Annotated in this window: 61 protein-coding genes (2 of these 61 only partly in view); 37 read left to right on the top strand and 24 right to left on the bottom strand. The window is 31.9% G+C overall.

Annotated features, from left to right (window positions below):
• A protein-coding gene (gene pfkA / locus AAON49_RS11365; RefSeq protein WP_349554690.1) for a 6-phosphofructokinase crosses the window boundary here: on the bottom strand, nt 1-37 show its start. The gene continues 947 nt to the left of window position 1, outside the view; the window shows 37 of its 984 coding nt (coding positions 1-37); the start codon lies at nt 35-37; the stop codon falls past the left edge of the window.
• Nucleotides 38-222: 185 nt separating this feature from the next.
• On the opposite strand from pfkA, the gene AAON49_RS11360 reads away from it, so the two are divergent.
• Complete coding sequence (locus AAON49_RS11360; RefSeq protein WP_349554689.1) at nt 223-1431, top strand: hypothetical protein; 1209 nt, start codon at nt 223-225, stop codon at nt 1429-1431.
• Here the strand turns inward: AAON49_RS11360 and AAON49_RS11355 are convergent.
• On the bottom strand, nt 1428-5834 hold the full coding sequence (locus AAON49_RS11355) for a translocation/assembly module TamB domain-containing protein (RefSeq protein ID WP_349554687.1): 4407 nt from the start codon (nt 5832-5834) through the stop codon (nt 1428-1430). The genes AAON49_RS11360 and AAON49_RS11355 overlap by 4 nt on opposite strands.
• 193 nt (nt 5835-6027) lie before the next feature.
• On the opposite strand from AAON49_RS11355, the gene tsaD reads away from it, so the two are divergent.
• Complete coding sequence (tsaD, locus tag AAON49_RS11350; protein ID WP_349554686.1) at nt 6028-7059, top strand: tRNA (adenosine(37)-N6)-threonylcarbamoyltransferase complex transferase subunit TsaD; 1032 nt, start codon at nt 6028-6030, stop codon at nt 7057-7059.
• A 36-nt stretch (nt 7060-7095) separates the two neighbouring features.
• Here the strand turns inward: tsaD and AAON49_RS11345 are convergent, their stop codons facing one another.
• The 3 genes from AAON49_RS11345 to AAON49_RS11335 all read right to left on the bottom strand — a co-directional run bounded on the left by AAON49_RS11345 (nt 7096) and on the right by AAON49_RS11335 (nt 9119).
• On the bottom strand, nt 7096-7731 hold the full coding sequence (locus AAON49_RS11345; protein WP_349554685.1) for a thioredoxin family protein: 636 nt from the start codon (nt 7729-7731) through the stop codon (nt 7096-7098).
• Between the two features lie 5 nt (nt 7732-7736).
• Complete coding sequence (locus AAON49_RS11340; RefSeq protein ID WP_349554684.1) at nt 7737-8273, bottom strand: TlpA disulfide reductase family protein; 537 nt, start codon at nt 8271-8273, stop codon at nt 7737-7739.
• A 63-nt stretch (nt 8274-8336) separates the two neighbouring features.
• Complete coding sequence (locus AAON49_RS11335) at nt 8337-9119, bottom strand: S1/P1 nuclease (RefSeq protein WP_349554683.1); 783 nt, start codon at nt 9117-9119, stop codon at nt 8337-8339.
• Nucleotides 9120-9243: 124 nt separating this feature from the next.
• Between AAON49_RS11335 and AAON49_RS11330 the strand changes: the two genes are divergently transcribed.
• The 10 genes from AAON49_RS11330 (at nt 9244) to AAON49_RS11285 (ending at nt 18169) form a co-directional block, all read left to right on the top strand.
• Nucleotides 9244-10104 (top strand): SPFH domain-containing protein, encoded by an 861-nt coding sequence (locus tag AAON49_RS11330; protein WP_349554682.1) that lies wholly within the window; start codon nt 9244-9246, stop codon nt 10102-10104.
• A 35-nt stretch (nt 10105-10139) separates the two neighbouring features.
• A complete protein-coding gene (locus AAON49_RS11325; protein ID WP_349554681.1) occupies nt 10140-10322 on the top strand; it encodes a glycine zipper domain-containing protein in 183 nt (60 codons plus the stop codon).
• Nucleotides 10323-10327: 5 nt separating this feature from the next.
• Entirely contained in the window at nt 10328-10486 is a 159-nt protein-coding gene (locus tag AAON49_RS11320) for a DUF4177 domain-containing protein (RefSeq protein WP_349554680.1), read from the top strand.
• The gene (locus tag AAON49_RS11315) at nt 10487-10996 is read left to right on the top strand and encodes a hypothetical protein (RefSeq protein WP_349554679.1); all 510 of its coding nucleotides are present in this window, start codon (nt 10487-10489) and stop codon (nt 10994-10996) included. It abuts the gene before it with no gap.
• A 7-nt stretch (nt 10997-11003) separates the two neighbouring features.
• Entirely contained in the window at nt 11004-11927 is a 924-nt protein-coding gene (locus AAON49_RS11310; protein WP_349554677.1) for an alpha/beta hydrolase, read from the top strand.
• A gap of 3 nt (nt 11928-11930) precedes the next feature.
• Entirely contained in the window at nt 11931-12095 is a 165-nt protein-coding gene (locus tag AAON49_RS11305) for a type II toxin-antitoxin system antitoxin (protein ID WP_349554676.1), read from the top strand.
• Nucleotides 12096-12141: 46 nt separating this feature from the next.
• The gene (locus AAON49_RS11300) at nt 12142-12720 is read left to right on the top strand and encodes a hypothetical protein (RefSeq protein WP_349554675.1); all 579 of its coding nucleotides are present in this window, start codon (nt 12142-12144) and stop codon (nt 12718-12720) included.
• A gap of 99 nt (nt 12721-12819) precedes the next feature.
• On the top strand, nt 12820-16041 hold the full coding sequence (locus AAON49_RS11295) for a WD40/YVTN/BNR-like repeat-containing protein (protein ID WP_349554673.1): 3222 nt from the start codon (nt 12820-12822) through the stop codon (nt 16039-16041).
• Nucleotides 16042-16113: 72 nt separating this feature from the next.
• Nucleotides 16114-17421, top strand: coding sequence for a DUF819 family protein (locus AAON49_RS11290; RefSeq protein ID WP_349554671.1), 1308 nt, complete (start codon nt 16114-16116; stop codon nt 17419-17421).
• Between the two features lie 40 nt (nt 17422-17461).
• Entirely contained in the window at nt 17462-18169 is a 708-nt protein-coding gene (locus AAON49_RS11285) for a DUF4369 domain-containing protein (protein WP_349554669.1), read from the top strand.
• Here AAON49_RS11285 and AAON49_RS11280 read toward each other — a convergent pair.
• Nucleotides 18166-18588 (bottom strand): hypothetical protein, encoded by a 423-nt coding sequence (locus AAON49_RS11280; protein ID WP_349554668.1) that lies wholly within the window; start codon nt 18586-18588, stop codon nt 18166-18168. The genes AAON49_RS11285 and AAON49_RS11280 overlap by 4 nt on opposite strands.
• A 326-nt stretch (nt 18589-18914) precedes the next feature.
• Here AAON49_RS11280 and AAON49_RS11275 point away from each other — a divergent pair, with 326 nt between their 5' ends.
• Nucleotides 18915-20051 (top strand): mycothiol transferase, encoded by a 1137-nt coding sequence (locus AAON49_RS11275; RefSeq protein WP_349554667.1) that lies wholly within the window; start codon nt 18915-18917, stop codon nt 20049-20051.
• On the opposite strand, the gene AAON49_RS11270 is transcribed toward AAON49_RS11275, so the two are convergent.
• On the bottom strand, nt 20048-20503 hold the full coding sequence (locus AAON49_RS11270; RefSeq protein ID WP_349554666.1) for a DUF4442 domain-containing protein: 456 nt from the start codon (nt 20501-20503) through the stop codon (nt 20048-20050). The genes AAON49_RS11275 and AAON49_RS11270 overlap by 4 nt on opposite strands.
• A gap of 155 nt (nt 20504-20658) precedes the next feature.
• Between AAON49_RS11270 and AAON49_RS11265 the strand changes: the two genes are divergently transcribed.
• The 9 genes from AAON49_RS11265 (at nt 20659) to AAON49_RS11225 (ending at nt 28936) form a co-directional block, all read left to right on the top strand.
• The gene (locus AAON49_RS11265; RefSeq protein ID WP_349554665.1) at nt 20659-21102 is read left to right on the top strand and encodes a DUF4870 domain-containing protein; all 444 of its coding nucleotides are present in this window, start codon (nt 20659-20661) and stop codon (nt 21100-21102) included.
• A 73-nt stretch (nt 21103-21175) separates the two neighbouring features.
• Entirely contained in the window at nt 21176-21520 is a 345-nt protein-coding gene (locus AAON49_RS11260) for a PadR family transcriptional regulator (protein WP_349554664.1), read from the top strand.
• The gene (locus AAON49_RS11255) at nt 21513-23168 is read left to right on the top strand and encodes a PspC domain-containing protein (RefSeq protein WP_349554663.1); all 1656 of its coding nucleotides are present in this window, start codon (nt 21513-21515) and stop codon (nt 23166-23168) included. Before AAON49_RS11260 ends, AAON49_RS11255 begins: the two co-directional genes overlap by 8 nt.
• 97 nt (nt 23169-23265) lie before the next feature.
• On the top strand, nt 23266-23991 hold the full coding sequence (locus AAON49_RS11250; protein ID WP_349554662.1) for a head GIN domain-containing protein: 726 nt from the start codon (nt 23266-23268) through the stop codon (nt 23989-23991).
• A 31-nt stretch (nt 23992-24022) separates the two neighbouring features.
• On the top strand, nt 24023-24526 hold the full coding sequence (locus AAON49_RS11245) for a nuclear transport factor 2 family protein (protein WP_349554661.1): 504 nt from the start codon (nt 24023-24025) through the stop codon (nt 24524-24526).
• 175 nt (nt 24527-24701) lie between these two features.
• A complete protein-coding gene (locus AAON49_RS11240) occupies nt 24702-25367 on the top strand; it encodes a M15 family metallopeptidase (RefSeq protein ID WP_349554660.1) in 666 nt (221 codons plus the stop codon).
• A 136-nt stretch (nt 25368-25503) separates the two neighbouring features.
• On the top strand, nt 25504-26166 hold the full coding sequence (locus AAON49_RS11235; RefSeq protein WP_349554659.1) for a hypothetical protein: 663 nt from the start codon (nt 25504-25506) through the stop codon (nt 26164-26166).
• Between the two features lie 130 nt (nt 26167-26296).
• Complete coding sequence (gene pdhA / locus AAON49_RS11230; protein ID WP_349554658.1) at nt 26297-27286, top strand: pyruvate dehydrogenase (acetyl-transferring) E1 component subunit alpha; 990 nt, start codon at nt 26297-26299, stop codon at nt 27284-27286.
• Between the two features lie 3 nt (nt 27287-27289).
• Nucleotides 27290-28936: a pyruvate dehydrogenase complex dihydrolipoamide acetyltransferase gene (locus AAON49_RS11225; protein WP_349554656.1), complete on the top strand. Its 1647-nt coding sequence runs from the start codon at nt 27290-27292 to the stop codon at nt 28934-28936.
• Nucleotides 28937-29012: 76 nt separating this feature from the next.
• Here the strand turns inward: AAON49_RS11225 and AAON49_RS11220 are convergent, their stop codons facing one another.
• The 15 genes from AAON49_RS11220 to hemA form a co-directional block, all read right to left on the bottom strand.
• Nucleotides 29013-29750 carry a hypothetical protein gene (locus AAON49_RS11220; protein WP_349554655.1) on the bottom strand — a complete coding sequence of 246 codons (738 nt, stop codon included), beginning with the start codon at nt 29748-29750 and terminating at the stop codon, nt 29013-29015.
• 25 nt (nt 29751-29775) lie between these two features.
• Complete coding sequence (locus tag AAON49_RS11215; RefSeq protein ID WP_349554654.1) at nt 29776-30498, bottom strand: hypothetical protein; 723 nt, start codon at nt 30496-30498, stop codon at nt 29776-29778.
• 165 nt (nt 30499-30663) lie between these two features.
• Nucleotides 30664-34263 carry a TraB/GumN family protein gene (locus AAON49_RS11210; protein ID WP_349554652.1) on the bottom strand — a complete coding sequence of 1200 codons (3600 nt, stop codon included), beginning with the start codon at nt 34261-34263 and terminating at the stop codon, nt 30664-30666.
• A gap of 120 nt (nt 34264-34383) precedes the next feature.
• On the bottom strand, nt 34384-35700 hold the full coding sequence (locus tag AAON49_RS11205; protein ID WP_349554650.1) for a dihydrolipoamide acetyltransferase family protein: 1317 nt from the start codon (nt 35698-35700) through the stop codon (nt 34384-34386).
• A gap of 181 nt (nt 35701-35881) precedes the next feature.
• Nucleotides 35882-36787, bottom strand: coding sequence for an oxygen-dependent coproporphyrinogen oxidase (gene hemF / locus AAON49_RS11200; protein WP_349554649.1), 906 nt, complete (start codon nt 36785-36787; stop codon nt 35882-35884).
• Nucleotides 36784-37527 carry an EI24 domain-containing protein gene (locus AAON49_RS11195; RefSeq protein ID WP_349554648.1) on the bottom strand — a complete coding sequence of 248 codons (744 nt, stop codon included), beginning with the start codon at nt 37525-37527 and terminating at the stop codon, nt 36784-36786. Before AAON49_RS11195 ends, hemF begins: the two co-directional genes overlap by 4 nt.
• Nucleotides 37528-37878: a 5-carboxymethyl-2-hydroxymuconate Delta-isomerase gene (locus AAON49_RS11190; protein WP_349554647.1), complete on the bottom strand. Its 351-nt coding sequence runs from the start codon at nt 37876-37878 to the stop codon at nt 37528-37530. It abuts the gene before it with no gap.
• Nucleotides 37879-37944: 66 nt separating this feature from the next.
• Nucleotides 37945-38526, bottom strand: a complete 582-nt coding sequence (locus AAON49_RS11185) for a GNAT family N-acetyltransferase (protein ID WP_349554645.1) — start codon at nt 38524-38526, stop codon at nt 37945-37947.
• Nucleotides 38527-39012: a DUF6973 domain-containing protein gene (locus AAON49_RS11180; RefSeq protein ID WP_349554644.1), complete on the bottom strand. Its 486-nt coding sequence runs from the start codon at nt 39010-39012 to the stop codon at nt 38527-38529.
• Nucleotides 39013-40038, bottom strand: coding sequence for a uroporphyrinogen decarboxylase (gene hemE / locus AAON49_RS11175; protein ID WP_349554642.1), 1026 nt, complete (start codon nt 40036-40038; stop codon nt 39013-39015).
• A 3-nt stretch (nt 40039-40041) separates the two neighbouring features.
• The gene (gene hemL, locus AAON49_RS11170) at nt 40042-41331 is read right to left on the bottom strand and encodes a glutamate-1-semialdehyde 2,1-aminomutase (RefSeq protein ID WP_349554640.1); all 1290 of its coding nucleotides are present in this window, start codon (nt 41329-41331) and stop codon (nt 40042-40044) included.
• 1 nt (nt 41332) lies between these two features.
• Complete coding sequence (locus tag AAON49_RS11165) at nt 41333-41632, bottom strand: hypothetical protein (RefSeq protein ID WP_349554639.1); 300 nt, start codon at nt 41630-41632, stop codon at nt 41333-41335.
• Between the two features lie 40 nt (nt 41633-41672).
• Nucleotides 41673-42641, bottom strand: a complete 969-nt coding sequence (gene hemB, locus AAON49_RS11160) for a porphobilinogen synthase (RefSeq protein ID WP_349554637.1) — start codon at nt 42639-42641, stop codon at nt 41673-41675.
• Entirely contained in the window at nt 42631-44214 is a 1584-nt protein-coding gene (hemC, locus tag AAON49_RS11155; RefSeq protein ID WP_349554635.1) for a hydroxymethylbilane synthase, read from the bottom strand. The genes hemB and hemC overlap by 11 nt, the downstream gene beginning before the upstream one ends.
• Nucleotides 44215-44223: 9 nt before the next feature.
• On the bottom strand, nt 44224-45465 hold the full coding sequence (hemA, locus tag AAON49_RS11150) for a glutamyl-tRNA reductase (protein WP_349554634.1): 1242 nt from the start codon (nt 45463-45465) through the stop codon (nt 44224-44226).
• Between the two features lie 202 nt (nt 45466-45667).
• On the opposite strand from hemA, the gene AAON49_RS11145 reads away from it, so the two are divergent.
• Genes AAON49_RS11145 through AAON49_RS11125 form a run of 5 tightly spaced genes read left to right on the top strand, consistent with a single transcriptional unit; the run spans nt 45668 to nt 49971 of the window.
• On the top strand, nt 45668-46552 hold the full coding sequence (locus AAON49_RS11145; protein WP_349554633.1) for a helix-turn-helix transcriptional regulator: 885 nt from the start codon (nt 45668-45670) through the stop codon (nt 46550-46552).
• 20 nt (nt 46553-46572) lie between these two features.
• Entirely contained in the window at nt 46573-47079 is a 507-nt protein-coding gene (locus AAON49_RS11140) for a TrmH family RNA methyltransferase (RefSeq protein ID WP_349554632.1), read from the top strand.
• Nucleotides 47080-47097: 18 nt separating this feature from the next.
• Nucleotides 47098-48114 carry a ferrochelatase gene (gene hemH / locus AAON49_RS11135; RefSeq protein ID WP_349554631.1) on the top strand — a complete coding sequence of 339 codons (1017 nt, stop codon included), beginning with the start codon at nt 47098-47100 and terminating at the stop codon, nt 48112-48114.
• Nucleotides 48115-48140: 26 nt separating this feature from the next.
• The gene (locus tag AAON49_RS11130; RefSeq protein ID WP_349554630.1) at nt 48141-48725 is read left to right on the top strand and encodes a CopD family protein; all 585 of its coding nucleotides are present in this window, start codon (nt 48141-48143) and stop codon (nt 48723-48725) included.
• Nucleotides 48715-49971 carry an MBL fold metallo-hydrolase gene (locus tag AAON49_RS11125; RefSeq protein WP_349554629.1) on the top strand — a complete coding sequence of 419 codons (1257 nt, stop codon included), beginning with the start codon at nt 48715-48717 and terminating at the stop codon, nt 49969-49971. Before AAON49_RS11130 ends, AAON49_RS11125 begins: the two co-directional genes overlap by 11 nt.
• Nucleotides 49972-49978: 7 nt before the next feature.
• Here the strand turns inward: AAON49_RS11125 and recR are convergent, their stop codons facing one another.
• On the bottom strand, nt 49979-50596 hold the full coding sequence (gene recR, locus AAON49_RS11120) for a recombination mediator RecR (protein ID WP_349554627.1): 618 nt from the start codon (nt 50594-50596) through the stop codon (nt 49979-49981).
• 92 nt (nt 50597-50688) lie between these two features.
• Here recR and AAON49_RS11115 point away from each other — a divergent pair, with 92 nt between their 5' ends.
• The 9 genes from AAON49_RS11115 (at nt 50689) to AAON49_RS11075 (ending at nt 56494) form a co-directional block, all read left to right on the top strand.
• Nucleotides 50689-52119, top strand: a complete 1431-nt coding sequence (locus AAON49_RS11115) for a sodium:solute symporter (RefSeq protein WP_349554626.1) — start codon at nt 50689-50691, stop codon at nt 52117-52119.
• Nucleotides 52120-52122: 3 nt separating this feature from the next.
• On the top strand, nt 52123-52593 hold the full coding sequence (locus AAON49_RS11110; RefSeq protein ID WP_349554625.1) for a hypothetical protein: 471 nt from the start codon (nt 52123-52125) through the stop codon (nt 52591-52593).
• A 1-nt stretch (nt 52594) separates the two neighbouring features.
• Nucleotides 52595-53014 (top strand): hypothetical protein, encoded by a 420-nt coding sequence (locus AAON49_RS11105; RefSeq protein ID WP_349554624.1) that lies wholly within the window; start codon nt 52595-52597, stop codon nt 53012-53014.
• Between the two features lie 127 nt (nt 53015-53141).
• Nucleotides 53142-53684 (top strand): RNA polymerase sigma factor, encoded by a 543-nt coding sequence (locus tag AAON49_RS11100; protein ID WP_349554622.1) that lies wholly within the window; start codon nt 53142-53144, stop codon nt 53682-53684.
• Nucleotides 53685-53694: 10 nt separating this feature from the next.
• Nucleotides 53695-54114 (top strand): PTS sugar transporter subunit IIC, encoded by a 420-nt coding sequence (locus tag AAON49_RS11095; protein ID WP_349554620.1) that lies wholly within the window; start codon nt 53695-53697, stop codon nt 54112-54114.
• Between the two features lie 5 nt (nt 54115-54119).
• Complete coding sequence (locus tag AAON49_RS11090; RefSeq protein ID WP_349554619.1) at nt 54120-54365, top strand: hypothetical protein; 246 nt, start codon at nt 54120-54122, stop codon at nt 54363-54365.
• A gap of 43 nt (nt 54366-54408) precedes the next feature.
• On the top strand, nt 54409-55056 hold the full coding sequence (pdxH, locus tag AAON49_RS11085; RefSeq protein WP_349554618.1) for a pyridoxamine 5'-phosphate oxidase: 648 nt from the start codon (nt 54409-54411) through the stop codon (nt 55054-55056).
• 34 nt (nt 55057-55090) lie between these two features.
• Nucleotides 55091-55579, top strand: coding sequence for a SixA phosphatase family protein (locus AAON49_RS11080; RefSeq protein WP_349554617.1), 489 nt, complete (start codon nt 55091-55093; stop codon nt 55577-55579).
• A 6-nt stretch (nt 55580-55585) separates the two neighbouring features.
• On the top strand, nt 55586-56494 hold the full coding sequence (locus AAON49_RS11075) for a Ppx/GppA phosphatase family protein (protein WP_349554616.1): 909 nt from the start codon (nt 55586-55588) through the stop codon (nt 56492-56494).
• On the opposite strand, the gene lpxK is transcribed toward AAON49_RS11075, so the two are convergent.
• The gene (gene lpxK / locus AAON49_RS11070; RefSeq protein WP_349554614.1) at nt 56454-57479 is read right to left on the bottom strand and encodes a tetraacyldisaccharide 4'-kinase; all 1026 of its coding nucleotides are present in this window, start codon (nt 57477-57479) and stop codon (nt 56454-56456) included. The genes AAON49_RS11075 and lpxK overlap by 41 nt on opposite strands.
• A 51-nt stretch (nt 57480-57530) precedes the next feature.
• On the opposite strand from lpxK, the gene AAON49_RS11065 reads away from it, so the two are divergent.
• Nucleotides 57531-57671 carry the 5' portion of a Nif3-like dinuclear metal center hexameric protein gene (locus AAON49_RS11065; RefSeq protein WP_349554613.1) on the top strand. The gene runs 954 nt beyond the window's last position, so 141 of the gene's 1095 nt are visible here — the first part of the coding sequence; the start codon lies at nt 57531-57533; the stop codon falls past the right edge of the window.

Raw genomic sequence — 57671 nt, 5'->3', positions numbered from 1 at the left:
CTGAAGTCATTACTGCTATTTTCTTAACTTTTTCCATAAATTACAGTCGTAAAATTACTTAATAAAACTTACTTAAAATAAAAAAAAAACGAAATCGATTTCGATAAAAACCCTATTTTTAGTAGGGTTTTTATTATCATAAACTCTTACTAAAGATCACATAAAATTCTATCTTTAGCAAAAAGAATTGTTAAAGTATTAGAATCAAAAAATTAATCGATTATGATTGATCAAATATTTGTTTGGATAGGTGCAATTGCTTCAATAATAGGTTTGGTTACCTCGTATCTATTTTTTGTAGATCGAAAACTAAGTAAAAACAAAAGCCTATACTTATTAATAAGAAGTTATACAAAAGAAAATAGAGCAAAGCTTTGTGAAAAAATATTAAATGATTATTCATATAAACATTACAGTTCTTCACATCATTTAATCGCTAAGAAAAATTGGTTTCCTGAAACGCCTATTAAAGTTGAAGAGCGACTTATTACATTTGGTGAAAGCAGTAACGATACTCTTTTGAAAATTCAAAAATTTTCTCAGTTCCCTACAAACGAATCTGGTATCAAATGTAAAAGAATGTCTGAAGCAGTTGAAAAACTTGAAAATCCAAAAAAGTTTGAAAATCGCCAACACTATCGTCTATTAAATTATGAGAATACTTCTCATCCCATTTTCATGTATTCGAATCAAAAAGCTTCTTATTTTGACAAAATAGATTACGGAAGCTTGTTAGAGTTTGAATATGCTAGAAAACACTACTTAAAACAACATCAAAAATTTTCCTTTGCTAGACTTAGGTTTAGAAATAAACTTAAAAATGCTGAGAATATAATGGATAAAGTAAAGGTTTTAACAGGAATAAGTACTTTAACTTTATTACAAGACGGTGATGAACTAAGGTTTATTATGCATCAACGAAATAATGTTGGCTATGCACAGGGGGTTTTTCATGTGGCTCCTGCAGGTGAATTTCAACCAGAAACAGATACTCCAGAGAGGTTTTCTTTAGATTTTTCTTTTTGGAAAAATATCATGCGTGAATATGCTGAAGAAATTGGAACAATTGAAGAACTTGATGGTAATTCTGGTTTTAAAACTGATTATTCAAAACCTCCATTCAGTTTAATGCAAAAGGCTATTGATGAAAATAAAGCTCAATTATTTTATTTAGGTTTTGGATTAGATCCTTTGTCTTTACAAGGAGAAGTTTTAACGGTTTGTGTATTTCAGCATGACACTTTTAAGCATATTTTTCCCAACATCGTTGATAAAAATTCTGAAGGAACTTTATATACTGAAAAAGAAAAGTGGGGTGTTCCTTTTACAAAAGATGTTGTAGATAGTTATATCAACAATAATACTTTACAAGCTGGAAAAGCTATTTTGGAGCTTGTATGGAAATACAGAGATCAAATTAGGATTTCCTAATTCTCTTTAAAATTGATTAATTTTTTATGACGTGTTAAGATGGAGTCTTTTTTCTTCTTAGTTTTCTTTTTTCCATCTTTCTTTTTCAATCCAATTTTCTGAAGGAGTTCTGATAATGTATTAAAGTTTACTTGGTATGACAATCCTATTCCTTGCGTATATCCTTCCTCTTGAGCTGAATATTGAATTTCATTTTGCCTATTAAAAATTACACCTCTAAAATTACCCGACTCATTTAAAAGCACTTCTACTTTTACCTCTCCAACTACACTTGATTGTGTTTGAGTTCCTACTGGAACCCCAACTTTTCCATTGATAATTACATTCTTACTAAGGTTCGTAGAAACTGTAAGACCTACTTGATTTCTTTGATTTATAGCACTTTCTGGATTCTGCGTAGAACTTCCACTATAATCAATTCCTACTTTAAGGGTATTGCTACTAATAATATCCGACAATAAAGATCCAACAATATTTGATGTTGTACCCGTTAATAAATCTACTCCATCTATTCTTGCATTTTCTGGACTAGTAAAACTTCCTAAAGCCAATAAAGAAGCAAATTGTCTCATTTTTGAATTAATATCATTGTCATTCAAAACAAAATCTAACTCTGAATTAATTGTAGATTCTGTATTTGGAATCTGAATATCAAACTCTTGAGTTGAATTAAACAAGCTACCAGATATCTTAGTTATAAGTTCTACATCAACATCACGATTGGAGTTGAAGTTTTCTAATAATACAGCTGGATTTGCTCTTGTTGTATACACTGCGGTTACATTTAAGTTTGCTTCGTAAGGGTTACCGTCCCAAGAGATTGTACCTCCACTTAAAATCTTAAAGGGTTTATCTATAATTCCACCGTATTTTAAATTATAAAATCCATTATCAATTGTAAAATCGCCAAACATATTAAACTTACCACGAGTATTTATTTCTATTTGTAAATCTCCCGTACCACTACCTCTTAATTCACTTCCATTTTCCTCATCTATAACTACTTGAGCAATCGCATCTTTTGTTACTTCTAAATTGATATCGAGATCTACACCTTCTATTGCTTCAATAGCTAATTCCTTTTGTAAATCTTCAGCCTTCTTTTCTGATTTGAAATGGATTAATCTATAGGTATCTACAGACGCTATATCTTTTAATGGAATTACAAAAAGTGTATTAGGCATAGTCTTCGCATTCACATTAATTATAATATTAGATGTTAAACCATAAATACCTGCATTTCCACTTATAAAGCCAGTACCATAATACAATGCTTCTTCTGAATCTTGAGTATCTAAAACCAGTAAATTTTCTGAATCTATTTCTAAATTTAAAGACCATAAATTGAAATTCTGATGCGTAATGGCTCCATTTAAAGTTCCAATTGTTTGATGCTTTGTATCTCTAAGTCCAATATTATTAAACTCAAAGGATTGATTATTTAGGCCTATCGTTGCGTCTCCATCAAAATCATAATCTACATTTAGGTATGGGAATTTTAACCCAGCATCTTTTAAAACCAAACTACCATCCATGTTCGGATTCCTCAAGAATCCTTTCAAAGTAAAATCTCCAGAAGCAGAACCTCTTACACTGGACAATACATCTTCTCCTAATGGACTAAAAGCATTTAATTCAAAATCTTTCATAAACACCTGAAGATCTATTTCAGGGCGAGATTTAGAAAAATCTAATTCTCCGGTAGCATCAATACTTTTAACTCTTTCTCTTTCTAAAGAGAAATCAACTTTGTATTTTTCGTATGAATTTTCACCTTCTACATTTAAAGCTAGATCTCCTTGTTTGAAATCATTGATTTGAAAATCTTTTACCGTTAATGTTCCTTTAGGGCTTAAAAGACTGTCTCTTTGAGCAAAATCTATAATACCGCTTAACTGTCCTTGTAAAGACAAACTATCTACTTCGGGCAAGAAGCTTTCAAGAGATACTTTCTTGAATTCTGCTTGTAAACTTTTATATGTTGAATCTCTTAAAACTCCTTTGAATTTGATTTCTTGATCTTTTGATTTTAGTAAAAAGGGTGAAAAGACATATTCATCTGTTTTAAAATCAAAAACAACTTTGTTGTCTTTGTTGTCTTCTGGGTTGATACTCCAGTCATTATTCTTGAAATTAAAATTAGATTTCTGAATTCCTAATACCGATTTCTTGGCTTCATTAATTGTAAAATAGAAATCCATATTAAAATCTTCTTTCGACAAATCTCCTCCTAAAAATGTTGATTTGAAGTAAAGCGTGTCATTCTGTCTTATATTAACTAAGTTGAGTTTCTTTAAGTTATAATAAGGGGTACTAACATTTTTCGCTGTCAGAAACGAATCATATGGAAGTCTTGGGTTTTTATTATCTGTTCTTAATAAGAGTGTATCTATTGTATTTCCATAAGCTGTAATTCTTGGGGATGAAACTGTTAGTTTTAAATGATCATTATCGGCTTTAATTCTTCCTTTAATTGTAGTGTTAGGAGCAATAGATACTTCTGGAAAGAATATTTCAACTATTTGATTATAAATAGTAAAATCAAAATTTAAAAATTGATGAGGCTCAACCTTGTAAGGATTATAGTTTGAATAAATACTTCCTAAAGCATTTTGTGTTATTGACAATAATTCTTCAAATTTAAAATCTCCTTTCAACTCCCCTTTTACAATATCTTCAGAATCGATTCTAATGTTTTTGATCCCATCTTTTTTTGTTGAGAAAATTAAAAACTGTTTGAATGGATAGGTATCTTTTTGGTTTTTATACTTTATGTTTTTAAAGTTGGCAACACCCACCATATCATTCAATGTATTACCACTTATATCTAAATCTATAACTCCTTCTAGTTCAGAAATACTATCTCTTGTATATAAATTTGTTTCACGTAAATCTGCATAAGTGATGTTTGCATTAAAATCAAATTGATTAACATCATCAGATATGTCGGCAAGACCATCAAACTTCATCTTTAGATTTGGGTCGTTCACATCTAACTTACCATCAAATAAATTGTTGGCATAGTTTCCGTTTACAGATATATTTTGATATTCATATCCATTAAACTCTAATTTGGAAACTTCACCTAATAAAGTAGTATTGATATTGTCTATGCGAAAGCCTTTACCTTCTATAACTTCTCCTTTGAAAGTAATATTCCCAAACAAAGGGTCATTAAAGAATTTTCCAACATTAAAGTCCAACAACTCTATTTCTCCTTCATAAGTAGCCTCGTCTATATCATCAAAATTTTCTATTTCTAGGTCTGTAACAAAGGATCCTACCTCAGAATCTATATCCAAAGTAGCCTCTATATCTCTTGGTGTTAATTTTGTAAAGCCGGATAAGGAAAATGCACCTAGTCTTCGAAATTCGGTTGGCAAAGTTTTTCCTAATAAATTGGGCAGAATATTCTTAAGTTTAAAATAATCTGCTGTGACATATTCTAAATCGCCAGTAAAAAAGAAATCTTCTTGACTCACAGCGTTGATAAAGTTTAGATCGCCATATATTTTTATGCCTTTATCAGAATTCAACCTTAATTTAGTTGCAGAGAAGTTATTAAGTGAACCGTGGAGCTTGGTCGTAAAATGCAATACATCGTTTCCATTAAGTTCATTGTACAACTTCTTTAAATCAAGTACAGATAAGTAACTTTTATCAAATACCGCATCTAATTCAACTAATTCATTGAAGTTTCCTAAGTTTTCTCTTTTATAGTCAAATCTTATTTCAGCTTTTAAATAAGAATGGGGTGTTTTAACAATTGTGTTTTTAAACAACATCGCTTCTTTAGAATACGCAAAATCAGTTTTCAAACTTGTAACCTCAACTCCTCTATTATCTGTAAAATACAAACCTCTTATTTGAGTAGAAACATTGGGACCTTCTATCTTAAAATCTTGAAGATTCCCACCACCATTATAGGCAGCAAAAGCCAAAGAAACTTTATCGTTTTCATTTTCTTGCCTAAAGTTTAAGTTTTCGAGATAAATATTTGAAGTTCGTAATAAGAAAACATTTGATGTAGAATCTCTTGGATTATTATCTTCAAACTTATCCGTAAAAACCGTTAAGTTATCGTCTTCTTCTCCTTTGTATGTTTTTAAATGAAAGTTTATCCCTTTCATAGAAACACTTCCTAAATCGACTTGATTATCTAAAACTCTTTTCGCATTCAACAAAGAAGTTCTCAACCTATCAACAAATATCAAAGTATCTTTATGATGGTCTCTTATTTCAATTTCTTTCAAAGCTACGGTTCCTAAGAGAGATAGATCAACTTTTTTAATTATGATATCCGTTCCAAAGTCTTCATTGATATTCTTTGTAACAATACTAGCAAGCTTAGTTTGAACAGCTGGAATGGAAAAAATAATGACAAGAAATAATAGAAAAAGCACAATGTACTTTAACCATTTTAATACTATTTTTCCAGCTTTTTTGATATACGATTCAGTTAATATTTCCCCTTACAAAAGAAGTAACGCAAAAATAGAGCCTTTCTATACAAAGTACGGTAAAATTAACAAACTATTAAATTTCTGAATTAAAAATAATCCAACAATAATTTAATAGTTAATTTTGCCCATCGAAATGAATGCACAAAAAAAAATATACATTTTAGGAATAGAATCGTCTTGTGATGACACGAGTGCTTCAGTAATTTGCGATGGTGTTGTATTGAGTAATGTGATTGCTAATCAAGAGGTTCATGCGCAATATGGAGGTGTAGTTCCAGAACTTGCATCAAGAGCTCATCAACAAAACATTGTTCCTGTTGTACAACAAGCCATCGAAAAAGCGGGCATTAAAAAAGAAAATTTAAGTGCTATTGCTTTTACAAAAGGTCCAGGATTAATGGGCTCTTTACTTGTTGGAACTTCTTTTGCAAAATCATTAGCCTTAGGGTTGAATATTCCTTTAATAGATGTAAACCACATGCAAGCACATGTTTTGGCTCATTTCATAAAAGAAGAAGACTCTAAAACCCCATCTTTTCCTTTTATCTGTTTGACTATTAGTGGTGGACACACTCAGATTGTTAAAATGAATAGTCACTTTAGTATTGAAATTTTAGGCGAAACTATTGATGACGCTGTAGGTGAAGCTTTTGATAAATCTGCAAAAATATTGGGTCTTCCCTATCCTGGCGGACCTTTGGTTGACAAATATGCTCAACAAGGAAACCCTAAAGCTTTTTCTTTTACCAAACCTAAAGTTGGCGATTTGGATTTTAGCTTTAGTGGTTTAAAAACTGGAATTTTATATTTTATTCAAAAAAATGTAAAAGAGAATCCAGATTTCATCAAGGAGAATTTATATGATATTTGTGCTTCTATTCAGCATACCATTATAGAAATCTTAATGGATAAGCTAAAAAATGCTGTGAAACTAACAGCTATTAAAGACATAGCGATAGCTGGTGGTGTTTCTGCTAACTCTGAAATCAGAAAACGTTTAAAAACAGCTGAACATCATTGGGGATGGAATACCTACATTCCTAAATTTGAATATACTACTGACAATGCTGCAATGATTGCCATTACTGGTTATTTGAAATATTTAGAAAATAATTTTTCTGAAATTTCTACGAGAGCTGAAGCTCGTTTGAAAGTTACTGAATGATATAAAAAAAGCGAACTTTTTAAGTTCGCTTTTTTTTTAATATCTAGCAGATTTCTTTCCTAGTGTTTTAATAGAGCAACCTATTGCTCTTGTATAAGTTTTTTCTGGTTTCTTTCCAGCTAATAAAGCATCAACAGCATCCTCAACAAATTTCTCTTTTACAGCATTAGGGTTCCTAGAACTATCATCAATAGCACCTATGTATTCTACAATATTCTTTTTCCCTTTTTTACTTAAGATGTATACATGCGGTGTTTTAGTTGCACCGTACTTAGGATATACTTTTTGACCTTTGTCAAACAAATAAGGAAATGTAAATCCTTTTTCTTTTGCTCTAACTTTCATAGACGCCATATCATCGCCACTTTTAGCAGCTGGATCATTAGGATTGATGGCAATTACAGGATATCCTTTCTTTTTATATTTCTTGTCTAATGCTATAATTCTATCTTCGTTAGCAACAGAATAAGGACATGTATTACATGTAAATACAACAATAAATCCTTTAGCCTTTTTATAATCTGCTAAAGAAATCATTTTGCCATCTACATTTTCAAGTTTAAAATCCGTAGCTACGTCACCTACTTTGTATCCTTCCTTATCAGGGCCTATTGTAAATGCAGTTGCAACAGCAAAAACTGCAAGGACCAATAATGTTTTGATTGTTTTCATGATTCTTAATTTATAAATGATTCTATTTCGTTTTGTAATTCTTCTTCCGTAAACGATTGTTCGTAAAATTTACGCTTTTTTTTGCTATAGATTAATGTAGCAGGCAAAGCCCCACTCCATTTCTCGCTTATATTTGCAATCCAATACTGCTCATTTGGATCATCAAGCAGTACTACTTTCGATTCTATTTTTTTCTTCTCAACAAAAGGGATGAGTTTTGATTCTTTTTTCTTTGGAAAATCTAAGCTTACTAAGAGTACTTCTACATTGTTACTCTTATATTTTTTATTCGCATTTTCAAAGTAAGGCAATTCTTTTACACAAGGTGCACACCATGTAGCCCAAAAATTCACAACGTATATCTTATCGTCTTTTTTATTGAGTAAAGGTTTTAGATCATCATAATTAAGTGTTGGAATATTGGAGTTAAAAGTAACATTAGATTCCACTTCTTTACTCGCAACTTCTGTAGAGTTTATATTCTCTTTTTTACAAGAGAATATTACAAGAGTAAAACATAGGTATAAAAAAAAGTTCCTCATAGTGTATAAAAATACAAAATAAGAAACCTCTTTGTAATGTTATTAACGAAATCTTAACAGCTACTAACCAAATAGGTCATTTAAAACTTTTGCTAAACGTAATCCGCCTTTTTGTAATTGTGACTTTACTGTTGCAAAATGATCATACATATAGCGATAACTTAATTTCTCATCTTTTTTAGCAGAAGCATAAACTTTCATTGTAATAACTCGAGTTTCGTTTACCCAGTCTAAAACAGATCCTTTTTGAATGGCTTTCTTTTGATTCTTTGAAAACTTATTTAAGTTAGATGTGAGCTCTGAATAACTCATTCCAAAAGATTCAATCATTTTTGTATCCCAAACCGAATGTAAATTTGTTTTGTTCCAGAACCATTCTACCTTAATAGCATTTCCTCCTCTATCTTCCGATCTTCCTATATGTAATGGCTGATGTAAATCACCAACCAAATGAACCAACATCTTCAAATAGAATATCTTATCCTCTTTTGTTGCATTTGGGTCTGAAATTACTTCTTGACATTTCTTTATTCCAGTTATAAGATCTCCTTTAGGATTTTTTTGTGAAGCTTCATAAGATTCTCCATCTTTAAAGTTCACATAATGCCAAGGCTTGTATTTATCATATCTCCTATCAGATTTAATTTCATCAGCATACGTTGATAAAAGTGCTAAACCTTCATTACCAAGTAACTTCTTTAAGTTTCTCTTTGCTTTTTTAGTTAAATTCTTATGCGCTATTTCGCCTACAACTCTATGTCCTGTTTGTCCCCAAAACAATTCATTATCATTTGCAAACACAAATAAGCTTACAAATAAAAATAGGATAGTGATTTTAAATTTCATTGTACTAGTTTTTGATTTCTCTGTTTGCTAAGTTATGAAATATGTGAAACGAAAATTTGGAAATATTAAAAAATATTTTATATCTTTACGATATCATTTTGATATCACTTTAAATTAATTAAACATGGAAGCAGAAAAAATAATAAAACCCGCCAACGGTTATCTAATGTTGGTCATCTTTTTAATACTTTTCTTTGGAAGTATCGCAATGATGATAAAATATGAGAACCCTATCTATGCAATTACAATTGCTTTAGGAATCTTAATGCTTTTCGGATTCATTTTAGTCAACCCGAATACATCTAAGGTTATTCTTTTATTTGGAAAATATGTAGGTACAGTAAAAAAGAATGGTTTGTATTGGGCGAATCCTTTTTACACAAAAAAGAAAATTTCATTAAGAGCTAGTAACTTTGATAGCGAACGTTTAAAGGTAAATGACAAATTAGGAAACCCTGTCATGATCAGTACTATTTTAGTATGGAGAGTTACCAATACTTTTAAAGCTGCTTTTGATGTAGACAACTACGAAAATTTTGTAAGGGTTCAAACAGATGCAGCTGTAAGAAAGTTAGCTAGTATGTATCCGTATGATAATTTTGCCGATGAAGGACATGAAGAAGATATTACGTTACGTTCTAGCGTGAATGAAGTAAGTGAAGCTTTGGAAAAAGAATTAGAAGAACGACTATCTATAGCTGGTATTGAAGTTCTAGAAGCTAGAATTGGATATTTAGCTTACGCACAGGAAATTGCGAATGCTATGTTAAAGCGTCAACAAGCAACAGCTATTGTAGCTGCAAGACATAAGATTGTTGAAGGAGCTGTTAGTATGGTTGAAATGGCTTTGGAAGAATTAAACAAGAAAGACATTGTTGATTTAGATGAAGAAAGAAAAGCAGCTATGGTAAGTAATCTTATGGTTATTTTATGTGGAGACAAAGAGGCTTCACCAGTATTAAATACCGGAACTTTAAATCATTAAAAATCTTTCTTAAAGAGGTTATAATACACTATATAATGAAAAGAGTACCAAAAAATACTGGAACAATATTAGCCTCAACAATAGCTCTAGGTTCTGGAATTGGAACATCTATTGGGTTAGTAGTAGATAATCTTCCTTTAGGTATATCTATTGGAATGTTACTAGGAGCTGCTTTAGGGCTAGCATTGAACATCAATACTAAAAAAGAGGAACACTAAAACTTATGAAAGAATATAAAGTAATTAATTGGAAAATGGGGCTTTCTAGAAATAATGAAAAATTAGAAGACACGTTAAATCAATATGCAAAAGCAGGTTGGACTGTAAAGCATATTGCAGAAAATTCTGCGAGAATAGTTTTCGAAAGAGATAAAAACAGGTAAATGAGAATATTTAAAGAAGAACAACGGTTTACACAAACATGGTTAATAGTTTTAATGACTATGAGTATCCTTGTACCTATCATTTTAATCATTAAAGAATATACATCTGAAAACAGTACAATGAGAACTGTAGAATTTGTATCAACTTTAGGAACAATCATTGGAGTTACACTACCAATTTTCTTCTTTAAACTCATTACTAGAATAGACGAAAAAGGAATACACTATCGTTTTTTTCCATTCCATAGAAAGTTTAGAACTATTCAATGGTCTGATATTGCCGCGGTTTATGTTAGAAAATATGATGCAATTAGCGAGTATGGCGGTTGGGGCTTCAAAGGTGGTTTTAGAAAGAAGAAAGGAAGAGCCATTAACGTAAAGGGAGATATTGGAATTCAATTGGAATTAAAAAGTTTCAAAAAGATTTTAATAGGAACTCAAAAAGAAACTGAAGCAAAAAAAGTGCTTCAGAATTATGAATACAAAGTAAACCTAACAAAAGAAAAATAGTAAAGAAATGACAAGAATCATAACATATTTAATGATCTATGTAGCTGGAATGACAATTTCTTATGCACAGGTAAAATCTGAAGATTTTCTTATTAAAAATGGAGATATAGAATTACCAGGCACATTAACCTATACAGAAAAAGCAAAAGACCTAGTAATATGGGTTCACGGTTCTGGAGATGTAGATAGGAATGGCAATCAAAGAAGTGCTAATATAAAAGCAAACTATATAAAGCAATTAAGAGACGAGCTCAATAAAAATGATATTGCTTTTTTTAGTTATGATAAAAGAACAGCGAATCCAAAAAACGCTGCGTTTTTAAAAGATATTGTTTTTGATAACTTGGTAGATGATGCTAAAAAAGTAGTGAGTCATTTAAAAGACAAGTATGAATATAAAAGTATCACTTTAGTAGGCCACAGTCAAGGATCATTAGTAGCTATGTTAGCTAAAGAAGGTGTAAACAAATACATATCACTAGCTGGTCCTGCAGAATCAATAGATCAAGCAATTGTACGTCAAGTTACCAATCAGAATGCTGAAATAGGAAAAAAAGCTTCAGAACATTTCAAAGAACTCAAAGAAACTGGAGACGTAAAAAATGTAAATCCATATTTGACAAGTATATTTGCAAAACAAAATTTTCCATTTATTAGAAATTGGATGTCTTACAATCCAACGGAAGAAATTAAGAAAGTAACTATTCCAACGCTTATTATCAATGGAGATAAAGATATACAAGTTACTGTAGATGATGCAAAAGCATTACACGAAAGTAATTCCAATGCTAGACTAGTAATTATTGAGAATATGAATCATGTTTTAAAGATTATAGAAAAAGATTCAGACAATCTTCCTTCATATTACTCTCCTGATTTTAAACTTTCTGATAAACTTGTAAAAACAATTACCGAATTTGTAAAAAAATAGATCATGGCTAAGAAAAAAGCGTTTGCTTTACGACTTAATGAAGAAATGTTAAAAGCCATTGAAAAATGGGCGTCAGATGAATTTAGATCTACCAATGGTCAAATTGAGTGGATGCTTATGAAATCATTAAAGGAAGCCAAAAGAGAACCTAAAAAGAAAGACGAGTAAAATACTCGTCTTTCTTTTTTATATTTATCTCAAAATAGAATCATTTATGTCTGAAGAGAAGGAAGACAAAACTTCAAAAATCAATTGGTCCTCAGAAAAAATAATGAGTATTTCAGCTCTATTTGTTAGTGCTATTTCTCTTTTTGCGCTTTTCTATCAACTCAATTTAGCTAGAGAAGAAAATGAATTGATTAGAAAACAACAAAGTGCTAGTGTTTTACCACATTTAAGTCAATGGTTTAGCAATACTAATGATGGTTTTAAAGTAATCTTTGGAAACAAAGGCGTAGGTCCTGCATTTATAAAACAGGTTAAACTAGAAATTAATGACACTGTATTTTACAATACTGATCATTTAATCAATTATTCTCTTCGTCAGATTTATAAAAACGATAGTATTTCTATACCCGCATCAACAAGTACATTTAGTGAAGGATATGTCTTACCCGCAAATGATGTAATTGAAATTTTGGTTGTTAAAAAACCCGAACATATCAAAATCTACAGAAATTATCTAGCCAAATCAGAGCTAGATTACACAATAACTTATGCAGATGTATATGGAGCAGAATGGATTCTAAGTAACAAAAACGACAATAAGGTTTATCCTGTTCCTAGCAGATAATCATATCTACAGAATACTGTTTATTAAGATTTTCTTAAGATTTTTTAAAAAGTGTAACTTGTACCTTTAAAGCTTTTAAAGTCAACTAACAACTTACACATGAGAAAATTTATTTCCCTTTTATTTTTATTGATCTCCTTTACACTCTTTTCTCAAGAGTTTTCAATGGATTTGGTCAAAAACATGAAACCAAGAAATATCGGACCTGGAGGTATGAGTGGCCGTGTTACTGCCATAGATGTTGTACAATCCAACACCGATATTATGTATGCCGGAACTGCTTCAGGTGGATTATGGAAATCTACTTCAGGAGGTATCAAATGGCAACCTATTTTTGAGAAAGAAGTAACTGCCTCTATTGGAGCCGTTGCTATCCAACAATCCAATCCAAGTGTTATTTGGGTAGGAACAGGAGAAGGTAATCCTCGTAACAGCTTAAACGGTGGTTATGGTGTTTTCAAATCTCTTGATGGTGGAAAATCATGGAAATCTATGGGGCTCGAAAAAACGCGTCATATTCATAGAATTATTGTAGACCCCACCAATCCAAACACTGTTTATGTTGGAGCTATAGGTTCTCCTTGGGGAGAGCATAAAGAAAGAGGTGTATACAAAACTACCGATGGTGGAAAAACATGGAAACAAATCCTGTTTAATAATATCAAAACCGGAGCTGCTGATTTAGTAATGGACCCTTCAAATCCTAACAAACTTATAGCAGCAATGTGGGAGCATAAACGCGACCCATGGTTCTTTAAATCTGGAGGAAAAGGAAGTGGTTTATATATTACTCATGACGGAGGTGAAAACTGGAAAAAGATTACAAGTAAAGAAGGCTTTCCAAAAGGTGAGCTAGGAAGAATTGGAGTTGCTATTTCTAGAAGCAATCCAAATGTAATTTATGCCTTAGTAGAAGCCAAAAAGAATGCCTTATATAAAAGTGAAGATGGAGGGTTTAAATGGAGAAAAATTAATGATAAAGCAGGAATAGGAAATAGACCTTTCTACTACTCAGAAATTTATGTAGATCCACAAAATGAAAATAGACTCTATACTGTCTTTACATATGTAAATGTATCTGATGATGGCGGAAGAAGCTTTCGTCAACTAATGCCAGCCTATGGTGTTTCTAATGGTGTTCACCCAGATCATCATGCTTGGTGGATTCATCCAAAAGATGGTTCTTTTATGATTGATGGAAATGACGGTGGTTTAAACATTACTCATGACCATGGTAAAACTTGGCGTTTTATAGGAAACCTGCCTGTGGCTCAGTTCTACCATATCAATGTAGATAACGAATATCCATATAATGTTTACGGAGGAATGCAAGATAATGGTTCTTGGAGAGGACCTGCTTATGTATGGAAAGCTCAAGGAATAAGAAATTCTTATTGGCAAGAAATTAGTTTTGGTGATGGATTTGACGTAGTTCCAGATAAAGATGATTCTCGTTTTGGTTGGTCTATGAGTCAGCAAGGTTTTGTAAGTAGATACGATTATTTAACTGGAAATAATTATACGGTTCGTCCTACGCATCCAGATCCAAAAGTAAAATTGCGTTTCAACTGGAACTCTGCAATTAATATTGATCCTTTTGACAATAGTACTATTTATTTCGGTAGTCAGTATGTTCACAAATCAACAGACAAAGGACTTACATGGAGCGTAATTTCTCCTGATTTATCAACAAACGATAAAGAGAAACAAAAACAATCCGAAAGTGGTGGATTGACTATGGACGCTACAGGAGCTGAAAATCATACAACTATTTTAGTTATAGAACCTTCTCCTGTTGAACAAAATATGATGTGGGCCGGTACAGATGACGGACAAATCCATTACACACAAAACGGAGGTGCTACATGGACAAATGTGAGCAATAACTTACCTGGATTACCAGCTAATAGTTGGATTGCGCAAATAAAAGCTTCCAACAAGAATAAAGGAGAAGCTTTGTTAATTGCTAATGATTACCGAAGATTTAACTACACTCCGTATGCTTATAGAACTAAAGATTACGGAAAAACATGGACTCGTATTGTAGATGAGAATGATGTAGAGAGTTATACATTAAGTATTGTTGAAGATCCAATAAATGCAAACTTATTGTTCTTAGGAACTGATGATGGTTTGTATATTTCTTTAGATGCTGGAAATAAATGGACAAAATGGACTTCTGGGTTCCCAACTGTTTCTACAAAAGACCTTGTAATTCAACCAAGAGAACATGATTTAGTTATTGGAACATTTGGTAGAGCTGCATGGGTTTTAGATGACATCAGGCCTTTACGAGCAATGGCAACTGGAAATGTTTTAACCAAGAAGTTACAATTGTTTGATCCTCCTACAGCATACCAAGCTGCCTTCCAACAACCAACGGGAAGCAGATTTGGAGGTGATGCTATGTATCATGGTGAAAATAGGCGTTTTGGAGCAACAATCTCTTATTACATTAACAGACCTTCAGCTAAGAAAAAAGAAGCAGAACCCAAAGGAAAGAAAAAGAGAAGAGGCAGAAAGAAAAAGAAGGAAGAACCAAAACCTAAAGTTGAAGAGAAACCAAAAGTAAAATACGATTCTATTAAATTAGAAATTTATGATGGAACTCGCTTAATACGTACTCTAAAAAGAAGAGCTCCTAAAGAAAATGGAATTCACAAGATGTATTGGTTTATGGATGAAAAAGGAGTTGCTAGACCTTCAAGATCAACCAGAGCTAGAAGAGGTGAACCAGGAGGTGTTGGCGTAAAACCTGGAACTTACAACCTTAAAATGTATTTTGGAGATCAAATCTCTGAAAGTAAAATTAAGGTAGAATTTGATCCAAGACTGAAAATGTCTACAAGCGCTATAAACGATATATACAACACTAGCAAAGACATGGAGAAAGATCAAAAATTGATGGCTGATGTTGTAAAACAACTCGTAGAAAGTAAAAACATAGCAAACGGATTTAAGTCTAAACTATCTAAAGAAGATAAAAAGAAGTACAAAGATCAAATCAAAGCTTCTGGAGGAATTGTTAAGAAAATTGACAAACTAATTGCTGCTTTCTTAGGAAAGATTGATAGACGACAAGGAATTACAAGAAATCCTGAAGTTACTGTTAATCAGAGATTCTTTACTGCAAGAAGATATGTAGGTAGTAGATATGGAAATATTACGGCTACAGAGCGTCAATTAATTAAGCAATATAAAGACGCTATGAATGATGCTATTAAGAATGTGAATAGTTTCTTTGATAAAGACTGGAAAGACTATAAAGGAAAAGTTGAGAGTATTACTATCTCTCCTTTTAAGGAAATTAAAAAATTCTAAAAATAAAAAGCGGAGCATAGCTCCGCTTTTTTTATGAATTGATTTTCTTACATTAGCGAAAATCAAAAAATTATGGACCAACCATTTTTCACTAATGACGCTATTGTATTTGGAATCTTAATGATTTCTTTAGGCTTTGTTTTTTATACCGAATCTCGTACAACCGGGTTCTGGCCTAAATTCTACAAAATTGTTCCAGGGTTATTTATGGCTTATTTCATCCCTGCAATTTTTACTACTGTAGGAGCCATAGCTCCAGAATGGGAAACCTCCAATTCCACTGGAGAAATTATAAAAAGTAAATCTCAACTCTATTATGTAGCTAGTAGATTTTTACTACCAGCAGCATTAGTTTTAATGACTTTAAGTATAGACTTGAAAGCGATTTTTAATTTAGGTTCCAAAGCTCTAATCATGTTTTTTACTGGAACAGTAGGTATTATAATTGGAGGTCCAATTGCCATTTTACTTATTTCATTAGTTTCACCAGAAGCTGTTGGGGGTGCTGATTTTGATGCAGTATGGAGAGGTCTTTCTACTATTGCTGGTAGTTGGATTGGCGGCGGAGCCAATCAAACAGCAATGCTTGAAATCTACCAATACAATCCAACTAAATATGGTGGGATGGTCTTTGTAGATATCGTAGTAGCCAATATTTGGATGGCTATTCTTTTGATAGGAATTGGCAAAAAAGATAAAATCAATAAATGGTTAAAATCTGATACTTCTGCAATAGAACAATTAAAAGAAAAAGTTACTAAATTCACACAAAGCGTTAAGAAGAATCCAACTTTAACCGATTACATGATTATCTTAGCTTTAGCTTTTGGAGCAGTTGCTATTGGTCATTTGGGAGCTAAATATTTAAGCACTTTTTTCAGCGATCTTATATCAGGAATAGAATCCAATATCACTAAAAACATTTTTACTTTCCTTGGATCTCAATTCTTTTGGTTAGTTAGTATTGCCACCTTAATTGCTATTTTCCTTTCTTTTACAAAAGCGAAAAATTATGAAGGCGCAGGTGCTAGTAAAATAGGAAGTATTTTTATTTACATTTTGGTGGCCACTATAGGAATGAAAATGGATTTAGGAATGATATTTGACAATTGGAGTTTAATTATAATAGGTATTGTATGGATGTCTATTCATGCTGGTTTATTAATCCTTGTTGCTAAATTAATCAAAGCACCATACTTCTTCTTAGCAGTTGGTAGCCAAGCAAATGTTGGAGGTGCTGCCTCAGCTCCTATAGTTGCGTCAGCTTTTCATCCATCGTTAGCAACAGTAGGAGTTTTACTTGCTGTATTCGGATATGCGATAGGAACAATTGCTGCAATCGGATGTACGATTTTGTTAGAATTAGCAGCTCCTATTTAAATAGAAATCTGCATATTTGCAGCCTAAAGTTTTAAAGATAATGAAGAAATTATTTGCTATCTGTTTATTGTTCCTAATCTTTGCTTGTTCTAAAGAAAAGAAGCAAGGAAATATGATTGTTCAGGGTCAAATTAAAGGCCTTAAAAAAGGAACACTGTATTTACAAAAATTAAAAGATACCCTGGTTGTATCTGTAGATTCTATTTCATTATTAGGAAAAGATGAATTCCTATTATCTGACAATGTAGATTCGCCAGAAATGTACTACTTAACTTTTGATGGCAATACTTCTGAAAAGAGAATCATTTTCTTTGGAGAGCAAGGAACAATTACTATCAATGATGATGTAAAAAGATTTGGTTTAAACACAAAGATTGAAGGATCTAAAAACCAAAAAGTATATGAAGATTATCAAAAAATGACCAGCAAATTTCAAGGAAAACAATTAGATCTTTTTGAAGCTAACTTTCTAGCTCAAAAAGAAAAAGATGTTAAAAAATCTGATTCGCTAAGAAAATTATCTGAAGATTACTTGAAAAGAAGATACTTGTACTCCATCAACTTTGCTTTGAATCATCCAGACGATGAAGCCTCAGCTTATATTGCTCTTACAGATTTAGCTGATGCAAATGTTAAATATTTAGACACCATCAATAAATCTTTATCTGAAAGAGTAAAAGCATCTTTATACGGAAAGAAATTAGCTAAGTTTATCGACAAAATTAAAAACCAAGAAGATCAACCTTAAACAGCTCTTTTTAACTGATCTAGTTTAAAGAAATGTTGAGCTATATTTTTAGGAGGTATAATTAATTTCAACGTAGTATAATCTAACCATTGTAAATCTGTAATTAAAGTGGCGCAAAGCTCATTTTTTGCATTGTAAAAATCTATATATGTTTTTACAACACTCTTTTGAGTATAGGTTCTCTCAAAATTTAAACGAACAGTAAATAATTCTGTAAACATTAAATGTTTTGTATTTTGTAATTGGTCATTGCTCTTTTGCCATCCAATTTTTAATGAATTCAATTTCAATCTTGGAAATCCTTTTTCTAACAAGTAAGCCTCTATTAATTTTGAAGAATAGGATACATATGCAAAGTTTTGCATGATCATAAAATCATTTACATCTTCTCCTTTTACTTTATAATTTCTTGTAAACATTTCAAACTTTTTTAGGCTTTACAAAAACAGTATGTCGTCTAGGGAAACGACAATACTGTCTTCATCTTTTTTAAACAACCACTTTTCAACTAAGAAAATCATATGGGAATGATTCTTCTTAAAACCAAAATGATACTGTAAATAAAAATCTTAATTCTTATAATCTAAAATAGAAGTCGCTAAAGCGGAAAAAATAGTCCTAAAAAGGAAAATTTTGTTAAAAACATGCTTTCAGTCTTAAAGTTCTACCAATTTTTAATTTGAACTCTAAAAAATTAAGTAGCTTTACATTAGTTTAAAAAATTCAATTTAATTAGTCTATGAAAATGAGAATATCTTTCTTAGTATGTCTTCTTGCGTTTAATTTAATTTCCAATGCTCAACAAACCACTAGAGAAATTTCTAGAGAATGGACTTCTTTTGTTCAGTCTATTGATATTAGTACAGAAAAACCATTAAAATTTAAGCTCAGTGCAGATGTAAAAGTTGATGTTAAGGAAGAAGCGGCTTGGGCAGGTTTATGGGCACGTACAGATACTAAAAATAATGAAACAGGTTTTTTTGATAATATGAGAAATAGGCCTATCAAAGAAAAAAAATGGAAAAGATATGTTATTGAAGGTACGTTAGACAACAATACTTCAAGTTTAAGTTTTGGAGGATTGGTACTTTATAATGGGAAATTTTATTTCGACAATTTTGAACTTTTGATAGAAAATGAAAATGGAAAAATGGTTCCGTATGATATCGCAAATTCTAAGTTTGAAAAGAAAATTTCTAAAAATAAAATTCCAGATTGGAATGAGGCGATAAAATCAAACAGAACGGTTAGGGTTAAAGAATATACTATTGAAACATTTTCAATAAGCAAAAACAATTCGGCTCTTTTAATAACAGGTTCTGGGATTAATGCTCCTGAACAAAGAGCAGCTACTATTGGAAAACCCGATAGTGAATCTCCACAAATAGAAGCAATGATTTCTATGTTAAACGATTTAAAAAGTAGGGTTGAAAATGCTGTAAAAAATTTAAAACCCGAACATGTTGATCATCTTCACGACGAAAAAGCTAATAGAATAGGAGCTCTTATTATGCATTTAGCAGCAGCAGAAGCTTATTATCAAGTTAGTACTTTCGAAAACAGACAATTCAATAAAGAAGAAAAAGAAAAATGGAGCATAGCTTTAAGTTTAGGAGATAAAGCTAGAATAACTCTTAAAGGGAAAAGTATAGATTATTACTTAAATATTTACAAGGAGGTGCGACAAAAAACCATAGAAGGCCTACGAAAAAGAGATGATAAATGGTTTACTTCTGTAAATGAAGGTAGCTGGGGTTCAAATCAGTATCAATGGTTTCATGTGATGGAACATCAGTCAAGTCATTTAGGTCAAATTTTATTTTTGAAAAAAAGACTTCCTCCAGTTAATGAAATAAAACAACAAGGAAAAATAAAAAATTAAGCTTTCACCTTAAGTGTCCATTCAAATTCAAAATTTGAAACGGGTATGTTTTCACTATTATAACCAATAGACTTCATTATAACAGTCTCCCCTTCTCCAGTAATAGAAGATTTTTCAATAGCTTCTTTTACCAAAGAACCATCGTTGCATTCAAAACGAATCTTTCCGGTTGCTTTTTTAGTAAACACACCTTTTTGTTGTAAAACCAGCATAGAAACTTTTCTCCCAGAATCTGATATTCCTTGCAACACTAAAGCTCCTGTTGTCATCTCTGCAGCCATCCCTTGAGCTGCCCAGAACATAGACTTAAAAGGATTTTGATTCATCCAACGGTGTTTAATATTTACAATACAAGAAGTTTCACTTATACTTTTTACACGTACCCCACCTAGCCAAGCTAACGGAAGTTTTAACATCATAAATGTGTTGATTTTCCTAGGGTTTATCTTCATTTCATTGGATTTAGAATTGGCAATTTACTAATAAAAATCTTAAGATTTATTTTTCTTTAAATGTTAAAATATGTTAAATTTTAGTACTATGTTTTGCATAATACTGTTTTTTAAACATATATTTGCATTGTCAAGTATTATATAAATCATTTCAAATGAAACAGAACAACGAAAATACCAATGCTTTTTTGATACACATTTCTGCTTTTGCAGGATTTGTTTTTCCATTTGGGAGCATCATTACTCCATTGATTGTTTGGCAAACTTTAAAAGATAGAAGTCAATTTTTAGATGAACAAGGAAAAGAAGCAGTGAACTTTAATATTAGTTATGCGCTCTATATGTTTATTGCAAGTATTATAGCTGTACCCTTCTTTTTACGTTCTTTCTTTAACAATGTTCGTCATGATTATGGAAGTAGCTGGCATTACGAATGGGACTTTGATTTAGGCTTTGGAAGTTTGTTTGGACTCATTGGATTTGGATCTTTAGTAGGAATTATTGGATTGATAAAAGTAGCACTCATCATTTTAGCCGCTATTAAAGCAAATAAAGGTGAAAATTACAGATATCCTTTAACTATAAAGTTTATAAAATAATAAAACCACAATAGAAGAACCGTTAAGTCTTATCACTTATCGGTATGTGATAATCTAAATTAAGAAATAACACATGAAAATAGAAAACACAAAAGCACAAATGCGCAAAGGAGTGCTAGAGTATTGCATACTCTCCATATTACAGCATGGAGATGCTTATACTTCTGAGATCCTTTCTACGCTAAAAAGTGCAGAAATGATTGTGGTAGAAGGAACCATATATCCATTATTAACACGTTTAAAAAATGCAGGCTTGTTATCATACAGATGGGAAGAATCTACATCAGGCCCACCAAGAAAATACTACGTATTAACCGAAAACGGAGGCATGTTTTTAAAAGAATTAGATAAAACATGGAGTAATTTAATCAACGCTGTAAATCAAGTAACAAGCAAAAAATCAACGAAAAATGAATAAGACTATTAATATAAATCTAGGAGGATACTTTTTCCACATCGATGAAAATGCCTATCAAAAATTAAGAAGGTATTTAGATGCGATCGCTAAATCACTAAGTGATGATCCACAAGGAAAAAACGAAATCATTTCTGATATCGAAACACGTATTAGTGAGTTACTTTCAGAAAAAATTACCGATGCTCGTCAAGTAGTAAATGAGCAAGACATCAGTGATGTTATTAAGATTATGGGAGAACCAGAAGATTATGCAGATACTGAAGAAGGATACACAGACAATAGTTATAAGTATTCTAAAAGACAAACTAGTTCTAAAAAGTTATTCAGAGACGGAGATGATAAATTCTTAGGTGGTGTTGCTGCCGGAATTGCTCACTATTTTGATGTTGATGTAATTTGGATTCGTTTGGCATTTATTATCCTACTTTTTAGTGGATTTAGTATTCTGCTATACATCATTTTATGGATATTACTACCAGAAGCAAAAACGACAGCTGAAAAATTGCAGATGGAAGGTGAGCCCGTAAATATTGATAACATTGAAAAAAAAATTCGTGAAGAGTTAGGTACCATGACCGAAAAAATTAAAGATGGAGCTAATGAAGTAACGAAAAAAGTAAATGAAGGTGTAAAAAAAAATGGAAAACGAGCTAAATCGGGTTTTCAAGACTTCTTGGATACGTTAGGTAATATTATCACTTCAGTATTCAAGGTAATAGGAAAATTCATTGGAGTGATTATTATAATAACTTCGGCTGCAGTACTTATTTCATTTATCCTTGCGATATTTTCTATAGGTAGCTTTGAAGTACTTGGGTTTGGAGACGATTTTTTAGATGTTCCTCCTTTCATGCATGATTCTGTACTACCTCATTGGTTACTTGCAATATGTGCGCTGATTTTAGCTGGATTCCCTTTCTTAATATTATTCATCCTAGGGTTGAGAATATTATCAAGTAATGTAAAGCAGTTTAGTAAAACAACTTCATTAACATTATTAGGTATATGGATTGTAGCTCTTTTATTGGTTGTTTTTTCAGGGATTGAATATGGAACATCCAATGCTTACAATGGAAATAAAAGCGAAACAAAAAATTTATACCTAGAAAATAAAGACACGTTGAATTTAAAAATGGTAAACGATGATGATCTATATTACAAATCTAGATTAAGAAGAAGTAGCCGAAGAGTTGAAGTATATGACGGAGATAAAAGAAAAACTTACTGTTCATACATAAAAGTAGATGTAGAAAAAAGCGACGTTGATGAAGTTTCTATAAAAGTGAGAAAAGTCTCAGAAGGAAGAAATAGAAATCTTGCCAACAAGAATGCTGAACAATTAGAATATAAATATGAACTAAATGACAACACATTAACATTAGACGCATATTTCTTATCAAATTCTAGACATTTACTCAAAGATGAAGCTATTTATGTTACCATCTATATTCCAGAAAATAGTGTCATTTATTTTGATGAATCAACACAAAACTTCTTACACGGAATCTATGATGTAGACGGCATGTATGACAGTGATATGGCAGAGCATTACTTTCTAATGACCAGCGAAGGTTTAGATTGTACAGATTGTGAAGTAGAAGAAGCTTTAAAAGATCTTGGGATAAAAAAAACTGATTCTTTGCAATAAATCATTTACAGCTCGTCGTAAAAATCAGACAATTGAGTAACCTAAATTAAAAAAAACGCGTCTATCTATAGACATTTGAATCACAAAACTAAAAACCATGAAAACAGTAAAAACAGGAATCATTCTTCTCTTCATCTCAGCATTTTTTGCTTCATGTGGAGTAGACATGTTCAACAGAATTGACGGAAATAGAAACGTAATTTCTGAAAAAAGAAAAATCAATGACGACTTTACAAGAGTTAAAGTAAGTAGCGGTATCGATTTGTATATCAAGCAAGGAAATAAAGTTTCCTTAACAGTAGAAGCCGATGAAAACTTGCATGATTACATCATCACAGAAGTACACGGAGATCAACTAAAAATTTATGTGGATGGCAATATCTGGAGAGCAAAAGCTCGTAAAGTATACCTTACCGTTACAACTTTAGAAGAATTAAAAGCCACAAGCGGAAGTGATGTATACTCTCAAAGCGTAATTAGAGCAAATGATTTAGAAGTAAGTACTAGTAGTGGGGCTGACATGAGAATAGAAGTAGACGCAGATAATGTAGTTAGTAGTTCTTCTAGCGGATCAGATTTAAGAATTAGTGGAAAATCCAACACTCATAGCACAAGTGCAACAAGTGGCAGTTCAATCTATGCATACAAATTAGAAAGCAAAGATGTTACTGCTAAAGTAAGTAGTGGTGCCGATATAGGTGTTTATGCATCAGAATCTATCAATGCAAGAGCTAGTAGTGGAGGAGATATTAGATACAAAGGAAATCCAGAAAAAGTAAATAAGAAAACTTCATCTGGAGGAGGAGTTTCATCAAGATATTAATCAACCCAACCAACAACTAACCAACTTTAATATGGATTTTTTCACGAAACTCTTTAAGGATAGTATTGCCATAAAAATACTTATCTCTATCATTACGTTTCTTTTTTCAATCATGTCTGAAGCTCAGGTGAATGAAATTCCAAAATACAAACCTGTTGACAAAGAATTACATGCAACAGTTGCCAAATTAGACAGTCTTTATTTTGACGCCTATAACAAGTGTGACATGAAGACTCAGGCAAACTTGTACTCTGAAAACCTTGAGTTCTTTCACGACAAAGGTGGATTGGCTACGTCAAAAAAAGATATTCTAAAATCTATTGAAGAAAATATCTGTGGAAAAGTAACAAGAACCTTAGTTAAAGGAAGTTTAGAAGTATACCCCATTCATAATTACGGAGCAATTTTAATGGGATATCATAAATTTCATAACAAGCTTGAACCGAATGCAAAATCAATTCCAAGCAAATTTATAGTAGTTTGGAAACAGAATAAAGATAATTGGAAAATTACAAAAGTAATTAGCCTTCATTAAAATATATAGGGTGCTTTCGCACCCTGAAAAAATTAGTAATCATTAGAATAGCTAACTCTAATTAACTTACTAATACTTGGTTTTATTAGTTTACTTGGTAAGAGTTCGTTTCGCAAGAAACGGCTCTTACTTTTTTACAGAGCTAAGTCCTTGTCTTTTTTGTACATTTGATTTTATGAAAAAGCTACTCATCCTCATCTCTTGTGTCCTCACAATTTCTTGTCAATCTCAAATACCTAAAGGTTTTTCATACCTCTCTGATATTGATTCAACGATTCAATCTGAATTGCGTTACATAACGCACAATAATTTTATTGGAAAACCTATAGATGGTTATGATAAGAATACTGTGATTATTACCACTCCTGCTGCCAAAGCATTGCACAAAGTACAATCGAAATTAGCAGATTTTGGATTGAGTTTAAAAGTTTTTGATGCTTATAGGCCTCAACGTGCTGTAGATCATTTTGTGCGTTGGGCAAAAGTTCTAAACGATACAGTAATGAAGCAAGAATACTATCCTGATGTTGCTAAGAAAGATCTTTTTAAACTAGATTACATTGCTTCAAAATCTGGGCATACTAGAGGAAGCACTGTAGATTTAACAATTGTTGATACCAAAACAGGAAAGGAATTAGACATGGGAAGTTCGTATGATTTTTTTGGCACAGCATCGCATCCTTTCTACACTAATCTTACAAAAAAACAAAGATCAAACAGATTATTGTTACGAAATTTAATGTTAGAAGCTGGCTTTAAACCTTATGCTAAAGAATGGTGGCATTTTACGTTAAAAGAAGAACCCTACCCAGAAACTTATTTTGATTTCCCTATCAAATAGAACATTTTACACTCTTACTTTCACAATTATTTAATAGATAAACTATTGAAATATTGTAAGTTTTAACAAATTTTCAACGACTTACTAGCACATCGGCACTATATTTGTAGAAGTATTATTGTTAATTTTTATTTTTTTGAAAAAACTTTTTTACATAATTTTCTTATTATTTCTAACAATCTCTTTTGACTCTTATGCTCAAGTTGATGACAAAAGTGGTACAGAAAAAAAAGGTAAAAAGAAAGCTATTCTTGCCATCCCTGCTAAGGAAGTTAAAAAGCCTAAAGTATTAAACAACGATGCTACAGATGGTTTTAAAAAAGCTTACGACAAGCAAAAAAAGCAAGAAACAAAAAAGCAAAAAGAGCAAGATCTTAAAAACAAAGGAATTTTAACCTCTGCCAAGATAGCTGAAGAGAGGTTTCTAAAATCTTGGAATAAAATTAATGCTCCGTATCCAGTCATAGATCAAGATTTGGGAAGTTTTAGAACACAATCTAAGTCTGTTAAAGTAGTGTGTAGAGATTTTCAATATCCTGATGGTGATCGAGTTACTATATTAATCAATGACATTCCAGTTATTAAAAACCTAACTTTAAAAAGAGCTTATCAAGGGTTTGATATTCCCCTAGAAGTTGGTCTAAATAAAATATCTTTTATCGCTTTAAATCAGGGATCATCTGGTCCGAATACTGCTGCATTTAAAGTTTATGATGAAAACGGAAAAGTTATTTCCGCCAATGAATGGAACTTAGCTACTGGCGCTAAGGCAGTTATCCTTATAGCTAAAGACAAATAAACTCTTACGAAAACGTTGTCTTTAATTTCCTAAACACTACTTTTTTTATTCTATTGAAAAGGTTTATTTTTGTATTTGCTATCCCAATATTTGGGTTGTATTTATAAGTGAAAAACAAACAACGGAAAGAATGAAAAAAATCACCAAGCAAACCTACCTTAACTGGTACAAGGACATGCTGTTTTGGAGAAAGTTTGAAGACAAATTAGCTTCTGTATATATACAACAAAAAGTAAGAGGATTCTTACATCTTTACAACGGACAAGAGGCTGTTTTAGCAGGTTCTCTTCATGCAATGGATCTTACTAAAGACAAAATGATTACTGCCTATAGAAATCATGTGCAACCTATTGGAATGGGTGAAGATCCAAAAAGAGTGATGGCAGAATTGTATGGTAAAGCCACTGGAACTTCAAAAGGAATGGGTGGTTCTATGCATATTTTTTCTAAAGAATATCGTTTCTATGGTGGTCATGGTATTGTTGGAGGTCAAATACCTTTAGGAGCTGGAATTGCTTTTGGTGATAAATACAAAGGAAATGATGCTGTAACATTAACATATTTTGGAGATGGAGCTGCTAGACAAGGTTCTTTACATGAAACCTTTAATATGGCTATGAATTGGAAACTTCCTGTAGTTTTTATCGTTGAAGATAACGGTTATGCTATGGGTACTTCTGTAGAGAGAACAGCAAATCATACAGACATTTGGAAATTAGGATTAGGATATGGAATGCCTTGTGGACCAGTTGATGGAATGAATCCTGTAAAAGTTGCTGAGGCTGTAGATGAAGCTATTCAAAGAGCTAGACGTGGTGAAGGTCCAACTTTTTTACAAGTTAAAACTTACCGTTATAGAGGTCATTCTATGAGTGATGCTCAACATTATAGAACAAAAGATGAAGTTGAAGAGTACAAGAAATTAGACCCAATTACTCAAGTTCTAAATATTATCAAAGAAAAGAAGTATGCTACCGATAAAGAAATCGAAGCAATGAACCAAGAAGTAAAAGACTTGGTAAAAGAATGTGAGAAATTTGCTGAAGAATCTCCTTATCCAGAGATTAGTCAATTGCATGACGTAGTATACGAACAAGAAGATTATCCTTTTATCAAATAAATTATGGCGATAGTAGTAAACATGCCTAGATTAAGCGACACCATGGAAGAAGGTGTTGTGGCAAAGTGGTTAAAACAAGTTGGAGATAAAGTGGAAGAAGGTGATATTCTTGCTGAAATTGAAACCGATAAAGCCACTATGGAGTTCGAATCTTTTAACGAAGGAACTCTTTTACATATTGGAGTACAAGAAGGTGAAACTTCACCCGTAGATTCTCTTTTAGCCATTATTGGTGATGAAGGAGAAGATATTTCAGCAATACTTAATGGCGCTGCTGCCGAAGTTGAAGAAAAGGCAGCTGAACCTTCAAAAGAAGAACCAACAACGCAAAGTTCAGAAGCTGTTGCTATTCCTGAAGGTGTACAAGTAGTAGCTATGCCTAGATTAAGTGACACCATGGAAGAAGGAACAGTTGCTTCATGGTTGAAAAAAGTAGGCGATAAAGTGGAAGAAGGTGATATTCTTGCTGAAATTGAAACTGACAAAGCTACTATGGAGTTTGAATCTTTCTATGAAGGAGTTTTATTACATGTAGGAATTGCTGAAGGTGAAAGTGCTCCTGTAGACAGCTTATTAGCCATTATTGGTCCCAAAGGCACCAATGTAACTGCTATTGTTGATGGTCATAAATCAGGTAACTTATCTTCTGGAGAAACTTCTAAAGAAGAAGTTCCAAAGAAAGAAACTGTTGAAACATCACCCCAAGTTATTGAAGAAAACAACGCTAGTGTTAGCAACGAAGGAACAGGAAGTTCTGGTGGAAGAATTTTTGTATCACCATTAGCGAAGAAAATTGCAAAAGACAAAGGCATTAACTTATCAGATATTAAAGGATCTGGTGATAATGGAAGAATCGTAAAAAAGGATGTTGAAAATTACACTCCAACGGCTGCTAAAATTGAAGCGCCAGCTGCTTCAGCAAGTGCAACAACTCCTGTAGCAGTAACCAATTTTGCTATCGCTGGTGAAGAAAGTACTAGCGAAGTGAAAAATTCTCAAATGCGTAAAGCAATTGCTAAATCGCTTGGAAATTCAAAATTCTCAGCTCCTCACTTCTATTTGAATATTGAAGTAGATATGGAAAATGCAATGGCTTCTCGCAAGATGATTAATGCAATTCCTGACACAAAAGTTTCATTTAATGATATGGTAGTGAAGGCTTGTGCAATGGCATTAAAAAAGCACCCTCAAGTAAATACTTCATGGTCTGATAATGCAACTTTATATCACAGCCATATTCACGTAGGTGTAGCTGTAGCTGTTGATGAAGGTTTAGTTGTACCGGTTGTAAAACATACTGATGCGTTAAGCTTAACTCAAATTGGAGCTACGGTTAAAGATTTGGCAGGAAAAGCGAGAAACAAAAAAATCTCTCCAGCAGAAATGCAAGGAAGTACATTTACAGTTTCTAACTTAGGTATGTTTGGTATTGAAAGCTTTACTTCTATCATTAATCAACCTAACTCTGCAATTTTATCTGTAGGGGCAATTGTTGAAAAACCAGTTGTAAAAGATGGACAAATAGTTGTAGGAAATACGATGAAAGTAACTCTTGCTTGTGATCACAGAACTGTAGATGGTGCTGTAGGAGCACAATTCTTACAAACTTTAAAAACCTATTTAGAAAACCCAGTGACCATGTTGGCATAAGTTTTCTTTAAATTTAGCATACAAAAAAGCCTCTAGAATTCTAGAGGCTTTTTTATATCTGTTTTGTATTTGTTAGCTACATTTTCTTACAAATCATTTGAATATTCATTTTCAATCCCATTGCAGAAGTACCCATATCAATATCCATATTCACTTTTGCTGGCATTCCTGAAGCCAAATCAATTTCTAACTTTCCTTTTAGTTTAGCATCTGCAACACCTTCCATAGTTCCAGAGATATCAGCAAAAAGAGTATTCGAGGTAATTTTTGCTACTTTATATACAGCTTTCATCTTTATTCCATTCATACTCTGATTAAAATCCCAAGTAGAACCTACTTTAAGCGCTTCTTTAGGGTAAACCATAGCAGTAATCTGATTTTGATTTAATAACTGATCAGCTTGTTTTAATTCAGGAACTGTTTTTTGACTTAAGATTTCGCCTGTTTTATCTAGTGTTTGATAGATAACCATATCCAATATAGGACCTATCTCTTCATGCATTTTCTTTTCTTCATCAGTAAGTTCAGAAGCTTTTTTACTGGTATCATAACTCATGGTTTCTCCTTGAGCTGAAATATCCATTTTCATTCTCTTGATTTGAGATTTGTTCTCAATTATACCTTCTTTAACACCAACGGTTTCAGTTGTCATAATTAAGCCAATATCCATATCCATAATTGGAGCCATATTTTGCTTCATCTTCATTTCAATAAGGAATTTATCTCCTTTCTTCAGTTTGTACTCTAACTTTACAGATTGAGCGGTAATTCCAAGAGTTACTAAGAATAATGCTAAGAATGTTACCTTTTTCATCGTTTTCATTTGTATTGTTTTAAAATTAATTTTTGGTAGTAGTTACTTTTGTTTCTACTGTTATTTTTGATCCTTGCACATCAGTAGCAATCAAAACATTCATTTTATTAGGATTCCCTGATGCAATATCTACTTCTAACATTCCTGTAATTTTAGATCCTGGTAATGCTGAGGCAGAACCTGTAATATCTGCAAATAAGGTTGTTTTAGTAATCTTAGATACTTTATAACTCATTTTTACGGTTCCAGCATTATTATCTGTAACTTCTGTATCCCAAGTAGATCCTACTTTTAGTGCTTTTTTAGGATATTCAGATTGTTGTCCAAAATTATCCATTCCAGGAACTGTTGGCTCTGTTTTAAAACTAACAAGCTTTCCTCTTCTATCCATCACTTGAGTAATAACTGCTGCCATCATCGGATCAAACTGTTGCTTCATCATTTTTTGATCACTATCATTCTCATCTACATTATCAGAATCGAAACTTACTGTAGACCCACCTTGTAAAACATCAACAACCATTCTTTTTATTTTAGCTTCACTTGTAATGTTTTCAGCAGATACATCTACAATTTTCATATTCATATTGGCAGTCATCTTCATACCACCCATAAGCCCTAAATTCTGATTCATTTCAACCTTTATAGAATATGAATCTCCTTTCTTATAATTTAACTTCAACGTAACCTCTTGTGAGAATGCTACAAATGAAGAAAATGCAAGAAGTAATAATACTATTTTTTTCATCATCGAAAATTTAATTTATCGGCTAAAGATAACCATATACATATAGTTATGATTGGTTTTTCTAAATAAAAATCTTGTTTTATTTTCTGAAACAACATGTATGGTTGTTATAAGAATAAAAAGATATTGGATTTGAGAAGACTTATTTTTTAGAATGCAAATTCTCTAGTAATACCCGTACAGTCCTTGCCTACTAACTGACACTTCAACTCTTTTCCTGTCTTTTAAACGAATTTTCTCTAGATGAATTTTTAATTGTTCTTCCAAGGGTTCGGTTTTATCTATATACTGGTTATTCCTAGAGTAAACAGTTTTAGACTGAATCTTATCTCCTTCTTTCTTAAAGGCTGCATAGTGCAACTCCCATTTAGGTTTTGAATATCTATATTTTGACGCTTTTACCTTATAGAAAAAAACCTCATAATCTTTCTCTTTAATTTTGACATCTCTTCTACCAACAAAAATTACAGAATCTTTTTCTTTCATTTTTACATTTTTCAAAATCCTAGATTCATATATTTTTTCTTTTGTTAGATATTGAGAAGGTAATGCATCCAATCTATTTGCTTTCTTTAATCGAGTAAAAAGCGCATATCTTCCTTCCATGTCTTCTAACAGCTCGTTTAAAATTTTGTTGGAAACCTTTTGCTTTGTTTTTATCAACTCTGTAACATAGGTAGCTTTTACATCAATATTATCTATTAAAGGAATTTTAGCTAATAAGTTATCTACAACATTATCTTTGGCATAAGGTGCGAGTAACTTAACGTATAATTCTAATAAATCGCTATTGCTATTGTTGTTATAAGAATTGCTATAGTTAGGAATTCCTTTAAGGTTGTTCTTCTTTTTATCTATAGTAGAACTTAACTGCTTTTTAAGCTCGATACGTGCTTCTGTAAGTATCTGATCTTTATACTTTTTATAGTTCTTTGGAGAAATCAATTCTTTTTCTAACAATCCTGCAAGTAAATAATAAACAGGTTCTTTATAATCATCTACTGTAGTATAAGTTAACAATTCAGGAAACAAATCTTTGGTTAAAGACAATGTATCTTTTAGGCTCTTGAACATGTTCCTTATTTCAATTTCTTTACTCGTAATAGGAATGTCTACTTTTAAAAGACTCATTAACTTTTTAAATGATTCTTCTTTTTTATCCTTTGCCAAGGATTTGAAAATAGCTATTTGACTATAAGGGTTATTAAAAGAACTCTTGTATAAATAATCTATAAATCGTTCAACTCTTTTGGATTTAAACTTTGTTAATTCTCCTATTAAATATCCCTTAATGAGTTGTTGATTTGAATTTAATGAATTGTCTTTTAAAAGATCGATAAGCAAGTCTATATGCTCTTCTTTAAATTTAATTCTTGAATAACTATTAATTGCAATACTATCTCCGTCTTTTAGCGCTTTCACAAATATTGCCACCTTACTTTTAAATAAATCTACGGGTTCCCTTTTTGGTTTTTCTGGTTGAAAGGTTTTAAAAAACTCTTGTACAAATTTGCTTTCATCATGCCTAACATCAATCAACGTTTTTAAAGTATAAATTCTTCCTTCTGAATATACCTTTTTTACTTTCACAGCTCTGCTGGAAAGAGTATCTCTTAATAAATAACTTATGGTTTCGTTACCAAAAGAATCTTTTCCTTTTTCCTTTTCGGTGACTTTAAATTTTCTTTTATTTAAGTACGAGGTTATATCATCTATAATAATACGATCTATATTATATCTTGAAAGGTTCTTTCTGGCAAACTTGTTAATTTGATCATTCCAAAGCGAATCTATATTCTCATAATATTCCCAATCATGAAGTTTGTTTAATTTTACTTCTATCATTTCATTGTCTCTTGTAGAAAAAGTAGAAGTTTTGATATAAGATTCATAATCTTTTCTATCCTTACTATTTCTAGTGTAACCATAAGAAGGCTTCACCCAAGTATTTACTGTAAAATGCAAACTTGTGTCTTTTCGTTTTTCAAGTTTGCTGTTATCATATTGAAATCCAGCAAGCTTGAATGAATCAAAATATTTTTCAGGTTGAGTAGAATCCTTACTAATTTTTCCAATCAAATAGTAGTATCGTCCATTAATGACTGTCTTTAGATGTGTATATTTTCCTTCTTTTGTTTTTTGACTTTTAGAAACATAAGCTCTTGATTTTCCTTCTCCAACAAACATCCCTGTATCAAAAGTTAATTTTGCATTCTTATAAAATCTATTATGGATTCTTTCTAGTTCAAAATCATCTTCTTCTATATAAGACATATCATTTAAAACCACTTCCTTGAGAAAGTAATAATTTCCTTGATTATCTATACTTTGTAGAAATCTATTTCCTTTTTGGTCAGAGTTATTGAATGTATGAAACCTAGGAACAGAAATTTCAAAACCTTTATGTTTAGGCTGTACTTTTACAAACTCACTTGTTACATTTAAAAACTTGATAGAATTAAAGAAAAGATTGCCATTCTTTAGCACATATTCTCTTTTTCCAGCCATTTTGAAAACAATTGTTTCTAAAGGTGTTATGAAAATTTGATATCTCTGATAATCTCCTATTTTGGTTTGATTAATTATATCTAATCCTTTGTATCCGTTTTTACTGATTTCCTTTTTGCTGATAATCTTGCCTGGAATATTTTCAAAAAGAATCTTATCTATATCGTCTAGTGATTTTATTTCTCCACCAAACTCAGACATAATATTTACTCTAGCAATTGTATAGTAAGCGCCATTTCTAATATTTGGACTTAAATAAATGGTAAACTCTTTAGCTCCTATTTCATATAGTTTACTAGGTGAGTTCACTGAGAAAAAACCATCACTACTCTCTCTTGGCTTGTAGATAATTTCAGCTTCTTTCTTCTCTATTTTTTCTTTTATTTCTTTTCCTTTTCCAGTTATTTCTGATGTTAATGGAGTTACTGTATAACCTCTATCTTTTAACTTTTGGATCATGCCTTTTTCACCTGCTAAATGTGCTGCCCCAACAGCCGAAAAAACACTTCCATGCTTTACTAATGAATCTATACTTTTCACCATATCTTCATTACGGATATAGAGCATATTTTCTAGATATTTCTTATTGTAAATAGCAGTATTTAATGAATCTAAGAATGAAATATTTCGTTCTCTATAGGAATCAGACATTAAACTAAAATAATCTTTCTCTTTCATCAACTTTTGTAGCCATAGATCTGGAGAATCTTTTCTGAATTCTCCTTTAGTTGCTTGTTCTACTAAGTTAGATGATCTTTCTATATCTTCAAGACCAACAACTTCTTTACCAAATTTACTTCCGCTTTGAAAAATAAACATGTCTAAATAGGTTTCTTCCTGAAAATCCTGCATCATTGGATTGGTTCTGTACAATATTCCATTCAACAAATAATGCTCATTAGAAAGGAAAAGAGACATTTCTCTAATCTTTGGTGGCGTGAATTTAAACTGAGAATTGTAAAAGTTTTTACTCACATTATTTAAGTTATATCCACCTAAAAAATCACCTGACTCAAATGAATGATCAAGCCATAATTCTGGATTCGATTCTAAAGCAACAATATCAGATTTTAATAGAGATTCAAAAAACACGTCATCTAAGTGAAAGGCAATCCGTTCACTTACATGCATGGTACCAAATAAATAAGAATCCTTTTCTAGTCCATTTCCAGAAATTTTCCATAACAGACTATTTTGAGTTTGAGAAAAACAAACAGCAGAAATGATGAAGCATAATAAAACAAGTGCTTTTTTCATATTAATTTTTTTTAGAGAACAGAATTAAAGATAGGAAAAAAAATACCTTGACCAAAATTAAAAAAGCCGCTAATCTCTTAAGGTTCGAGATAGCGGCTTCTTGACTTTTATAATTTTATCTTAGAAATCTTGATTTACATCCCAAGCTTCTAAAGTTTCTTTTAAAGTTTTAATAAACATTCCTCCTAAAGCTCCATTAACTACTCTATGGTCATAAGAATGAGATACAAACATTTTTTGACGTATTCCAATAAAATCTCCTTCTGAAGTTTCAATTACTGCGGGTACTTTTCTTATAGCTCCTAATGCCAAAATTGCTACTTGAGGTTGGTTTATAATAGGAGTTCCCATCACAGAACCAAAACTTCCTACGTTTGTTACTGTATAAGTACCTCCTTGAATTTCATCTGGCTTTAATTGATTTGCTCTCGCTCTATTGGCAAGGTCATTAACTTGCTTAGTCATTCCGACTAAATTCAATTGATCAGCATTTTTAATTACAGGAACAATTAAGTTTCCATCTGGTAATGCTGCTGCCATTCCTAAATTGATGTTCTTTTTCTTGATAATAGAGTCTCCTTGAACAGAGATATTAATTAAAGGGAATTTCTTTATAGTTGTTGCTACCGCTTGCATTAAAATTGGCGTAAACGTTAGCTTTTCTCCTTCTCTTTTAAAGAAAGCATCTTTTACTTTATTTCTCCACTTTACTATATTGGTTACATCGATTTCAATAAAAGATTGAACATGAGCAGAAGTCTGTACAGAATCTACCATGTGCTTAGCAACCAATTTACCCATACGACTCATTTCGATAATTTCATCCTCTCCATTTACAGAAACTGGGGCAGCTTTTACTGCTTCTTTAACTTCTTTCTTAACAGGAGTTGATGTAGTTTGAGCAAGAGCAGGCTTTGGAGCAGAACTTCTACTTTCAACATAAGAAAGGATATCGTTCTTAGTTACTCTTCCATCTTTTCCAGTTCCAGCAATACTTTCTAGTTCTTGCATAGAAACACCTTCTGTTTGAGCAATATTTCTAACTAACGGTGAAAAGAATTTTCCAGAATCAGATGTTTTGGCAATAGGTTGTGCAATAGCTTCTTTAGCAACTTCAACAGTCTTCTCAACTTCAGCAACTTCTTTTGGAGCTTCCTCTACTTTAGGTGCTGGTGCATTAGCTACTACTTCTCCACCATCTGTGTCAATAATAGCAATGGTTTGCCCTACTTCTACAACAGCATCTTTATCAAACAAAATTTCAACTAAAGTTCCTTCTACTTCACTGGGTACTTCTGAGTCTACTTTGTCTGTAGCAATTTCAACAATTGCTTCATCCATTTCAATAGTATCTCCAACTTCTTTTAACCAAGTTGTAATCGTTGCTTCTGCAACACTTTCTCCCATTTTAGGTAGCTTAACTTCGAATTTTGCCATTGTAGATTTTGTTTTGAGACTGCGAAAATACGAAAAATGAGTGATTATTCCTTAAATTTTATTATTGAATAATTCTTTTGAAAAGATTCGTTTTTTGAATAATTCATAAAAACTAGCTGTTAATCTGATTTTTATGTGAAAATAAGTCGATTTTAAAGGTTTTTGTTAAGAATTTCATAATCTAGGAAATCCAGTCTTTTGGAGATTTTAAAACTTCGATAAGCTTTTCTTCTTTGCTTCCTTTTTGAGGATGATGATTGTATTTCCACTGAACTGTTGGTGGCAAACTCATTAAAATACTTTCTATTCTACCATTGGTTTTTAATCCGAACAATGTACCTCGATCGTGAACCAAGTTAAATTCTACATAACGACCTCTTCTTACTTCTTGCCAATCTTTATGCTCTTGGGTATAGTCTAAACCTCTTCTTTTCTCAACAATAGGCACATAACTTTCTAAAAAACTATTACCTACTTCTGTTACAAAATTGTAACGATCTTGCATAGTAAAATTATCTGTTTCCTTTAAATAATCGAAAAATAAACCTCCTACACCACGTGCTTCATTTCTATGTGAGTTCCAAAAGTACTTATCACATGTTTCTTTAAATTTCGGATAAAATTCAGAATTGTGTTTGTCGCAAGCATTTTTACAGACAGTATGAAAGTGAATAGCATCTTCTTCAAACAAATAGTAAGGAGTTAAATCCTGACCTCCACCAAACCATTGAGTGACGATATTTCCTTCTGAATCATACATTTCAAAATAACGCCAATTTGCATGAACAGTAGGAATCATAGGATTCTTAGGATGTAAGACCAAGCTTAATCCGCAAGCAAAGAAATCGCCTTCTTCTACTCCAAATTGTTTTCTTAGTGGTTCTGGTAATTCTCCATGAACAGCCGAAATATTTACACCTCCTTTTTCGAAAACATTTCCATTTTCAATCACACGAGTTCTTCCTCCTCCACCTTCAGAACGTTTCCAAATGTCTTGTTGAAATGTTGCTTTTCTATCAATCTTTTCTAATGTTGAAGTGATTGTATCTTGTAATTCTAATATATATTGATAAAACTGATCTTTCATGAATTATTTTCTTGTTGAATTCTTTTAACGGTTATTTCGGTAGCTGCAGTTACAGAAAGCGGCAACACTAAAATTACTCCTAGAATAGGAAACAATAAAAATAACATAAAAACTATTCCGTTTCCTGTTGCTAAACCTCTATTTTTCTTTACAAAAGCAACACTGTTTTTATAATTGAAATGTCTTTCTAGTGTATAATCCATATTTCCAAATCCTGCAAAGTAAGCCTGCATTAAAAACAAGAGAACTGTAGAGAAAAGGCCAATGATTGGAATTAATCCTAATAATAAAATAGGGATGGTTAAAATCAATTCTCTAAATAAATTTCTAATACTTATTCTGATTCCTCTAAAAAGCAATTGCACAGATGTAGAATTTGTTGCTTTTACTTCATGACCTAACAAGTGCTCTTCAATCTTTTTAGAAATAGGCCCCATAAAAGGAGCTGATAAAGCTAAAACAATATGCTTGAAAATAATAAAACCTAAGATAATGATGAGTAATCCTCCAAATACTGTACTTATAGTTGTAAAGGTCTCTTTACCAAATTCCCATTGCCAAAAGCTTGATATGTAATTACCAATATTATCAGAAAAACCATAGGATAATCCACCAATAACAAGTGCTGTTAGTAAGCTAATAATCATAGGTACAGCAAAATACTTCCAGAGCTTTAACGTTGATATTAACTGAAAAGCTCCGAAATAGGCTTTGATTCCTTTACTAATTCCTTGTATCATTTATACCATATCTTTTTTGCAATATGATGCTTTTTCAAAATCTCGAATGTTTATTGATATAATAGGAACATCAGGAAACATTTCTTTTAGTCTCTTAACAATTCTCTTAGATAAATCTGCTTTTTGCTCATCTGTTCTTCCTTGCATAATATTTCCGAACACGTGAATAAAATCTGCATCACCCTCTAATACTAATGAATGTTTTAGCGGATAAGGATTTAACCTAACCTTGATATCACTTTTTACAAAAAGTCCTGTTGAAAAAGCTGTATCTAAAACTTCTTGCATTATTAATTTAGGTTCTTTTTGTTCTAAAATAGGTTCTGTACAATCTAAAATAAAATGAGGCATATTATTCAATTATCAATTTGTAAATTATCAATGGCTTAATTTAGGTGATTTATTATTTTAACACACCTATGCATAACGTTCATATAATTCCATGTCCATTGGCTTACCATTTGTAGGTGTATAAGCTTCTGGCAAAGTTTTTATCCAGTTAAAGTTACATTTTTTAGCCACTCCAACACTAGGTAAATTTGTTTTGTGTACAATGATTTGCAATGTTTTTAATCCTAAAACAGAAAAAGCATGTTCAGTTAATGCAGTGATAATTTTGGAAGTAATTCCTTTTCGTTCAAATTCATAATCAATACAATAAGCAAACTCTCCTCGCTTGATATTCCAATCTAGTTCTTTGATATATACCAACCCTATTACTTTTCTTTCTCTTTGGATTTTAATAGTAAATAAAAACTCTTGCTTGGTATCAAATTCTTTGCTTTTTGTGACAGCAAAACTCTTGGCTAAATCGGGAGTAAGATTTGCGGCTAAAGTTTTTGGAAAAAAAAGCAACAAACGATCTTCATTCGCTACTACAAAATCACAAACACTCCAATAATCTTTTTCTTCAATTTTAGCAACCTGAATTGTTTGATTGTCTTTTGTGACAATGCTAAGAAATGAATTAGAATTTGATGAATTTTCTTGGGTTTTCATTTAATCTTCAAGGTAAACTAAATAATCTGTTTGACGAATATCTGAAATTTCTTTCACCTTCACCGAATGTTCTAATTGAGCCATCATATAATTGATGATATCTTTTTCTTTTTTTTTCATCAATTCTACAAAGTATTCTCTTCCCTTTTGATTGTTATGAAGGTCCATTACCTTGGGCATTTCTTCATTCGGAGAAAACTCTTCATGCCAATCGGTAATTTGTTTTGTCCATTCTAACACATCATTTATATCTTTTGAAAATCGAGCACATTTTTGTGCAATCAAAATATTCCATAAAGCATGACGGAAAGCATTGGCTTTATTATGGCCTCCATGAATATTTGGAAACTTTTTTTGAGAAATTCTATAGGTTTTAAAAGTTGCAAACATTGTAGAAGTCATATACAGAGGGTGTTTTAAAAACCAGCTAAACAAACTACTAATTTGTCTAAAGTTTAATCCTCTAATGACTTTCCAAAAAGACATTTATGCTTTGTATTCTTTTACTGCATCAATAAATGCTTTTGCATTTTCTACAGGAATATTAGGTAAGATTCCATGTCCTAAATTTACAATGTACCTGTCTTTACCAAACTCATTAATCATTTGATGTACCATCTTTTTAATCTCAGCTGGCGGCGATAACAATCGAGATGGGTCAAAGTTTCCTTGTAATGTAATTTGACCTCCAGAAAGATAACGTGCATTTCTAGCAGTACATGTCCAATCTACACCTAAAGCAGAAGCCCCTGATTTAGCCATTTCATGCAATGCAAACCAACACCCTTTTCCAAAAGCAATTACTGGAGCATCATCTTTTAATGCATCGATAATCTGTTGAATATATTGCCATGAGAACTCTTGATAGTCTGTTGGAGAAAGCATTCCTCCCCAAGAATCAAAAACCTGAACAGCATTTACACCTGCAGCAACTTTTGCCTTTAAATATGCAATTGTTGTATCTGTAATTTTTTGTAACAACTGGTGCGCTGCAACTGGATTGGTAAAACAAAAACCTTTTGCTTTATCAAAATTTTTAGATCCTTGTCCTTGTACTACATAGCATAAAATAGTCCAAGGTGATCCAGCAAAACCAATTAATGGAACCTCGTCGTTTAATTTTTCTTTTGTGGCCTTAATCGCATCCATTACGTACCCTAATTCTTCATGAACATCAGGAATGGTTACATTATCCACACCTTTTTGATCTCTAACTGGATTGGGCAAATACGGTCCGAAATTTGGCTTCATTTCTACTTCGATATTCATCGCTTGAGGAATTACCAATATATCTGAAAACAAGATTGCGGCATCCATTCCATATCTGCGAATAGGCTGTACTGTAATTTCAGAGGCTAATTCTGGAGTTCTACAACGTGTAAAGAAATCATACTTCTTGCGGATTTCCATAAATTCTGGCAAGTAACGACCTGCTTGACGCATCATCCACACAGGTGGTCTGTCTACTGTTTCTCCTTTTAAGGCTCTTAAAAATAAATCGTTTTTAATCATAATTTACATTTTTGAAACAGCTAACATGGCTGCGTCTGTTGCTTTTTTAATAATTTCTATATCCTCTTTAGTAATTGCTGAACTTAAAAACCAAGCTTCAAATTGTGAAGGTGGTAAAAAGACTCCATTTTTAATCATTTCCCAGAAAAAGACAGCAAATTTTTTGGTATTAGATGTTTGCGCATCTTCAAAGTTTGTCACTTTAGTTGATGTAAAAAAAGGATTCAACATAGAGCCAAATCTATTGACTGTAATTTCTATTCCATATTTCTCAGCTGCTTTGAGTAATATATCCTCTATTTGTTTTCCTACTTCTTCAAATTGATCGTAAGGATTTTGTTTTTTCAACTCTCTTAAGGTAGAAATTCCTCCTGCCATTGCAATTGGATTACCACTTAGTGTTCCTGCTTGATACATTCCTCCTAATGGCGCTACCATTTCCATAATCTCATTTCTAGCTCCGTAAGCTCCTACTGGAAAACCTCCACCAATTACTTTTCCTAAACAAGTGATATCAGCTTCTACTCCTAATACTTCTTGAGCTCCACCAAATTTAGAACGGAATCCTGTCATTACTTCATCTGCAATTAATAAGGCTTCTTTGGAATGTAAAAACTCTTTTAATTCTTGTAAAAAGTTGTCTTGCGGGATTACAACTCCCATATTTCCTCCAACTGGTTCAATAATTACACCTGCAATATCATCATGCTCTTCAAAGTGTTTCTTTACACTATCTAAATCATTATAGTTAGCTATTAATGTATTTTTAACGGCTCCTTCTGGCACTCCTTTGCTTCCTGGTAGGCTTAAGGTTGCTAAACCAGATCCTGCAGCAACTAGTAATGCATCTTGATGTCCGTGATAACAACCAGAAAACTTAATAATCTTGTCTTTTCCCGTAAAAGCACGAGCTAAACGAATTCCACTCAATACCGCTTCAGTTCCAGAGTTCACAAATCGGACTTTATCCATTCCTGGAAATGCATCACAAACAATTTTTGCGAGCTTGATCTCATTTTCTGTTGAGGCTCCAAATGAATAGCCATTTTTCAAAGCTTTATTGACAGCTTTTTGAACTTTATTGTGACGATGACCTAGGATCATAGGTCCATAAGACAATACTAAATCCACATACTTGTTCCCATCAACATCAGTAATTTGAGAACCTCTTCCTCTTTTAATAAATAAAGGATTTCCTCCTACAGATGCAAATGCTCTTACAGGAGAATTTACAGCTCCTACTAAGTTCTCTAATCCTTTTTTGTATAATTTTTGAGATTTTTTAAACTCCATATTATTTTCTTCTAATTGTATATGAATTAAAAGATCTTACAGATCTCATTTGTTGTTGCCAGAATAGAATTGGTATGATAGCGCTTACTGTTCCTATGGCTCCAAAATAATTCCATAAAAACACTGTAGTTACAATCCCTAATACTAATCCAATAATGATAATTACTTTATTAATTTCAGCTTTTACATCATTAACATGGATTTTTGCAATCTTTCCACATTTCTGACAGTTTATTGTAAATTCATCTCCTTTTTCCATTTGAAGCTCAGGTCTAGTAGAAACATCAGACTTAATTTTCATAGTTTCTTTACACGATTTACAAACTGCGTATAACCCCATTTTAATTGTCTTTTAAAATTCTTGCTGCTTCCTTAGCAAAATAGGTAATAATGATATCAGCTCCAGCTCTTTTCATAGACAATAAACTTTCCATCATCACTTTATCTCCGTCAATCCAACCTTTTTCGGCGGCGGCTTTTACCATCGCATATTCTCCACTAACATTATAGCAAGCAATAGGTCTATCGAAATTATTTTTCAAATCGCGAATAATATCTAAATAAGATAATGCTGGTTTAACCATTAAAATATCTGCACCTTCTTGATCATCAAACGTTGCTTCACGTAATCCTTCATCTCTATTAGCAGGATCCATTTGATATGTTCTTCTATCTCCAAATGTTGGTGTAGAATCTGCTGCATCTCTAAAAGGACCATAAAATGCTGAAGCGTATTTTACAGAATAACCCATAATTGGTAGATTTACAAACCCAGTATTGTCTAGTGCTTCACGAATTACTTGGATTGTACCATCCATCATTCCTGAAGGAGCCACCATATCTACTCCTGCTTTTGCATGAGAAACAACTTGCTTGGCAATATTTATCAAGGTAGCATCATTATCTACGTCATGGTTATGAATGATTCCGCAATGCCCGTGAGAAGTGTACTCACAAAAGCATACATCTGTGATTACATATAAATTTGGATAGTTTTTTTTGATAAAACGTATCGCTTGTTGCATGATTCCATTGTCATTCCAAGTTTCTGTTCCTTCATCATCTTTTTCAGATGGAATTCCAAATAATAAAACTGCAGGAATTTTCAATTCAACAACCTCATCCAGCTCTTTAGAAATTGTATCTAAAGAATATCTTTTGATTCCTGGCATAGAAGGAATTTCAGATTCGATATTTTCTCCTTCTTCAATAAATAAAGGGTAGATAAAATCATCTACAGACAATTTGGTTTCTTGTACCAATCGTCTAATTCCTTCTGAGGCTCTAAGTCTTCTAGTTCTATTGTACATAATGAAGATTTACTAATTCTATCACACTTTCCACAGTAGGAACTTTAGCAACTTCTACTTGACTAAAGTGTTTTTTTGCTTCTTTTGCTGTTGATTCTCCAATGCAAAAAGCTATTTTATCTTTTGGATTTTTTTGCACATAACTTTCTACAGTAGATGGGCTATAAAATAACACCCCGTTCACTTTTTCATTAACATCAGCTGGGCTATACATTGTTTTGTAGGCTTCTACTTCATGTACCCTTATTTCGTTTTCAGACAATACTTTAGGAAGGGTGTCTAATCTTAAATCACTACAGAAATAAGTCACCTCTTGACCTTTGATATTTTCAGATAAATATTCTGCGAGTTTTTGTGCATTTTTTTCAGAGTGTTTTACTTCTCCAATTTTTTGAGTGATAAGCTTTTTAGTTCTTCGTCCTACGCAATAAATATTTTTAAAATTTAGCTCTTCTTTTGTGAAATTATTCAAGATAGCCTCTACTCCATTTTTACTAGTAATGATAACATTTTCAAGCTCTTTTTTCATCACTTTAGGCGCAATTCTATTGAATCTTATTTTGATAAAATCTGAACTTTCAGAAGCAATATCATCATGAAAAAGCTTAGTTTGACTTTCTGACAATGATTTGGTAGAGTATACAGAAATGCGTTTTTCAATCCCCTCATCTTCTAACATTAACTCTTTACCTCCTCTATTGATAATATAATCTGCACAATCTTTTGCTAGATAACGATGACGTTTTACAGGAGCTGTTTTTGTGACTTGAATTTTCTTTTTCCCGTCTCTTGATAATAAAACTCCCTTAAAATTAATTTCTTCAGTTCGTTCATCAATATATGCTAAAGCTCCAATAGGCGCAGTACATCCACCTTCTAAACGATTTAAGAACTCACGTTCTATTTTAGTACAAACTTCGGTTTCATAATGATTTAATTGTTCACAAGCATCTTTCACATATTCATCTTCCTCTAAAGCTGCAATCATAATAGCTCCTTGTGCTGGAGCTGGTGTCATCCATGAAAGGTTTATAGCTCCTTTAGGTCGTTTTCCTATTCTTTCTAACCCTGCTGCTGCGAAAATGGCACCATTCCAATCATTATCTTCAAGCTTTTGAAGACGAGTATTTACATTTCCTCTTAAATCAACCACAGTATGCGTAGGATAGCGATCTAACCACATTGCTTTTCTTCTTAAACTTCCTGTAGCTATAATTGCTTCTTTTTGCGCGAAAAACTCTTCGTTGTCTTTTAGAACAAGAATATCATTGTAATTTGCTCTTTTTAAAACAGCAGCTTGAATAATTCCTTCTGGTAAAATAGTAGGAACGTCTTTCATTGAATGTACTGCAATGTCAATATCATTATTGAGTAAAGCAATATCTAAATTACGTGTAAATACGCCTGTAATTCCTAATTCATAAATAGGCTTATTGAGAATGATATCTCCTGTAGATTTTACAGGAACGATCTCAGTTTCATATTCAAGCTCATTCAACATACGTTGAACTTTTTTGGCTTGCCATAGTGCTAATTGACTATCGCGTGTACCTATTCTAATAATTTTCTGCATAGAGTTTGGTTAGGCTTTCCCGAAAACTTTTGACATCACTTGAATACTATCGTTTACTGATGTTTCTTCTTCTTTCAGGTGTTTTACAAACTGAGTTGTAATTTTTTGTATGAATCTATTCGTTAGCATTTCTGCTTGATCTTCATCGAAGTTTTTGATCTTTTTTCTATGAAAACTAATCTCGTCTTTTTGAATGGCCTCTAGTGATTCTTTTAGCGCATTAATAGCCGGTACTAATTTCCTATGATTTAACCATTCGTAAAATTCTTCCTTATGAGTTTCAATAATTGATTCTGCAAAAGGTACTTCTTTTTTTCTTAAGGCTAATGTTTCATCAGTAATCTTAGAAAGTTCGTCAACATTAATCAATTTTACAGCATCAAAATTAGCTACTTCTTCATCTACATTTTCTGGCATCGACAAATCTAGGATTAATAACTCTTTGTCTTTGGCAACATGTTCTGAAGTTACTGTAGGTTTATCTGCTCCAGTTGAGACAATAAGAACATCAGCATCGGCAATTTCATTAGATAAGTTTTCTATTCTAGCTTGTCTAATTGAAGGATGTTCTTTTACAAAAGCAATAGCTTTCTGTTCTGTTCTATTGATTAAACAAACAGAAGTGTTTTGTGTATATTCTGCTAAGTTCTTACAAGTATGTTTTCCCATCTTGCCCAAACCAAAAACCAAAATGTTTTTTTGATTATAATCTGGAACATTCTTAATCATGTATTGAACAGCAGCGTAGGAAACAGAAGTAGTTCCCGAGCTAATTTTTGTTTGGTTTTTAACTTTTTTACTAGCTTGAAAAACTAGGTTAACCAGCCTTTCTAAATAAGCATTTACAGTTTGTAATTCTTTGGCTAGTTTAAAAGCGACTCTTAATTGACCAACTATTTCATAGTCTCCAAGAATTTGACTTTCTAATCCTGTTCCGATACGGAAAAGTTGATTAACCGCTTCTTTACCTTTGAATACATTTGAGATTCTAGCAAACTCTTCTACATTTCCATCGGAATAATCACAAAGAAGTTTAATTAATTGATACGGATGCTCTGCAAAACCTGTAATTTCAGTTCTATTACATGTAGAAATCACAAAAACATGAAAACCTTGAGATTTAGCATCTTTTAACAATCTAACTTGATTTTCTTTAGATAAACTATATCTACCACGAGTATGGGCATCAGCTTTTTTGTAGCTAACTCCAATGTTGTATAGGTTTGTTTTTTGGTTTTCTAACAATGTCATATTCTTAAGACTGGTCAAAAATAAAAAGTTACGTTCTAAAAAAATGTCGCTAAAAGTACTTTTTATATCGTTCTATGTTTTTTAGATGCTTTTTATTTTAAAAACTTGTTCAATGTCTTACATTTGTAGTAAAATCAATAGATTTAGACTTTCTTATGTAGAATGATTCTAAATAAAAGTGTTTTTTTATAAAACTTGATCTATGTCAAAAAATGTCGCTGAAAGTACTTTTAAAGAAATAAACCTAGAGAATGGGTTCCATCTTCTTGAGTTTCAAAATATAAGTGAAAATGTTCAAAAATTTGAACGTGATATTGACAGTACTTTTATCCAATTACATTTCTGCATTAAGGGGAACTCTAAATTTTTGTTTAATGGAGGTAGTTATACTTTTGATGTGTTAGACAAGAGATCAATTATCTTGTACAATCCGCAAAGAAAACTCCCAATCAACTTAGAGATTTATCCAAAATCAACATTGATATCATTGCTTATTCCTATTGAAAAATTCCATTCACTATTTTCTAAAGAGGCTAGTTATATTCCTTTTTTAAGTGAAGAGAATAAGAATCGTAAATATTACGATGATACTGAGATTAAGCCTACTGTTTTAATTGTTCTTCAACAAATTATAAACTCAAATGTTAATAGCTCAATACGAGATTTATATGTTAAAGGTAAGATATATGAGCTGTTAAGTTTACATTTTCAGCACGATGAAACTAACTTGGCTGAATATTGTCCTTTTCTAGTTGATGAACAAAATGTTCTTAAGATTAGAAAAGCAAAAGATATTATAATTACAAATATGGCTGAACCTCCTAGTTTGCAAGAACTTGCCAATGAAATAGGGCTTAATATAAAAAAGTTAAAAGAAGGGTTTAAACAAATCTATGGAGATACTGTTTATAGCTTCCTTTTCGATTATAAAATGGAACATGCCAGAAGGTTGTTAGAAAGCAATCAGCATAATGTAAATGAAGTTGGTTTAAAAGTTGGATACAGTACTGCTAGTCATTTTATTGCTGCATTCAAGAAAAAATTTGGCACTACTCCTAAGAAATACGTAATGTCTTTGAACAATTAATCAATGTGTAAATTTTAGCAATGAAGCAATTAAGTCATTACGAAATTCAGAACAAGCAACTAAAATTTCCAATTACCATTGTTTGTGACGCTATACGAACTCCTGAAAATATCGGGATGTGTTTTCGAGTTGCTGAAAGTTTTGGTGTTTCAAAAATCTATTTGCATGAAAGTTCTCCTAAAACTGAAAATAGAATCGTAAAAAAAACAGCACGAAGCACTATTAATCAAATAGACAATGAGGTTTACAATGACTTTAACCAATTGGTTCAAAAGTTAAAAAAAGAGGGAAATACAATTATCGGGATAGAAATTACAGATAAAAGCATTGATATTCAGGATTTCAAATTTAAAAATCATCAAAAAATCGTTTTACTTTTAGGGAGCGAAAGAAGTGGAATACATAACACAGATAATATAGATGCTACAATCGCAATTCCCATGTATGGAAGAAATTCTTCTATCAACGTTGTACACAGTATGACTATTGCATTGTACGAAGCTACAAATCAACTAAAAAGAAACTGAGAATAAATTCATCAACAAATGAAAGGAATTTTACTAATTAATTTAGGGTCGCCTGATAGCACAAAGACAAAAGATGTTCGTAAATATTTAGACGAATTCTTAATGGATGAGCGAGTTATTGACATTCCCTATTGGAAACGTTTTTTATTAATCAAAGGAATTATTTTAAATGTTAGACCTAAAAAATCTGCCGCAGCTTACAAAAAGATATGGTGGGAACAAGGCTCTCCTTTAGTTGTTATTTCTGAACGTTTTACAAAAAAAGTAGCTGATAAAGTAAACATTCCTGTTGCGCTTGGCATGCGTTATGGCTCTATGAGTATTGAAAAAGGAATGAAAGAGTTAACCGATCAAGGTGTAGATGAGATATTATTAGTTCCATTGTATCCACATTACGCAATGTCTTCATACGAAACTGTAGTAGCTAAAGCAGAAAGTGTTTTAGCCAAAAATCATCCAGAAACAAAAATGGATGTATTCCCTGTCTTTTACAATGAGAAAAACTATATCAAAGCTATGAGTTCTAATATCAAAAAGCATTTAGATGATTACGATTATGATCATGTTTTATTTTCTTATCATGGAATTCCAGAACGCCACATTTTAAAATCAGACACAACTCAAAGTCATTGTAAAATAGACGGAAGCTGTTGTGACACCCCTTCTGAAGCTCATAAGACTTGTTATAGACATCAGTGTTTTGAAACAACAAAAGAGATTGTTAAAGAGCTAGATCTTAAAGAAGGTACTTATAGTAATTCATTTCAATCACGTTTATTAAAAGACCCTTGGTTAAAACCTTACACAGATTTCGAATTTGAACGCTTACCTAAAGAAGGCAAAAAGAAACTTGCAGTAATAGACCCTTCATTTGTATCAGATTGTTTAGAAACATTAGAGGAAATAGCAATGGAGGGAAAAGAGCAATTTACAGAATCTGGAGGGGAAAATTTTAAATACATACCTTGCATGAACGATAATGATGATTGGGTAGATGTAATGGTGAATTGGATTAACAATTGGGAAAAGCAATAATCAATGAACATTGACAACTAAATATTATGGAACTTTTATACGCTAAGTCTTTACATATCATTTTTGTAATCACCTGGTTTGCTGGGTTATTTTACATGGTTAGATTATTTATCTATCATACTGAAGCAGAACAAAAAAATGAACCTGCTAAAAGCATTTTACAAAATCAATATAAACTAATGAGCAAACGCCTTTGGTATATTATTACTTGGCCTTCCGCTATTTTAGCAAGTTTATCTGCCTTATGGATGTTGATACTTCAACCTGGTTATTTAACCGAAGTGTGGATGCATGTAAAACTTTCCTTCGTATTTGCGCTATACTTTTATCATGCTGCATGTCATAAGATTTTTAACCAGTTACAAAATGATGAAGTTAAATACTCTTCATTTAAACTTCGTATGTGGAATGAGGTAGCCACTTTACTGCTTTTTGCTATTGTTTTTACAGTAGTGCTTAAAAATGCTATTAGCTGGATTTGGGGAGTTATAGGAATTCTTTTATTTGGTATTCTTTTAATGCTTTCAATTAAATTGTACAAAAAGATTAGAGAGAAAAAAGATTGGGACAATAAAGCAAATGAAAATTCTGAGGAGAACGATGAAGATTAAATTTGTATCACATGCATCTTTTATTACAAAAGTAAATGGTAAAAATATTATTTGCGATCCATGGGTAAAGGGAAAAGTCTTTAATGATGGCTGGGCCTTACTATCTCCTGCTTATAGAATTGATTGGAGCTCTATAGATTACATTTATATTTCGCATGAACATCCAGATCACTTTAATTTTCCTACTCTTAAAAGTATTCCAACAGAAGATAAAAGTAGAATAAAAATCTTATACCAAAAACACGCTTCTCTACGTTTAAAGAATGCTTTTTTAAAACTTGGATTCAAAGAAGTAATTGAATTATCAATATACAAATGGTCTACAATAGATGATATCGATTTCTATTGTGGATCTGCTGGTTCTATGGATGCATTCCTTGCAATCAGACACAACAATCAAACATGTTTAAACCTCAATGATTGTGTTTTCAATAATAAGCAATACAATTATATTAAAAGGAAAATTGGAAAAATTGACATTTTATTCACACAATTTTCATTTGCAAATTGGGTTGGAAATGATAAAGACGAATATGATGAATGTGGTCAAAAAATTGAAGACATTAGAAAACAGATTGAAATTTTCAAACCAACCTCAACTATTCCCTTTGCAAGCTTTGTTTATTTTTGCAGTAAGGAAAATAGCAGAATGAATGATTGGGTAAACACTCCTAAAAAAATTGCCGACCTAAATCTTAATGGTGTTAATTTCATGTATCCTGGAGACGAAATTGAAGTACAAAATCCTATTTTCAAATCTTCTGAAGCTGTTAATCTATTTATGGCTGATTTTCAAAATATTGAAATTGACAAAACTCCTGAAACCATTTCTCTTCAAGATATCTTAAATACAGCACAAAGTAATCTAGCTACTTTTCACAAAAAGATAAATCCTCTTTTTAGAAAGTTTGTGAAGCCCTTTTCTATCTTTATTCATGATTTAGATAAAACAATTCTCATAGATCCTAAAAACAATAAAATTTCTTTAACCCAGAAATCAAAAGCCAAATATGAAATGTGTTCTCAGGTTTGTTGGTATATGTTTAAATGGGGTTGGGGAGCTAATACGCTTCAAGTATCTGGAATGTATAAAGATTTAAAAATGGACCAACCTACATCTAAATACTTCTTTTTTCAAAATATGATATCTACTGAATATCTTCTTTTGAAATCATTCAAACAGGTTATTAGAACGAGTCACTTTTTTTACAGAAAAAAATGGGAGCTTTTTTATAAATTTTTCTAATTCTTATTTAACTCTTTAAAGACTGTTCAAACGGAATTCTATTCAAAATACTTCTTCCTAAGGTAACTTCATCAGCGTATTCTAACTCGTCTCCTACTGAAATTCCGCGAGCAATGGTAGATGTTACAACTTCAAGTTCTTCAATTTGTTTGTAGATATAGAAATTTGTAGTATCTCCTTCCATTGTTGAACTCAAGGCGAAAATCAATTCTTTGATTTCTCCTCTTTTTACTTTTTCAACGAGACTTTCTATTTCTAAATCCTGCGGACCTATTCCTTCAATAGGAGAAATCTTTCCTCCTAAAACATGGTAAAGACCTTTGTATTGTGCTGTATTTTCAATAGCCATTACGTCTCTGATATCCTCTACCACGCATACTATTTCAGGATTTCTATTAGGATTATTACAGATATCACACAACACCGTATCTGAAATATTATGACATTTTTGACATGACTTCACCTCATTTCTCAGCTGCTGCAAAGCCTCTGCTAAATACCCAGTATTCTCAATAGGTTGTTTTAATAAATGTAGTACCAAACGCAATGCTGTTCTTTTTCCAATTCCTGGCAAACGAGACACTTCGTTTACAGCATTTTCTAAAAGTTTTGAAGAAAAATCCATCAAGGCAAATGTACAATTTTGAATTATGAATTACGAATAAACTAATCCACAAATAAACTCTATATTAGTGCTTATTAATTTGTGTAAACATAATGCAACCACTTCATATTTTATTATTGATTGCTGCATACTTTGGTGTGTTGATTTTCATTTCTTACATCACAGGTAAAAAAGCTGATAATGCAACTTTTTTTAAGGCTAACAACTCTTCTCCTTGGTATCTAGTTGCTTTTGGAATGATAGGAGCATCTCTTTCAGGAGTTACTTTTATTTCTGTACCAGGTTGGGTAGAAGCTGATAGTATGAGTTATATGCAAATGGTCTTAGGTTATGTTGTTGGTTACGCTGTTATAGGATTGGTTTTACTCCCTTTGTACTACAAACTTAACCTCACTTCCATTTACACGTATTTAGAAGATCGTTTTGGGCGATATTCTTATAAAACTGGAGCTTCTTTTTTTCTTTTATCAAGAACTATAGGAGCTGCTTTTAGATTGTTTCTAGTAGCCAACGTATTGCAGTTGCTCTTGTTTGATGAATTTGGAGTTCCTTTTTGGGTTACAGTTACCATCACCATTTTATTAATTTGGCTATACACATTTAGAGGAGGAATTAAAACCATCGTTTGGACCGACACTCTTCAAACACTATTTATGTTAATTGCTGTAGGGGTTTGCATTTATACAATCTCTGATGAAATGAATATCTCTAACATCTTTAGTTATGTTGGCGACAGTGAGCTTTCTAAAACTTTTTTCTTTGAAGATTACAAAGCTGGAAGTTATTTCTGGAAACAGTTTTTCTCCGGAGCTTTTATTGCTATTGTCATGACTGGTTTAGACCAAGATATGATGCAGAAAAACCTGACTTGTAGAAACCTAAAAGATGCTCAAAAGAACATGTTTTGGTTTACAATCGTATTAGTGATTGTTAATTTTTTCTTTTTAGCACTTGGAGTATTGCTAACAGATTACGCACAACGAAATGGAATTGATGCTCACAAAGACCAATTGTTTCCAATTATAGCAACCAAAGGAACTTTAGGGTTAGCAACCGCTATCTTCTTTTTGTTAGGATTGATAGCCGCCGCTTACTCAAGTGCCGATTCAGCATTAACTTCATTAACTACTTCCTTTAGTATTGATATTTTAGAAGTAGAGAAAAGAAACAGTAAAGAAGAACAAGAAAAAATTAGAAAAAAGATTCATGTTCTATTTTCATTCATTCTGATTCTAACCATTCTAATCTTCAAATACATTATTGCAAATGACAGTGTGATTGCTAATATCTTTAAAGCAGCGGGATATACTTATGGCCCACTATTAGGGCTTTATGCTTTTGGATTGTTTACAAAAACAAAAGTAAAAGATAAAATTGTTCCTTTTATATGTATTATAGCTCCTGTCCTTACATTCATAACAAATTACTTAACTATTGAATTCTTTGGTTTTGACTTTGGCTTTTTTGTATTGGTTTTAAATGGATTTTATACGTTTATTGGGTTAACTCTTTTTAAAAAATAGGTTGTGGGAAAATTATTAAAGTTTTTAGTAGAAGAATTTGGCTTCCTCTTTGAGGATTATCCATTAGAATCGGGAATTGTTTTAATTCTTATCGCAAGTTTCTCTATTTATCTCCTAAGAAATAGGGTTTTTTATATTAAAAACAGAGTTCCCATCCTATACTTTTTTCTTAATCTAAGAACTCTTTTATACATAGTGGGTATAATTGGAGTGAGTCAAGTATTAAAAGGACTAAATATTTACAACTCAATTCTAAAAGATTTTATTGAAGGTATGGAGGTTTTTGAAAAGGAATACCCCATAATATTAGGCAGCTTAATTACTAGTATAGGTATATATTTTATTTATGATAAATTTAAAATTGCTGATGAAGAAATAGAAGAGCTTGAAAGTGATTTAAATAAATATAAATTTTGGGTTTTTACAATACTAATTATTCTTATTGGAGTATTAATGATATACAGAAATATTTAAAATGAATATACAAGGAAAATGGAAAGGCTATTATGAATATGGAGATGGTTATGCCTTGCCTTATTTTGGGAGTAAAGTTGAAATTGAGGTTATAATTTCTTTAGATAAAGAAGGTAGATTAAACGGCTCTGTTAATGAAATACAGTCTCCTTTTTCCGTTCCAATGAAAGCAGAAATTACTGGATTCATTGATCAAGATTTAATTTCTTTTATCAAAAAATATGATGCTTATCCATTTATAAATGAAAACAATGAGTGTGAGATAAATTCAGACAGGAAATTAGAAATTCCACATAATGGATATATAGACATTAAGAATAATGCTATCTATGGCACATGGAGTATTGAAGACCCATATGAACAAGACGGGCATCAATATATTGACTTTCTTTCTGGCATTTGGCTCCTAAAGCGCAATTAATTGCTTACTTCTAACTTTTTAAAATACGTGTCAAAATTCTTTATTAAAGAAAATAGTTTCAAAAAAATGCAATAAAATACTGCTACCTCGTCTTTATACTTGAAGACCTCTAACGAAAGAGACATACATGACTTCTGAGACAGAAAACGAGCAACAACTAAAAACATTCTTCAGTGATGAGTATCATAACCTAAAGGCTTATGTACATTCAAAAATTGAAGATAGTACCGATCGGGATGCTGAAGACATTATTCAGGACGTTGCTTTAAAAATTCTTTCTCGAAATCAACGATCACCTGTCAATAACATTGCAGGGTTTTTCTATCATTCCATAAAGAATAGAATCATAGACTTATTGCGTAAAAAACAACGATACACACACGCAGAAGAGAGTTTCGAAGATCAGTTTAATGACTTTGTTGAACTCTTCTACGGTAAATCAAACAATATCATCTATTCAGAAGAAATGAAGCTTAAATTGAAAGATGCCATTTTCAGCCTGAAACCAGCTTACAAAGACATTATTCTTGCTGTAGATATTGAAGGATATAGCTATAAAGAAATTGCTATCGAAACGGGAATTCCTGAAGGCACACTACTTTCTAGAAGACATCGGGCAATCTCACAATTACATAAAAAATTAGAATCATTAAAAGACAATATCAATTAAAATATAAATCATGAAGAATTATTTTAAACACAAACTGAGAAGTAAAAATCCCGCAGTGATAGTAGGAACTATACTATTGATTATCATATTAGCTGTTACATTTTTTGTGTTATTTGGCTATGTAATCATGTATTTATGGAATTGGCTGATGCCTTCTATTTTTGGACTGACCACAATTACTTTCTGGCAGGCTATCGGACTGTGTCTTCTTTCTAAAATCCTCTTTGGAGGATTTGGTGGTGGAGATAAGAGCAGTTCAAGCGAAGAAAACAAGTGCAAACCACGAAAATCAGGTAAAAAATCGTCTTCCGATTTCTCAAAATGGAAATATTACGAATCATTTTGGCAAGAAGAAGGAGAAAAAGCCTATGAAGAATACATCGATAAAAAACAAGGGAATATCTCTGAAGAAAATTTAGGAAAAGAATAAAAACAATGTACTACAAATCTGTAAGACTGATTATTTTAAGAACCAATATAAAATCAAAAAAGAATTTAAAAAAAGTAAAATCTTTATTAGACAATCACCCAATGATTTTTAACTGGTCTGTTGATTTGGAAGATATCGATAATGTTTTAAGAGCCGAAGTTTCTAGCGACATGAGTATTGCAAACGTGAATGATATCATTCGGAAAAAGGGATTTTATTGCGAAGATCTTCCCGGAGTTATTAGCTTTTAGGAGTGAACTTTAGTTTGTACTTTTACTTTTCTAAACAAGAGCAATGTCCAAAGACCTGAGTAATTATAGAAAATCTTACGAAAAGGAAGAACTTTTAGAAGCAAACTGCCCTGAAAATCCAATAGAGTTATTCCAGAAATGGTTTTTACGCGCAGATGAATCTGATATGGTTGAGGAAACCAATGCTATGAATATTTCTTCAATTGGCTTAGATGGTTTTCCAAAGAATAGAATTGTTTTACTAAAGAAATACACCTGGGAAGGATTTATCTTTTACACAAATTACAACTCTGAAAAAGGAAGAGCTATTCAAGAAAACAATCACGTTTGTCTATCATTTTTTTGGCCCGCATTAGAACAACAAATTATTATTAAAGGGAAAGCAGAAAAAATTGCAGAAAATTTATCAGACGGTTACTTTGAATCTCGACCAGATGGAAGCAAATTAGGCGCTTGGGCATCCAATCAAAGTCAAGTAGTAGAATCAAGGGAAGTATTAGACGAAAACCTAAAAACTTATCAACAACATTTTGAAGGAAAAGAAATTCCTAGACCTTCTCATTGGGGAGGTTTTATTGTAAAACCAGTATCAATTGAATTTTGGCAAGGAAGACCTAATAGAATGCATGATAGAGTTCGTTATACCTTGTTAGAAGATTTTTCTTGGAAGCTAGAAAGATTAGCTCCTTAATTTTTTATATTTACATCAATCAAAAAACCATCGAGTGAAAACACTCTACATTGTTAGACACGCAAAATCGTCTTGGAAATACGAAAGCGTAAATGATATAGACAGACCTCTTAAAGAGCGAGGAATAAATGACGCTCATTTGATGTCTAAATTTCTTTCAGAAAAAATAGACAGACCTGATGTTTTTATTTCTAGTGTAGCCAATAGAGCTTTGCATACTGGAGTTATATTTTGTAGAAATTTCAATTATCCTTTTTCTAATTTAAAAATCAAAAAAGAACTCTATAGTTTTAGTGATGGTTATTTGGTGAAAACAGTAAAAGCATTAGACGATAGTTTTAATTCAGCCATTATTTTTAGTCACGATCACGGTATTAACACCTTTGTGAATAAATTTGGAAGCAAACCAATAGCACATGTAACTACTTGTGGAGTTGTTGGTATTCGATTTGACGAAAAGCATTGGAAAAACATCAAAAAAGGAACTACTGTCTTAGTAGAATTCCCAAAAAATCACAAATAAGACCTTTTGATTTCAATTAAAAAATATGGTGCAATTGATATCGGCTCTAATGCCATACGTTTGCTCATTTCTAATGTTATTGTAAAAAACGATAACGAGCCTCAATTTAAAAAATCATCTCTAGTTCGTGTTCCTATTCGTTTAGGAGCCGACTCTTTTGTGAAAGGAAAAATTAGCGATGAGAATACAGCAAGAATGATTGAAGCAATGGAAGCTTTTAAACTATTAATGAATGTTCACGGGGTTGAAAAATACAAAGCTTGTGCTACATCTGCAATGCGTGAAGCTAGCAATGGCAAAGAAGTTGCCGAAAAAATCCTTGAAGAAACAGGTGTTCAAATTGATATTATTGGAGGAAAAGAAGAAGCAGCCATTATTTCTTCAACAGACTTGAATGAATTGATTTCTGGAGAGAAAACATATTTATATGTAGATGTTGGTGGAGGGAGTACTGAGCTAACCGTTTTCTCTAAAGGAGAAATTGTAACTTCTAAATCCTTCAAAATAGGTACTGTACGTGTTCTTAACAACACAAAACAAGAAAATAAAGAAGTCTTTAAAAAAGTAGAAGCTTGGATTAAAGAGAATACAAAAACCTACAGAAAAGTAGCTCTTATAGGTTCTGGAGGTAATATTAATAAACTCTTTAAGATGTCTGGAAGAAGTGAAGGAGCTCCTATTTCTTATATCTATTTAAATGCTCAATACCAATTCTTAAAGAAAATGAGTTATGGAGAGCGTATTACAGAACTGAGTTTAAATCCAGATAGAGCTGATGTAATTATTCCAGCAACCAAAATCTATTTAGCTGCAATGAAATGGAGTGGCGCAAGAAAGATACACGTTCCAAAAATTGGTTTGGCTGATGGAATTATTAAGAGTCTTTATTACAATAGTGTAGAACCTGTTGATTAAACTTTTCTTGATCTTCCAAAAACTTCGTTTCAATTTCAACATAATGCAAACCATGCATTCTATCAGCTAATCGCATAAAGTCTTTTTCTGTTGTAAGCATTATTTTTTTATCTGTAGAAAGCTTTTCGAATTGGGCTTGTATCTCTTTAATATCATGTCCGCTAAAATGATGATGATCAGGGAAATTTAAATGGTGAACTTTGCAATTTTTACCTTCAAAAAATCCTAACAAAGGTTTTGGATTTGCAATTCCTGTAATCAATACAATTTCATAATCTTGTATGGCTTCAAGAGCTATTTCCTTAGCTCCTTTTGTCTTCTCATGGTAATCTATATAACTAAAAAATACTTGCTGATTTGAGTTCGCTTTTAATTTCTTTCGAATTTTCTCTTGCTGAGAGTCAGAAAGATCTTTAGAACACTTTGTAACTACAATTATATCCGCTCGTTTTGCCCCTCTTTTGCTCTCTCGTAAGTTTCCTGTTGGCAATATAAAATCATCAATATATAAATCATCATACCTCGTCAAAAGGATATACAATCCTGCTTTTACTTTTCTATGTTGATAAGCATCATCCAATAGAATCACATCTGGATTCACTGTTTTTTTAAGTTGTTGAATTCCGTGTACTCTTTTCGCATCAACAGCTACAGAAACAGTATAGAATTTCTTAAAGAACTGCAAAGGTTCATCACCTACATCTTCCGCTGAATGAGAATCGTTTAACAATACAAATCCTTTTGTTTTTCTCTTATACCCTCTGCTTAGAACAGCAACTTTTTTATCCTTTTTTAAGAGGCGTATCAAGAACTCGATCTGCGGAGTCTTTCCAGTTCCTCCAACGCTCAAATTTCCAACAGCAATAACAGGAATATCAAAACTAGTTGATTTAAAAACTCCAGCATCGTAAAAGAAATTACGAATCGTGGTAATTAGATCGTAAACTAGAGTAAACGGAAACAATAAAAAACGAATCACTTTCATTGAATACGAAAGTACATTAAAAATAGTAACTTTGGTTTCAAATTTTGATTTATGACCATTAAAGATGTTGCAAAAACCATTGAAGAAATTGCTCCTTTGAACTATGCTGAAGATTTTGACAATGTTGGATTGCTTGTAGGAAGTTATGAAACCAAAGTAACTGGAGTTTTGGTTACTTTAGATACCTTAGAA

This window comes from Pseudotenacibaculum sp. MALMAid0570, assembly GCF_040151415.1.
GTDB lineage: Bacteria > Bacteroidota > Bacteroidia > Flavobacteriales > Flavobacteriaceae > Polaribacter.
The sequence above is the reverse complement of the archived record's forward strand: the minus strand, read 5'-3'. Positions and strand labels throughout refer to the sequence as shown.

Coding starts and splice junctions, on each gene's coding strand:
- AAON49_RS11360 (WP_349554689.1), top strand. CDS start 223: ATGATTGATCAAATATTTGTTTGGATAGGTGCAATTGCTTCAATAATA.
- tsaD (WP_349554686.1), top strand. CDS start 6,028: ATGAATGCACAAAAAAAAATATACATTTTAGGAATAGAATCGTCTTGT.
- AAON49_RS11345 (WP_349554685.1), bottom strand. CDS start 7,731: ATGAAAACAATCAAAACATTATTGGTCCTTGCAGTTTTTGCTGTTGCA.
- AAON49_RS11340 (WP_349554684.1), bottom strand. CDS start 8,273: ATGAGGAACTTTTTTTTATACCTATGTTTTACTCTTGTAATATTCTCT.
- AAON49_RS11335 (WP_349554683.1), bottom strand. CDS start 9,119: ATGAAATTTAAAATCACTATCCTATTTTTATTTGTAAGCTTATTTGTG.
- AAON49_RS11330 (WP_349554682.1), top strand. CDS start 9,244: ATGGAAGCAGAAAAAATAATAAAACCCGCCAACGGTTATCTAATGTTG.
- AAON49_RS11325 (WP_349554681.1), top strand. CDS start 10,140: ATGAAAAGAGTACCAAAAAATACTGGAACAATATTAGCCTCAACAATA.
- AAON49_RS11320 (WP_349554680.1), top strand. CDS start 10,328: ATGAAAGAATATAAAGTAATTAATTGGAAAATGGGGCTTTCTAGAAAT.
- AAON49_RS11315 (WP_349554679.1), top strand. CDS start 10,487: ATGAGAATATTTAAAGAAGAACAACGGTTTACACAAACATGGTTAATA.
- AAON49_RS11310 (WP_349554677.1), top strand. CDS start 11,004: ATGACAAGAATCATAACATATTTAATGATCTATGTAGCTGGAATGACA.
- AAON49_RS11305 (WP_349554676.1), top strand. CDS start 11,931: ATGGCTAAGAAAAAAGCGTTTGCTTTACGACTTAATGAAGAAATGTTA.
- AAON49_RS11300 (WP_349554675.1), top strand. CDS start 12,142: ATGTCTGAAGAGAAGGAAGACAAAACTTCAAAAATCAATTGGTCCTCA.
- AAON49_RS11295 (WP_349554673.1), top strand. CDS start 12,820: ATGAGAAAATTTATTTCCCTTTTATTTTTATTGATCTCCTTTACACTC.
- AAON49_RS11290 (WP_349554671.1), top strand. CDS start 16,114: ATGGACCAACCATTTTTCACTAATGACGCTATTGTATTTGGAATCTTA.
- AAON49_RS11285 (WP_349554669.1), top strand. CDS start 17,462: ATGAAGAAATTATTTGCTATCTGTTTATTGTTCCTAATCTTTGCTTGT.
- AAON49_RS11280 (WP_349554668.1), bottom strand. CDS start 18,588: ATGTTTACAAGAAATTATAAAGTAAAAGGAGAAGATGTAAATGATTTT.
- AAON49_RS11275 (WP_349554667.1), top strand. CDS start 18,915: ATGAGAATATCTTTCTTAGTATGTCTTCTTGCGTTTAATTTAATTTCC.
- AAON49_RS11270 (WP_349554666.1), bottom strand. CDS start 20,503: ATGAAGATAAACCCTAGGAAAATCAACACATTTATGATGTTAAAACTT.
- AAON49_RS11265 (WP_349554665.1), top strand. CDS start 20,659: ATGAAACAGAACAACGAAAATACCAATGCTTTTTTGATACACATTTCT.
- AAON49_RS11260 (WP_349554664.1), top strand. CDS start 21,176: ATGAAAATAGAAAACACAAAAGCACAAATGCGCAAAGGAGTGCTAGAG.
- AAON49_RS11255 (WP_349554663.1), top strand. CDS start 21,513: ATGAATAAGACTATTAATATAAATCTAGGAGGATACTTTTTCCACATC.
- AAON49_RS11250 (WP_349554662.1), top strand. CDS start 23,266: ATGAAAACAGTAAAAACAGGAATCATTCTTCTCTTCATCTCAGCATTT.
- AAON49_RS11245 (WP_349554661.1), top strand. CDS start 24,023: ATGGATTTTTTCACGAAACTCTTTAAGGATAGTATTGCCATAAAAATA.
- AAON49_RS11240 (WP_349554660.1), top strand. CDS start 24,702: ATGAAAAAGCTACTCATCCTCATCTCTTGTGTCCTCACAATTTCTTGT.
- pdhA (WP_349554658.1), top strand. CDS start 26,297: ATGAAAAAAATCACCAAGCAAACCTACCTTAACTGGTACAAGGACATG.
- AAON49_RS11225 (WP_349554656.1), top strand. CDS start 27,290: ATGGCGATAGTAGTAAACATGCCTAGATTAAGCGACACCATGGAAGAA.
- AAON49_RS11220 (WP_349554655.1), bottom strand. CDS start 29,750: ATGAAAAAGGTAACATTCTTAGCATTATTCTTAGTAACTCTTGGAATT.
- AAON49_RS11215 (WP_349554654.1), bottom strand. CDS start 30,498: ATGAAAAAAATAGTATTATTACTTCTTGCATTTTCTTCATTTGTAGCA.
- AAON49_RS11210 (WP_349554652.1), bottom strand. CDS start 34,263: ATGAAAAAAGCACTTGTTTTATTATGCTTCATCATTTCTGCTGTTTGT.
- AAON49_RS11205 (WP_349554650.1), bottom strand. CDS start 35,700: ATGGCAAAATTCGAAGTTAAGCTACCTAAAATGGGAGAAAGTGTTGCA.
- hemF (WP_349554649.1), bottom strand. CDS start 36,787: ATGAAAGATCAGTTTTATCAATATATATTAGAATTACAAGATACAATC.
- AAON49_RS11195 (WP_349554648.1), bottom strand. CDS start 37,527: ATGATACAAGGAATTAGTAAAGGAATCAAAGCCTATTTCGGAGCTTTT.
- AAON49_RS11190 (WP_349554647.1), bottom strand. CDS start 37,878: ATGCCTCATTTTATTTTAGATTGTACAGAACCTATTTTAGAACAAAAA.
- AAON49_RS11185 (WP_349554645.1), bottom strand. CDS start 38,526: ATGAAAACCCAAGAAAATTCATCAAATTCTAATTCATTTCTTAGCATT.
- AAON49_RS11180 (WP_349554644.1), bottom strand. CDS start 39,012: ATGTCTTTTTGGAAAGTCATTAGAGGATTAAACTTTAGACAAATTAGT.
- hemE (WP_349554642.1), bottom strand. CDS start 40,038: ATGATTAAAAACGATTTATTTTTAAGAGCCTTAAAAGGAGAAACAGTA.
- hemL (WP_349554640.1), bottom strand. CDS start 41,331: ATGGAGTTTAAAAAATCTCAAAAATTATACAAAAAAGGATTAGAGAAC.
- AAON49_RS11165 (WP_349554639.1), bottom strand. CDS start 41,632: ATGAAAATTAAGTCTGATGTTTCTACTAGACCTGAGCTTCAAATGGAA.
- hemB (WP_349554637.1), bottom strand. CDS start 42,641: ATGTACAATAGAACTAGAAGACTTAGAGCCTCAGAAGGAATTAGACGA.
- hemC (WP_349554635.1), bottom strand. CDS start 44,214: ATGCAGAAAATTATTAGAATAGGTACACGCGATAGTCAATTAGCACTA.
- hemA (WP_349554634.1), bottom strand. CDS start 45,465: ATGACATTGTTAGAAAACCAAAAAACAAACCTATACAACATTGGAGTT.
- AAON49_RS11145 (WP_349554633.1), top strand. CDS start 45,668: ATGTCAAAAAATGTCGCTGAAAGTACTTTTAAAGAAATAAACCTAGAG.
- AAON49_RS11140 (WP_349554632.1), top strand. CDS start 46,573: ATGAAGCAATTAAGTCATTACGAAATTCAGAACAAGCAACTAAAATTT.
- hemH (WP_349554631.1), top strand. CDS start 47,098: ATGAAAGGAATTTTACTAATTAATTTAGGGTCGCCTGATAGCACAAAG.
- AAON49_RS11130 (WP_349554630.1), top strand. CDS start 48,141: ATGGAACTTTTATACGCTAAGTCTTTACATATCATTTTTGTAATCACC.
- AAON49_RS11125 (WP_349554629.1), top strand. CDS start 48,715: ATGAAGATTAAATTTGTATCACATGCATCTTTTATTACAAAAGTAAAT.
- recR (WP_349554627.1), bottom strand. CDS start 50,596: ATGGATTTTTCTTCAAAACTTTTAGAAAATGCTGTAAACGAAGTGTCT.
- AAON49_RS11115 (WP_349554626.1), top strand. CDS start 50,689: ATGCAACCACTTCATATTTTATTATTGATTGCTGCATACTTTGGTGTG.
- AAON49_RS11105 (WP_349554624.1), top strand. CDS start 52,595: ATGAATATACAAGGAAAATGGAAAGGCTATTATGAATATGGAGATGGT.
- AAON49_RS11100 (WP_349554622.1), top strand. CDS start 53,142: ATGACTTCTGAGACAGAAAACGAGCAACAACTAAAAACATTCTTCAGT.
- AAON49_RS11095 (WP_349554620.1), top strand. CDS start 53,695: ATGAAGAATTATTTTAAACACAAACTGAGAAGTAAAAATCCCGCAGTG.
- AAON49_RS11090 (WP_349554619.1), top strand. CDS start 54,120: ATGTACTACAAATCTGTAAGACTGATTATTTTAAGAACCAATATAAAA.
- pdxH (WP_349554618.1), top strand. CDS start 54,409: ATGTCCAAAGACCTGAGTAATTATAGAAAATCTTACGAAAAGGAAGAA.
- lpxK (WP_349554614.1), bottom strand. CDS start 57,479: ATGAAAGTGATTCGTTTTTTATTGTTTCCGTTTACTCTAGTTTACGAT.